Source organism: Rubrivivax gelatinosus, from assembly GCF_016583785.1.
Classification (GTDB): domain Bacteria; phylum Pseudomonadota; class Gammaproteobacteria; order Burkholderiales; family Burkholderiaceae_C; genus Rubrivivax; species Rubrivivax gelatinosus_B.
The window spans coordinates 1-52262 of the sequence record NZ_NRRU01000028.1; the positions used below are offsets into that span (position 1 = coordinate 1).

47 protein-coding genes are annotated in these 52262 nt (G+C 71.0%); 31 read left to right on the forward strand and 16 right to left on the reverse strand.

The annotated features are described in order from the left end of the window. The 10 genes from CKO43_RS09220 to CKO43_RS09265 all read right to left on the reverse strand — a co-directional run. The coding region (locus CKO43_RS09220) for a putative bifunctional diguanylate cyclase/phosphodiesterase (RefSeq protein ID WP_200378462.1) at window positions 1-1882 on the reverse strand (1882 nt) is incomplete at its 3' end. Continuing rightward, window positions 1876-2370: a pilus assembly FimT family protein gene (locus tag CKO43_RS09225; RefSeq protein ID WP_200231391.1), complete on the reverse strand. Its 495-nt coding sequence runs from the start codon at window positions 2368-2370 to the stop codon at window positions 1876-1878. The genes CKO43_RS09220 and CKO43_RS09225, both read right to left, overlap by 7 nt. Further along, the gene (locus tag CKO43_RS09230) at window positions 2367-2789 is read right to left on the reverse strand and encodes a type IV pilin protein (RefSeq protein ID WP_346014484.1); all 423 of its coding nucleotides are present in this window, start codon (window positions 2787-2789) and stop codon (window positions 2367-2369) included. Before CKO43_RS09230 ends, CKO43_RS09225 begins: the two co-directional genes overlap by 4 nt. Next, entirely contained in the window at window positions 2786-3544 is a 759-nt protein-coding gene (locus tag CKO43_RS09235) for a flagellar brake protein (RefSeq protein WP_200378463.1), read from the reverse strand. Before CKO43_RS09235 ends, CKO43_RS09230 begins: the two co-directional genes overlap by 4 nt. Before the next feature lie 58 nt (window positions 3545-3602). Then, a complete protein-coding gene (locus tag CKO43_RS09240) occupies window positions 3603-3902 on the reverse strand; it encodes a flagellar protein FliT (protein WP_009857944.1) in 300 nt (99 codons plus the stop codon). A 33-nt stretch (window positions 3903-3935) separates the two neighbouring features. Beyond that, window positions 3936-4367: a flagellar export chaperone FliS gene (fliS, locus tag CKO43_RS09245; protein ID WP_200231389.1), complete on the reverse strand. Its 432-nt coding sequence runs from the start codon at window positions 4365-4367 to the stop codon at window positions 3936-3938. Window positions 4368-4553: 186 nt separating this feature from the next. Next, window positions 4554-5999, reverse strand: coding sequence for a flagellar filament capping protein FliD (gene fliD / locus CKO43_RS09250; protein WP_200378464.1), 1446 nt, complete (start codon window positions 5997-5999; stop codon window positions 4554-4556). Between the two features lie 215 nt (window positions 6000-6214). Beyond that, window positions 6215-7084: a flagellin domain-containing protein gene (locus CKO43_RS09255; RefSeq protein WP_200231387.1), complete on the reverse strand. Its 870-nt coding sequence runs from the start codon at window positions 7082-7084 to the stop codon at window positions 6215-6217. Window positions 7085-7324: 240 nt separating this feature from the next. Further along, window positions 7325-8191 carry a flagellin domain-containing protein gene (locus CKO43_RS09260; RefSeq protein ID WP_200378465.1) on the reverse strand — a complete coding sequence of 289 codons (867 nt, stop codon included), beginning with the start codon at window positions 8189-8191 and terminating at the stop codon, window positions 7325-7327. Window positions 8192-8421: 230 nt separating this feature from the next. Further along, window positions 8422-9285: a flagellin domain-containing protein gene (locus CKO43_RS09265; RefSeq protein ID WP_200231385.1), complete on the reverse strand. Its 864-nt coding sequence runs from the start codon at window positions 9283-9285 to the stop codon at window positions 8422-8424. A 454-nt stretch (window positions 9286-9739) separates the two neighbouring features. Between CKO43_RS09265 and CKO43_RS09270 the strand changes: the two genes are divergently transcribed. From CKO43_RS09270 to CKO43_RS09285, 4 genes are all read left to right on the forward strand, one after another. Then, window positions 9740-11731 (forward strand): O-linked N-acetylglucosamine transferase, SPINDLY family protein, encoded by a 1992-nt coding sequence (locus tag CKO43_RS09270; protein WP_200378466.1) that lies wholly within the window; start codon window positions 9740-9742, stop codon window positions 11729-11731. A 29-nt stretch (window positions 11732-11760) separates the two neighbouring features. Beyond that, window positions 11761-12870, forward strand: coding sequence for a hypothetical protein (locus tag CKO43_RS09275; RefSeq protein ID WP_200378467.1), 1110 nt, complete (start codon window positions 11761-11763; stop codon window positions 12868-12870). Next, window positions 12867-13844, forward strand: a complete 978-nt coding sequence (locus tag CKO43_RS09280; RefSeq protein ID WP_200231382.1) for a class I SAM-dependent methyltransferase — start codon at window positions 12867-12869, stop codon at window positions 13842-13844. The genes CKO43_RS09275 and CKO43_RS09280 overlap by 4 nt, the downstream gene beginning before the upstream one ends. A gap of 70 nt (window positions 13845-13914) precedes the next feature. After that, on the forward strand, window positions 13915-14418 hold the full coding sequence (locus CKO43_RS09285) for a class I SAM-dependent methyltransferase (RefSeq protein WP_200231381.1): 504 nt from the start codon (window positions 13915-13917) through the stop codon (window positions 14416-14418). 133 nt (window positions 14419-14551) lie between these two features. On the opposite strand, the gene CKO43_RS09290 is transcribed toward CKO43_RS09285, so the two are convergent. Both CKO43_RS09290 and glf read right to left on the reverse strand, forming a co-directional pair. After that, the gene (locus CKO43_RS09290; RefSeq protein ID WP_200378468.1) at window positions 14552-17392 is read right to left on the reverse strand and encodes an HAD family hydrolase; all 2841 of its coding nucleotides are present in this window, start codon (window positions 17390-17392) and stop codon (window positions 14552-14554) included. 40 nt (window positions 17393-17432) lie between these two features. Beyond that, the gene (glf, locus tag CKO43_RS09295; protein ID WP_200378469.1) at window positions 17433-18560 is read right to left on the reverse strand and encodes a UDP-galactopyranose mutase; all 1128 of its coding nucleotides are present in this window, start codon (window positions 18558-18560) and stop codon (window positions 17433-17435) included. 401 nt (window positions 18561-18961) lie between these two features. Here glf and flhD point away from each other — a divergent pair, with 401 nt between their 5' ends. From flhD to CKO43_RS09360, 13 genes are all read left to right on the forward strand, one after another. Beyond that, window positions 18962-19285 carry a flagellar transcriptional regulator FlhD gene (gene flhD / locus CKO43_RS09300; protein WP_200231378.1) on the forward strand — a complete coding sequence of 108 codons (324 nt, stop codon included), beginning with the start codon at window positions 18962-18964 and terminating at the stop codon, window positions 19283-19285. A gap of 114 nt (window positions 19286-19399) precedes the next feature. Beyond that, window positions 19400-19966: a flagellar transcriptional regulator FlhC gene (gene flhC / locus CKO43_RS09305; protein WP_200378470.1), complete on the forward strand. Its 567-nt coding sequence runs from the start codon at window positions 19400-19402 to the stop codon at window positions 19964-19966. Window positions 19967-20194: 228 nt separating this feature from the next. Then, window positions 20195-20977, forward strand: coding sequence for a class I SAM-dependent methyltransferase (locus tag CKO43_RS09310; protein WP_200378471.1), 783 nt, complete (start codon window positions 20195-20197; stop codon window positions 20975-20977). Window positions 20978-21032: 55 nt separating this feature from the next. Further along, window positions 21033-21893 (forward strand): flagellar motor stator protein MotA, encoded by an 861-nt coding sequence (gene motA, locus CKO43_RS09315; protein WP_200378472.1) that lies wholly within the window; start codon window positions 21033-21035, stop codon window positions 21891-21893. A 352-nt stretch (window positions 21894-22245) separates the two neighbouring features. Beyond that, window positions 22246-23214, forward strand: a complete 969-nt coding sequence (motB, locus tag CKO43_RS09320; RefSeq protein ID WP_200231374.1) for a flagellar motor protein MotB — start codon at window positions 22246-22248, stop codon at window positions 23212-23214. Window positions 23215-23243: 29 nt separating this feature from the next. Continuing rightward, entirely contained in the window at window positions 23244-23639 is a 396-nt protein-coding gene (cheY, locus tag CKO43_RS09325) for a chemotaxis response regulator CheY (protein ID WP_200231373.1), read from the forward strand. Between the two features lie 14 nt (window positions 23640-23653). Then, complete coding sequence (locus tag CKO43_RS09330) at window positions 23654-24286, forward strand: protein phosphatase CheZ (protein ID WP_200231372.1); 633 nt, start codon at window positions 23654-23656, stop codon at window positions 24284-24286. A gap of 227 nt (window positions 24287-24513) precedes the next feature. Next, on the forward strand, window positions 24514-25671 hold the full coding sequence (locus CKO43_RS09335; RefSeq protein ID WP_200231371.1) for an EscU/YscU/HrcU family type III secretion system export apparatus switch protein: 1158 nt from the start codon (window positions 24514-24516) through the stop codon (window positions 25669-25671). 59 nt (window positions 25672-25730) lie between these two features. Then, the gene (gene flhA / locus CKO43_RS09340; protein ID WP_242478108.1) at window positions 25731-27758 is read left to right on the forward strand and encodes a flagellar biosynthesis protein FlhA; all 2028 of its coding nucleotides are present in this window, start codon (window positions 25731-25733) and stop codon (window positions 27756-27758) included. A gap of 46 nt (window positions 27759-27804) precedes the next feature. Beyond that, window positions 27805-29349 (forward strand): flagellar biosynthesis protein FlhF, encoded by a 1545-nt coding sequence (gene flhF / locus CKO43_RS09345; protein ID WP_200378473.1) that lies wholly within the window; start codon window positions 27805-27807, stop codon window positions 29347-29349. A gap of 14 nt (window positions 29350-29363) precedes the next feature. Then, window positions 29364-30146, forward strand: a complete 783-nt coding sequence (locus CKO43_RS09350; RefSeq protein WP_242478217.1) for a MinD/ParA family ATP-binding protein — start codon at window positions 29364-29366, stop codon at window positions 30144-30146. Window positions 30147-30181: 35 nt separating this feature from the next. Continuing rightward, window positions 30182-30898, forward strand: a complete 717-nt coding sequence (locus CKO43_RS09355; RefSeq protein ID WP_200232265.1) for an RNA polymerase sigma factor FliA — start codon at window positions 30182-30184, stop codon at window positions 30896-30898. Window positions 30899-31025: 127 nt separating this feature from the next. After that, entirely contained in the window at window positions 31026-32369 is a 1344-nt protein-coding gene (locus tag CKO43_RS09360; RefSeq protein WP_200232266.1) for a methyl-accepting chemotaxis protein, read from the forward strand. A gap of 36 nt (window positions 32370-32405) precedes the next feature. On the opposite strand, the gene CKO43_RS09365 is transcribed toward CKO43_RS09360, so the two are convergent. From CKO43_RS09365 to flgA, 4 genes are all read right to left on the reverse strand, one after another. Beyond that, the gene (locus tag CKO43_RS09365; protein WP_200378474.1) at window positions 32406-34559 is read right to left on the reverse strand and encodes a sensor histidine kinase; all 2154 of its coding nucleotides are present in this window, start codon (window positions 34557-34559) and stop codon (window positions 32406-32408) included. Between the two features lie 315 nt (window positions 34560-34874). Beyond that, entirely contained in the window at window positions 34875-35291 is a 417-nt protein-coding gene (locus CKO43_RS09370; protein WP_242478218.1) for a hypothetical protein, read from the reverse strand. Beyond that, on the reverse strand, window positions 35291-35584 hold the full coding sequence (gene flgM / locus CKO43_RS09375; RefSeq protein WP_200232268.1) for a flagellar biosynthesis anti-sigma factor FlgM: 294 nt from the start codon (window positions 35582-35584) through the stop codon (window positions 35291-35293). The genes CKO43_RS09370 and flgM overlap by 1 nt, the downstream gene beginning before the upstream one ends. Before the next feature lie 135 nt (window positions 35585-35719). Next, window positions 35720-36436, reverse strand: a complete 717-nt coding sequence (gene flgA / locus CKO43_RS09380) for a flagellar basal body P-ring formation chaperone FlgA (RefSeq protein ID WP_200378475.1) — start codon at window positions 36434-36436, stop codon at window positions 35720-35722. A 137-nt stretch (window positions 36437-36573) separates the two neighbouring features. Here flgA and flgB point away from each other — a divergent pair, with 137 nt between their 5' ends. From flgB to CKO43_RS09450, 14 genes are all read left to right on the forward strand, one after another. Continuing rightward, window positions 36574-37026 carry a flagellar basal body rod protein FlgB gene (gene flgB / locus CKO43_RS09385; RefSeq protein WP_200229540.1) on the forward strand — a complete coding sequence of 151 codons (453 nt, stop codon included), beginning with the start codon at window positions 36574-36576 and terminating at the stop codon, window positions 37024-37026. Between the two features lie 12 nt (window positions 37027-37038). Then, complete coding sequence (flgC, locus tag CKO43_RS09390; RefSeq protein WP_200229538.1) at window positions 37039-37458, forward strand: flagellar basal body rod protein FlgC; 420 nt, start codon at window positions 37039-37041, stop codon at window positions 37456-37458. An 18-nt stretch (window positions 37459-37476) separates the two neighbouring features. After that, the gene (locus CKO43_RS09395; RefSeq protein ID WP_200229537.1) at window positions 37477-38121 is read left to right on the forward strand and encodes a flagellar hook assembly protein FlgD; all 645 of its coding nucleotides are present in this window, start codon (window positions 37477-37479) and stop codon (window positions 38119-38121) included. Between the two features lie 13 nt (window positions 38122-38134). Then, on the forward strand, window positions 38135-39433 hold the full coding sequence (flgE, locus tag CKO43_RS09400; protein WP_200229536.1) for a flagellar hook protein FlgE: 1299 nt from the start codon (window positions 38135-38137) through the stop codon (window positions 39431-39433). A gap of 16 nt (window positions 39434-39449) precedes the next feature. Further along, window positions 39450-40172 (forward strand): flagellar basal-body rod protein FlgF, encoded by a 723-nt coding sequence (gene flgF / locus CKO43_RS09405; protein ID WP_200229535.1) that lies wholly within the window; start codon window positions 39450-39452, stop codon window positions 40170-40172. Between the two features lie 233 nt (window positions 40173-40405). Continuing rightward, a complete protein-coding gene (flgG, locus tag CKO43_RS09410; protein ID WP_200229534.1) occupies window positions 40406-41188 on the forward strand; it encodes a flagellar basal-body rod protein FlgG in 783 nt (260 codons plus the stop codon). A 74-nt stretch (window positions 41189-41262) separates the two neighbouring features. After that, the gene (locus CKO43_RS09415; protein ID WP_200378480.1) at window positions 41263-41883 is read left to right on the forward strand and encodes a flagellar basal body L-ring protein FlgH; all 621 of its coding nucleotides are present in this window, start codon (window positions 41263-41265) and stop codon (window positions 41881-41883) included. Between the two features lie 11 nt (window positions 41884-41894). Further along, window positions 41895-42989 (forward strand): flagellar basal body P-ring protein FlgI, encoded by a 1095-nt coding sequence (locus tag CKO43_RS09420; RefSeq protein WP_200229533.1) that lies wholly within the window; start codon window positions 41895-41897, stop codon window positions 42987-42989. Beyond that, window positions 42989-43852, forward strand: coding sequence for a flagellar assembly peptidoglycan hydrolase FlgJ (gene flgJ, locus CKO43_RS09425; protein ID WP_200229532.1), 864 nt, complete (start codon window positions 42989-42991; stop codon window positions 43850-43852). The genes CKO43_RS09420 and flgJ overlap by 1 nt, the downstream gene beginning before the upstream one ends. A 3-nt stretch (window positions 43853-43855) precedes the next feature. Continuing rightward, entirely contained in the window at window positions 43856-45853 is a 1998-nt protein-coding gene (gene flgK / locus CKO43_RS09430) for a flagellar hook-associated protein FlgK (protein ID WP_242481111.1), read from the forward strand. Between the two features lie 28 nt (window positions 45854-45881). Then, entirely contained in the window at window positions 45882-46808 is a 927-nt protein-coding gene (gene flgL, locus CKO43_RS09435) for a flagellar hook-associated protein FlgL (RefSeq protein WP_200378476.1), read from the forward strand. Continuing rightward, window positions 46808-48055, forward strand: a complete 1248-nt coding sequence (locus tag CKO43_RS09440; RefSeq protein ID WP_200378477.1) for an EAL and HDOD domain-containing protein — start codon at window positions 46808-46810, stop codon at window positions 48053-48055. Before flgL ends, CKO43_RS09440 begins: the two co-directional genes overlap by 1 nt. An 87-nt stretch (window positions 48056-48142) precedes the next feature. Beyond that, complete coding sequence (locus CKO43_RS09445) at window positions 48143-51766, forward strand: PAS domain S-box protein (RefSeq protein ID WP_200378478.1); 3624 nt, start codon at window positions 48143-48145, stop codon at window positions 51764-51766. A gap of 64 nt (window positions 51767-51830) precedes the next feature. Further along, window positions 51831-52262: response regulator (locus CKO43_RS09450; RefSeq protein WP_346728234.1), on the forward strand; the 432-nt coding region annotated here is incomplete at its 3' end.

Below are 52262 nucleotides of genomic sequence, written 5' to 3' on the forward strand. Positions count from 1 at the left end.
GTTGGGGGCGGCCTAGCAGGAAGCCTTGCAGTTCGTCGCAGCCGTGCGTGGCCAGGGCCTGGCGCTGGGCTTCGGTTTCGACGCCTTCGGCGGTGACGCGCATGCCCAGGGCGTGCGCCATCGAGACCACCGAGCCGACGATGACGCCGACCTTGGCGTCGCCGGCGAGGTTGTGCGTGAACTCGCGGTCGAGCTTGACCCGGTCCAGCGGGAAACGCCACAGGTGCGCCAGGCTCGAGTAGCCGGTGCCGAAGTCGTCCATCGCGATGCGCACGCCCAGCGCCCGCAGCGCGTGCAGCGCCTGCAGCACGGGCTCGGTGCGCGCCATCAGCAGCGACTCGGTGATCTCCAGCTCCAGCCGCGCCGGCGCCAGGCCGGAGCGGGCCAGCGCGTGCGCCACGGTCTCGACGATGGCGCCGTCGCGGCGGAACTGCGCCGGGCTCAGGTTCACCGCCACCGTCAGCTCGTCCGGCCAGCCGGCGGCCTCGGCGCAGGCAGCGTGCAGCACCCAGGTGCCCAGCTCCTCGATCAGCCCGGTTTGCTCGGCCAGCGCGATGAAGGTCGTCGGCGGCACGAACCCGCGCTCGGGGTGCGGCCAGCGCGCCAGCGCCTCGTAGCCGACGATGCGGCCGCTGGCCGCTTCCTGCAGCGGCTGGAAGTGCAGCGCCAGGCTGTTGCCGGCGAGCGCGTCGCGCAGCTCGACACCCAGCCGGCGGCGGCGCTGCAGCTCGTCGTCCAGGCGCGCGTCGTAGAAGCGGAAAGCCCCCCGGCCGTCGGCCTTGGCGCGCGCCAGCGCGAGGTCGGCGTGCTGCACCAGCTTGTCGGCGCCATCGCCGTCGACGCCGTGCAGCGCGATGCCGATGCTGGCGCCGACCTCGCAGCTGCGGCCGGCCAGCGCGTAGGGCTGCTTCAGGCTGTCGACGATGCGCTGCGCCAGGCCGGCCAGCGCCTCGGCGTCGGCGGTGTCGGCGAGCACCGCGAACTCGTCGCTGCCCAGGCGCGCGACGAGGTCGCCGCTGCGCACCATCGCGCGCAGCCGCGCCGCCACCTGGCGCAGCAACGCGTCGCCGGCACCGCGGCCCAGCCACTCGTTGAACTCGCGGAAGCGGTCCAGGTCCAGGCACAGCACCGCCACCCCGGCACCGGGGCGCTGCGTCGCGCGCTGCAGCGCGACGACGAAGCTGGCGCGGTTGAGCGCGCCGGTCAGCGGGTCGTGCTGCGCCAGATAGTCCATGTGCTCGCGCGCGCTGCGTTCGCCGCGCGCGTGGCTGCGCCACAGCAGCAGCCCGGCCAGGCCGACACCGAGCAGCCCGGCGAGCGCGGTGAAGCCGGCGGCCATGGCCGAGCGTGTCGTCACCGCGGCGATCTCGTCGAGGTCGACGTGGACCTCGGCGGCACCGAGCGGGCCGGACTCGCCGCCGACCGGCAGCCAGACCTCGGCCCGCACCGCGGCGCGGTCGTCGCCGCTGCGATGCAGCTGCACCGACGCGGCGCCGCCAGCGAGCAGACGGCGCACGCGTGCGGCCGCGTCCGCGGGCGCCGCGCCCGGCAGGTCCTGCGAAGCCAGCGTCGCACGGCCGTCGACGGCGTAGAGGCGAAAAGCGTAGACGCCGGTGGCGCCGCGCAGGCCGGCCAGCGGCAGCAGTGCACGCGGTGCCGGCGCCGGCCCGAACAGGCTGTCGGCGCGCGGCACGGCGCGGCCGAGCTGCTGCGTCCAGCCGCGCGCCACGCGCGTGGCGTCTTCCTCGAGGTGGCGCTCGGCGATGCCGTGCAGGCGCAGCGCGACGAGCAGGGTGGCCAGTGCCAGCACCGCCGTCCACAGCGCCACCGCCCGTCCCAGCGACAGGCGCGCGAAATGCTCGCGCTGCGGCGGGCTCAGCATGCGGGGTAGCCGGGCACGCCGCCTGCGGGGGAGCAGATGCGCGAGCGGCCGAGCGGCGACATCGACACCTCCAGGCGTTCACCGCGCGCGGATTCGAAGACGGCCGGCGCCACCTGCGCCTGGGTTTCGCCGTTGGCTTCCAGGCGCGCCGACGCGGCTTCGAGCAGCCGGATGCCGCCGTGTTCGGCGGCGGTCTCGTATTTCAGCTGGCAGCTGTGCGCGACCGCGCAGCCGCAGCCGGGCTGCGAGGCGATCGCCCAGCACCAGTCGGCGCCGGCGTGCACGTCCAGGTGCAGCGCCTGGCCCCGGCGCGCCGCCTCGAGCCGGGCGTCCGCGATGTCGGCGGCCAGCGTCTCGGCGGCGTAACGCAGCCGCGCGCGTTCGACGGCGCCGCCGAAGGAGGGCGCGGCCAGCGAGGCGAGCAGCGCCAGCAGCGCCAGCGCGATCATCGTCTCCAGCAGCGTGAGGCCGCGCGTGGCTTGTCTCATCTGTTCCAGCAGCGGCGGTTGGGGCCGGAGCGGGCGAAGCCGCTGTCGACGGCGAGCGTGAGCGGCGCGCAGTCGGCGTCGCCGGCCTGGGGGCCGCCCGCGGCGGGCGTGGCCAGGGCGCGATAGCGCACCGCGGACTCGGCCTCGACCGTCAGCGTGTAGTGGCCGGCCTCGCTGCGGGTGCCGATGCGCAGCGCCTCCAGCGTCGCGGCGTAGTGGCCGTGTTCGTCGCGGTAGCGTTCCTGCGCCGCCTGCAGCCGCGTCAGCGCCTGCACCGCGTCGACGCGCCGCGCCTTCATCAGGCTGCCCTGCCAGCTGGGCAGGGCGATGCCGGCGAGGATGCCGGTGATGGCGCAGGCCGACATCACGTCGATCAGGCTGAAGCCGCGCGCGGCGCGACCGGTGCGTCGTGTGTTCACAGCGACATCAGCCGGCGCCGCTTCTGCGTCACGTCGATCCAGTGCTGCAGCGCGCGCTGCGTGCCCGGCGCCAGCGCCGCCCACTCGCAGCCCAGGCGCACGCCCTGGACGTCGGCGGGCAGGGCGGTGACGTGGCGCAGCGCCAGCGTGGTCGTGAACCGGGTCTCGACGTCGAGTTCGATCTGGACGTCGGCGATCAGGATGCCCGCGGCCATGGCCGGCACGTCGTGCGGCAGCAGCAGCGCGCAGCCGCCGGCGCTGATGTCGATGACGCGCAGCGCCAGCGCCATGTCCGGGATCGACGGGTGGCGCAGGCGTGCCGTCGGCGCCTGGCGGCCGTGCGGACGCACGCGGTAGGCGCCGCGGCGCTGGAAGCGGTAGAGCGCCCGCGGGATCTCCGCCTGCAGCGCGCAGGCGCGCGCGCCGCGCACCAGCAGCAGGCCCTGCAGTTCGAATTGCAGCTTGATGCTGTCGAGGTAGGCGACGGCGACGGCCTCGTCGGCCTCGACCAGGCTCTGCAGCCCCGGAATGCCTTCGTCGGCGCTGAAAGCCAGGCGGCCGGCGCCGGCGTCGACCGACCACAGCGTCGTCGTCAGGCCGGTGCCGTCGGGCGCGTTCAGGTGCACCGGGATGCTGCCGTCGCAGAGCTGGCGCAGCAGCGCCTGCAGCTCGCGCGGGTGGTCGACGCGGAACTCGGACCACCGGTCGGTCGAGCCGTCGCTGTCGAGATCGGCAGGGCGGGTGTCCTGGAACATGTCGCTTGATTCTCGAAACGGCAACCGCCGCCCGGGCGGCGGCGGAAAAGGAGGGTGTTCAGTGCAGCGTCTTCTGGCGGCCGGCCAGCGTGTCGTCCAGGTCCTGCAGCCAGGGCTCCGCCAGGTGCCGGATCTCGGCGTCGTTGATCAGGATGCGCTGCATGATGCGCGACTTGGCCTTGGCCGCCTCCGCGTCCAGCGAGGCTTCGCGGGCAGCATGTTTGAGCTGGCTGATCAGCAGCACGCAGGCGCCCTCGAGCTTGACGACCTCGTCCCAGTTGCCGGCCTTGGCGGCGGACAGCATGTCCGCGCTCGCCTGCTCGATGGCCTCGTAGTACTTCAGGAGGTCGGTGTTCATCGGAAGGGTCCTTTGGATGGCAGGGTCGGCCGTTCAGCCCCGGCCGGTGGCGCCGACCTTGTCGCCGATCGCCGACCAGGCCTCGCGCAGCGGCTGTATCAGGCGCTGGCATTCGTCGAGGATGTTCTCGTCGTTGCGGAGGTTGGCCTGCGTCAGGCGCAGTTCGAGGTAGGCGTAGAGGTCGTTCAGGTCCTGCGCCAGCGCGCCGCCGGCCTTCAGGTCCAGGCTGCCGCGCAGGCCTTCGCCGACGATGCGCAGCGCACGCTGGATACCGCGGTTCTTGCGTTCGATCTGGCCCGTGCGCATGCCCCCGCGGGCCTGGGCGACGGCGTCCATGTAGCCTTCGAACAGCATGTTGACCAGCTGGTGCGGCGAGGCGCCGCTGACGCCGGTTTCGGCGCCGATGTGCCGATAGGCGTTGGCGAACTGCTGCGGGCGGGCATACGCGGTGGCGGTGCTGAACATGGTGTGGTTCGGAAAGGGGAATCAGCGACAGTGACGGATTTATCGGCTGGTCCGGCACGCACTTGAGGCGGAAAAACCGCCGGCCGGGCGGCGCTGTTGCTCACCTGGGCCGCACACCGGCTCCACAAGGCCGACGGCCCCGCCCCGCAGCGAGCGGGACGGGGCCGTCGGGGCGGCCAGCGGCTTTTAGTTGTTCGAGTTGTTCAGCGCCGTGAGCTGCTGGCTGACGTAGTTCGACAGGCCCGACAGCGAGGCCATGCTCGCGTCCAGCGCCTGGTACTGGCGGCGGATGCGGGCCTCGGTCAGCGCGAGCCGGGTCTCCATCGCCGTCTGGCTCTTGTCGTTGGTCTCGATCTGGTTCTTCAGGCCGTCGCTGCGCGACGTCAACAGCCCCTCGGAGCTGAGCACGATGTTGCCCAGGTCGCGGAAGCGGTCCATGAAGCCCGAGCTGGCGCTGTCGCTGCCGTCGGCGGCGAAGAGCTTGCGCAGCTCGTCGCGGTTGCCGGTGAGCGCGTTCTTCAGCTTGGTGTCCTTGACTTCCAGCAGGCCGTTGGCGTCCATCGAGATGCCGATGTCGGACAGCCTCGAGTACACCGACGAGGCCGTGCTGCCTTCGTTGATGACGCCGCGCAGCTGCATCAGCAGGTTGCCGGTGGTGCGGTCGCCCTGCAGCGTGCCGCCGCTCTTGGCGGTCTCGTCGTACTTGGTCTGCTCCTTGATGTAGCCGGCCAGCGTGTTGAACGCCGAGACGAAGGTGTCGACGGCCTTGAGCACGGCGTCGTCGTCGGCGGTGACGGCGACCGCGACGTCGCTGGTCGTCACCTTGTTCAGCGTCAGCGTCATGCCGTCGGCGATGTTCTTCAACGTGTTGTTCGACGAGGACACCGCGATGCCGTTGATCGTCGCCAGCGCGTTGACCGCCGTCTGGTTGCGCGTCATCGGCGACGTGGCGGTGGCGCTGTAGGCCAGGGCCGACAGCCCAGTGGCGGCGTCGCCGTCGTCGGTGGTCTCGGTGGCGGTGATGCGGAACGCGTTCTCGGCGCCGGTCTCGGTCGAGCGCAGCGCCAGCCGTGCGCCGCTGGCGTCGTTGATGATGCTGGCTGTGACGCCGGTCTTGGACGCGTTGATCTTGTCGCGGATCTTCTCCAGCGTGTCCTCGCCCTCGCCGATCGTCAGCGTCACCGGCGTGCTGCCGCTCTTGGCGTTGAAGCCGGTGGGCGTGGGCTCGCCGGTCCAGCTGCCGAGCTCGATCTTGAGCGTGCCGGTACCGAAGGTGGCCTTGGACGACGAGAAGACCTGGCTCGAGACGGTCTGCGCGCCGGCGAGCTGCTGCACGCGGACGGCGTAGTTGCCGACCGTCGCGCCGGTCTCGGTGCTCACCGTCACCGAACTGGTGTCGGCGCTGGTCGCGGCGGTCTGCTTCCACAGCAGCACCGAGGACATCGCGTTGGCCGCGTCCTTCATCGCCGAGGTATAGCTGGTGAGCTGGCCGATCGCCGACAGCTTGGTCTGCAGCGAGGTTTCGGACTTCTGCAGCAGGTTCAGCGGGCGCTTCTCGAGCGCCATCAGCTGGCTGACGATCGATTCGACGTCGAGGCCGCTGCCGACACCGGTGGATGTGATCGTTGCCATGAATACTCCTCGGGATGTCAGCGTGTCATCGGCCGACGGGGGGTGAACTTGAGGGTCCGGCCGCGGCCGGTGCCCAAGGCATCACGCCGTACGGCGCCGGGCGCGCTGCGCCCGCCGCGGTACGGCGTGTGCGGGCCGGGCTCAGCCGTCGCGCGTGAAATCGCGCTCCGGCCTGAGCCAGGCGTGCGGGGCCTTCCGGCCCCGCACGTCCAGGCTCAGCCCTGCAGCAGGCGCAGCACCTGCTGCGGCAGCTGGTTGGCCTGGGCGACCATCGCGTTGCCGGCCTGCTGCAGGATCTGGGCGCGGCTCAGGTTCGCGGTCTCGGCGGCGAAGTCGGCGTCCATGATGCGGCTGCGTGCTGCCGACTGGTTTTCCGACGAGACCATCAGGTTGGAGATGACGGCGTCGAAGCGGCTCTGCGAGGCGCCCAGCGTCGCGCGTTCGGAGTTGACCTTGTTGATCGCGTCGTCGATGCCGTCGATGACCAGGCCGATGTCGGTGACGGTGGCGGCCGAGCCGATGGTCTTGCGCGTGCCGGCGACGTCGGCGTAGGTGCCGGCGATCGAGGTGATCTCGGTGGCCTGCGTCAGGTCCGAGGTCGTCAGCACGATGGTGTCGTCGTCGGTGGTGTTGGCGCCGACCTGGAATGTCAGCGACGCGGCCTCCGAGCCGAGGATGTGCTTGCCGTTGAAGGTGGTGCCGCCCAGCACGCGCTGGATTTCCTTGGCGAGCTCGCCGAACTCCTTGTCCAGCGACTCCTTGTCGTCGTCGGAGTTCGAGGCGTTGCGCGCCTGCACCGCCAGTTCACGCATGCGCTGCAGCGCGTCGCCGACCTTGCCCAGCGCCCCTTCGGCCGTCTGCGCCATCGAGATGCCGTCGTTGGCGTTGCGGATCGCGACGTTCATGCCGCGAACCTGGGCGTTCATGCGTTCGGCGATCGCGAGACCGGCGGCGTCGTCCTTGGCGCTGTTGACGCGCAGACCGGAGGACAGTCGCTGCATCGATGTCGAGAGCGATGCCTGCGAGGTCGCGAGATTTCTCTGCGCGTTCAGCGAGGCCAAGTTCGTGTTGATGGTCTGCGGCATGTCGAGTGCTCCTCAGGTGGCGATGGCTTCCGGCCACCGCCCCGACCGTGAATCCGGGTGATCCGCCGCGAAAGGCGCGACAGGACATGGCTGGATTGTGCGAAGGGCTTGAGCCCGTCGATCGGCCGAAATGAGGCGGAATGACCGCGCAGTTCGGACCCCTGAACGCGGCGCGACCCCGGCGGGCGGGGCCCGACCGGGGTCGCGTGGAGGCCTGCGGGGCGACGCCCCGGTGGCCGCTCAGCGCAGCAGCGAGAGCACCTGCTGCGGCAGCTGGTTGGCCTGGGCGACCATGGCGTTGCCGGCCTGCTGCAGGATCTGCGCGCGGCTCAGGTTCGCGGTTTCGCTGGCGAAGTCGGCGTCCATGATGCGGCTGCGGGCGGCCGACTGGTTCTCGATCGAGGTCTGCAGGTTCGAGATCACGGCGTCGAAGCGGCTCTGCGAGGCACCCATCGTCGCGCGCTCGGTGTTGACTTTGTCGATCGCGTCGTCGATGGCGTCGATGACGGTCTTGATGTCGTCGGTGGTCGCCGTCGAGTCGATCTTGGCGCGCGTCGTGTCGACGCTGCCATAGGTGCCGGCCACCGAGGTGATGTTGGTGTCGCCGGTCATGTCGACGGTGACGATGTCGATCGTGTCGTCGGTGGTCGTGTTGGCGCCGATCTGGAAGGTCAGCGAACCCGCTTCGGAGCCGAGGATGTGCTTGCCGTTGAAGCTGGTGCCGCCGAGCACGCGCTGGATTTCCTTGGCGAGCTCGCCGAACTCCTTGTCCAGCGAGTCCTTGTCGTCGTCGGAGTTGGAGGCATTGCGCGCCTGCACCGCCAGTTCGCGCATGCGCTGCAGCGCGTCGCCCACCTTGCCCAGCGCGCCTTCGGCGGTCTGGGCCATCGAGATGCCGTCGTTGGCGTTGCGTGTCGCCACCGACATGCCGCGCACCTGGGCATTCATGCGTTCGGCGATCGCCAGGCCGGCGGCGTCGTCCTTGGCGCTGTTGACGCGCAGGCCCGAGGACAGGCGTTGCATCGAAGTCGTCAGCGATGCCTGCGACGTCGCGAGATTGCGCTGCGCATTCAGCGAGCCGAGGTTCGTGTTGATGATCGAGGGCATGTCCGCTCCTGTCGAGTGAAGAGGTCCCGGCCGGTGGACTGCTGGAGCCTGGCGGGATGGGCGTGATGTCTGATAGCAGTATCGGAAGCGCGTCGTCGCCGCTTGACCGCACCCATGCCTCGATAAGACGGGGTCTTCAGGCCCATTTCTTCACTCGCCCCGCGGCCCACCAAGACAAACGCCGCCCGAAGGCGGCGTTTGCGGAGGAGGCCGCCGGAGCGGCCGTTCGATCAGCGCAGCAGCGACAGGACCTGCTGCGGCAGCTGGTTGGCCTGGGCGACCATCGCGTTGCCGGCCTGCTGCAGGATCTGCGCGCGGCTCAGGTTCGCGGTTTCGCTGGCGAAGTCCGCATCCATGATGCGGCTGCGTGCGGCCGACTGGTTCTCCACCGAGATCTGCAGGTTCGAGATCACGGCGTCGAAGCGGCTCTGCGAGGCGCCCATCGTCGCGCGCTCGGTGTTGACCTTGTCGATCGCATCGTCGAGCGCATCGATGACGCCACCGATGTCGGTGTTCGATGCCGACGAGTCGATCTTGGCGCGCCCGGCGCCGGTGTTGTCGGTGCCGGCGACCGACGTGATGTTGGCGTCGCCGGTCATGTCGACCGTGACGATGTCGATCGAGTCGTCACTCGTCGTGTTCGCGCCCACCTGGAAGGACAGCGAGCCGGCTTCGGAGCCGAGGATGTGCTTGCCGTTGAAGGTGGTCCCGCCGAGCACGCGCTGGATTTCCTTGGCGAGTTCGCCGAATTCCTTGTCCAGCGAGTCCTTGTCGGCGTCGGAGTTCGACGAGTTGCGGGCCTGCACCGCCAGTTCGCGCATGCGCTGCAGCGAGTCGCCGACCTTGCCCAGCGCGCCTTCAGCCGTCTGCGCCAGCGAGATGCCGTCGTTGGCGTTGCGCGCCGCGACGTTCATGCCCTTGATCTGAGCGTTCATGCGCTCGGCGATCGCCAGGCCGGCGGCGTCGTCCTTGGCGCTGTTGACACGCAGCCCCGAGGACAGGCGCTGCATCGACGTGGACAGCGCGCTCTGCGAGGTCGAGACGTTGCGCTGTGCGGTCAGCGAATTGATGTTCGTGTTGATGATCGATGCCATTTGATGACTCCAGTCAGTATTCGATCCAATTTCCCGGCGAGAGCGCCGGCATATACCGGATGCTGCGGACGCCTCTCGGCGTGGCACGGCAACCTGCTGCCTGCCGGCGGCCCGCTGCTCTCGCAACTGGCACCCGGCACGCCCGCGCTAGTCAACCGTGGGGCCTTCGGAATACGCTCTGACGTGCTTCCTGGGGCATCGGCCGGCCAACCGGACCACGGAACCCGCTTTCACAAATCCCGTTGAGGGCTGTATCGGAGCGAACCCGGCGGAACTTGAGGCCTGTTCGTCATCGACTAGCACGCAGCCCGGGCGGGTGGGGGCACGCGATGCGGCGTAATGCACGCGAAACCGGGTGCTGTTGCGACCTTTGCGCCCGCTGTACGCTGCCTAAAGTCGGGGCCAGTGCCTGGCGTGGTTCGCGCCAGTGTCCGCGTCCACGCCCGGAGCTCTCATGTCCCCAGCCCTTTCCGCCCCGACCCGCCCGCAGCCGCCGAACGTGCCGCAGCGCGGCAGCCCGGGTGCGCATCAGCAGTGGACCCAGGGCGTCGCGCTCGCGCGCCAGGGTCGTCTCGCCGAGGCCGCCGCCTGCCTGGAGCGCGCGACGCGCCAGTCGCCGCACGTGCCACTGTATTGGCTGAACCTGGCGAGCGTGCGGCGCAAGCTGTTCCGCTCCAGCGAGGCCATCGACGCCGCGCGCCGCGCCTTCACGCTCAACGCCAGCGACGACACCGCCTGCCACCTGCTGGTCGAGCTGCTGCGCACCAACAACCGCGGCGCCGAGGCGCTGCAGGCGCTGGACGAGCTCGACGAACGCACGCCGCGCAACGCGCGCCACTGGCTGCTGCGCGGCTCGCTGCTGATGACGGCGCAGGAGTGGCAGGGCGCCGCGCTCGCCTTCCTGCAGGTGCTGCAGGCCAAGCCGGCCGACATCGAGGCCTACCAGCAGCTCGGCTTCGCACTCGCCAACCTGCGCCGCTTCGGCGACTCGGCCGAGTGTTTCCGGACCATCGCCATCCTCGAGCCTTCGCATTTCGGCGCCGCGGTCTACGCCGCCCACTACGCCGCCTGGGCCTGCGACTGGGCCCAGGGCGAAGCCGACATGCAGCGGCTGGCGGGCGCGCTCGCGCTGCAGACCGACCCGACGCAGACGACCTCGTTCAGCCCCTTCTGCCTGCTGTCGATGAACGACGACGCCGGGCTGCACCGTGCCGCCGCCGAGATCGAGGCCGCGCGCATCGAGCGCCTGGTCATCGCCGGCGCCGGCCGCGGCGCCTACACCGCCTGGCCGCGTGCCGCCGAGGCGGTGGCCGCCGGCCGCATCCGTGTCGGCTTCGTCTCGGCCGACTTCCGCACCCACGCCACCAGCATGCTGGCGGTGCGCACTTTCGAGCGCCTGCCGCGCGATCGTTTCGAGGTCGTGCTCTATTCGCACGGCAGCGACGACGGCTCGGCGCTGCGCCAGCGCATGGTGGCCGCGGCCGACCGCTTCGTCGACTGCAGCGAGATGAGCGCCACCGAGCAGGCGCAGGCGATCCACGACGACGGCATCGCGCTGCTCGTCGACATGAGCGGCTACACCGGCAATACCCGCCTGGGCGTGTTCGCGCTGCGCCCGGCGCCGGTGCAGACGCTGTGGCTGGCCTATCCGAGCACGCTGGGCGCACGTTTCGTCGACTACGTGATCGGCGACCCGATCCTGACCCCGCTGGAGCACGCCGAGGACTTCACCGAAAAGATCGCGCAGCTGCCGGTCTGCTACGAGCCCACCGACCCGCTGCGCGAGCACCCCGAGGCCTCGTCGCGTGCCGACGCCGGGCTGCCCGAGCACGCCTTCGTCTTCGCCTGCTTCAACCAGAGCTACAAGATCACCGAGCCGGTGTTCTCGCGCTGGTGCCGCATCCTCGAGCGTGTACCCGGCAGCGTGCTGTGGCTGCTGGTGCCGCAGGTCGAGATCCAGGCCGCGCTGCGTGCCCACGCCGCCGAACGCGGCATCGCCAGCGAACGCCTGGTCTTCGCCCCCTTCGTCACGCCCAGCGAACACCTGGCGCGGCTGCCGCAGGCCGACCTGTTCCTCGACACCTTCCCCTACGGCGCACACACGACCTGCTCGGACGCGCTGTGGATGGGGCTGCCGGTGCTGACCCAGCTCGGCCGCAGCTTCTCGGCGCGTGTCGCCGCCAGCCTGCTGTCTGCCGTCGGCCTGCCCGAGCTGGCGGTCGACTCCGGCGAGGCCTACGAGGAGCTCGCGGTGCGCCTGGCGACCGAGCCCGGCGAGCTCGCGCGCGTGCGCGCGCATCTCAGTGAGAAGCGGCTCGAGCTGCCGCTGTTCGACAACGAGCGCTTCACCGGCGAACTCGGCGCGCTCTTCGCGCGCATGGTCGGGCGCTGGCGCGACGGCCTGCCGCCGGCCGCGCTGCCCTGCGAAGACCGGACGCCGGCCTGAGCCGCCCCCAGACCCACCCCCGCGCGAACATGTTCAGCCGAATCCTGATCACAGCCGATGTCCTGCGTCCGTTCCCGCGCGAGCGGGAATGGGAGAGCGCCACCTGGAAGAACGCCCGCTGGCTGCGCCACATGCTGGCCCCGGCCTTGCGCCACTGCGGCCACGAGCCGGAGCTGTTGTCCTGGGACGAGCGCCTGCAGCCCGGGCGCGAGACCTGGTTCGACACGCCGATGCTGTACCGGCGCCTGGGGCGCGAGCTGACGCTCGAGTCCTGGGCGACGCTGGCGCGCTCGACGACGGCGCCGCAGGCGCTGATCGACGCGCTCGAGGCCCCGTGCCGCGACGCGCTCGTCGTCGGCTACGAGATGCCCGAGGTGATGATCGACGCGCTGACGCGGCTGAACCGCCCCTTCGTCGACATCATCCTGCACCCCTGGCGCTTCCTGCCCGACCTGGTGTTCGCGCTGCGCACCAACGTGCCGGCGTTCGAGCACGTGATCCGCGCGCAGCGGCTGACCGACCGCGCCGCCGCCACCCAGGCCGAGCGCATCCAGGCCAAGGCCGCCTGGATGAAGCCGGTGGCGCCGATGCCGCCCGGCACGGTGCTGGTGGTCGGGCAGGTGTCCTCGGACCGCGCGATGGTCGGCACCGACGGCGGCTTCGTCACGCTGGCGCAGCATCTGCCGCGGCTGCACGAGCTGTGCTGCGAGCACCCGCTGGTGCTGTATCGCGCCCATCCCTATGCCGGCGACCAGGACCCTTCGGCGCAGGCCGTCGCCCGGCTGCCGGCGATCCGCCCGACGACCGAAAACTTCTACCAGCTGCTGAGCCAGCCCGAACTCGAGGGTGTGGTCGCGCTGAACTCCAGCTGCCTCGTCGAGGCACGCGCCTTCGGCCGCTGGAGCGAGAACCTCGTGCCCTTCCTCTACGACTTCGACGCCAATCAGCCGGCGCGCGACGGCGCCCCCGGCTCCCCGGTCCCGCTGTCCGGCTGCTGGATCGAACCCTGCTTCTGGCAGGCACTGCTGAAGGGTGAGAGCGCCGGGACCGGCGTCTTCGCCGACCCGGGGCCCAACGTGCTGCGGCGCTCGATGAACGCCGACTGGGGTTACGGTTTCATCGAACAGGTGTGCGCATGAGTTCCGAACGTACTTCCGACGCCGGCGCCGATGTCGCCGCCGCTTTCGAGGCCCTGTCCGGCGGCGACATCGTGCCGGCCAGCGAACTGATCGAGCGCGGGCTGCACCAGCACCCGCAAGACAGCCGCTTCCGGGTACTGAAGGCGGCGCTTGCCGACTCCGACGGCCGCCGGCACGACGCCTTCGCCGAGCTGTGGCGCGCGCTTGCCGCCGAGCCGGATTCGGTGCTGGCGCGCGACGAGCTGCTGCGGCTGGCGGTCACGCCGCGCACCGACCCGCTCAGCGTGCGCAAGAACTTCGCGCTCGCCAGCGGCGAGCGCCAGACCGCGACCAAGCTGGAGCAGATCCGCGCCGACCATCGCGTGCGCTACGCACTGGCCGCACGCTGGCTGCGCGAGCGCTTCGCGACGCCGCGCCGACTCACCGGGCTGGACGTGTTCTGCGGCAACGGCTACGGCAGCCGCATGGTCAGCGACCTCGCGGGCGTGCGCATGCTGGGCCTGGACGGCTCGGCCGAGGCGGTCGCGACGGCGCAGCGCGCCTACGGCAGCCATCGCACCGTGTTCGGCCATGCGCTGTTTCCTTTCCAGATCGATGCGCCGCTGTTCGACTTCGCGATCAGCTTCGAGTCCGTCGAGCACGTCGACGACTCCCGGGGGCTGATCGAGCAGATGGCGTGTGCCACCGACGGCCCGCTGATCGTCTCGGTGCCGAACGAGCCCGGGCTGCCGTTCGCGCGCTTCGGCCACCGCTTCGAACACCACGTGCGCCATTTCGAGCGTGCCGAGATCGTCGAGCTGCTCGCCAGCGTCGGCCGCACCCGCATCGTCGCCGAGTACGGCCAGCAGGTCTACCGCATCGAGCGCGGCGACATGGTCGGCCTGGTGCCCGAGGCGGAGATGGGTCTGCGGCCGTTCGATGCGGCCGGCAGCCAGTTCCTGATCCTGATCGCCGAGGCCGAAGCGACCGGCTGAACGGTCGCGGCGCCGGCGATCGTCCCGGGCCGGCCATGCGCCGGCCCGTCTGCAGATGAAGGAGTCGCAAGTGAAACTCAACGTCGGCTGCGGCAACGTGCACCGCATCGAAGGTTATGTGCACATCGATGCGCGGCACACGCCGATCACCGATCGTGTCTGCGATGCATGGGCAATCGACCTGCCGCCGGGCTCGGTCAGCGAGATCTACAGCCGCCACATGCTCGAGCACCTCACGGTGGACAAGGCGCGCCTGGCGCTGGCCTGCTGGTCCCGGCTGCTCGCGAGCGGCGGCCTGCTGCACGTCGTCGTGCCTGACATCGCCTTCCACGCCCGCCAGCTGCTGGGGCTTTCCAGCAGCAACCTGCCCGACCAGGACCTGCACGCGATGGCCGGCTTCTACGGCTGGTGCGACCCCGAGCGCGGCGGCTCGGAGTACGACGCGCACCGCTGGGGCTGGACGCGCGAGAGCCTGACCGTCGCGCTGTACGAGACCGGTTTCTCCAAGGTGCGCCGGCTCGTGACCGGCACCGACACCGAGCCCTGGCATCTGAACCTGCAGGCCTGGCGCTGAAGCCGGCCTCGCGGCCCCGTGGGCCGCCGCGCTGGCGACGCCGGCACGACGTTCGCCGGGCGTGCGCCTGCACCCCGGCTCCCGTTTCCTTCGACGAGGGCAGCGGCCGCAGCGGCCGCTGCCCTCGCGGCCTTCAGGCGCGCCGCGCGATCGGCCGGAACACCAGCCGCAGCGCGGCCTTGCCGCTGATCGGGTTGGCGCCGGCCGGCAGCATCAGCAGCGAGTCGGTCCCTTCGAACTCCAGCAGGCCGTGGCCGTGGTCCTTGATGCCGGCGTGCAGCAGCTGCGCCATCACGTCGGCCTCTTCGGTCATCGCCGCCAGCGGCACGATCTCGGCGCTGTGCAGCTGGATCCAGCCGTAGTCGCGGCCGAAGGCCAGGCCGACGTTGCCTTCGCCGTTGGCCAGCGGCACGAGCGCGCTGAAGTAGCCGTCGTGCGTGGCGGTGGCCACGATCTCGGCGTGCATCGTGCGGTCGCCGCGCGGGATCACCGCCAGCAGCGGCTCGCTGCGCGTGGACCAGTCGGTCTGGACCATCGGCATGCCAAAGCGCGCGTGCGCGAGCATCGCCGTCGACAGCTCCAGGCCGGCCGCACGCAGCTCGGCGGGCAGCGCCATGCGGCCGCCGCCGTGTGCGCTGCGCATGTAGAACAGGCCGTGCCTGCGCAGGCCTTCGAGGCCGGCGTCGATGTCGAAGAGCTTGCGCGCGACGCCGCTGCCGAGGTTGATCTCGAGCGTGAAGTTCGCCAGGTGGGCGAGTTCCATCGCGTTCGGGAAGAACAGCAGCCGGCCCAGGCTGCCGAGCGCTTCGTCGCGCAGCACGGTCGCCGGCGGCAAGCGCCGCGCGGCGCGGAAGTAGGCCTGGGCCTCGCGCGCGAAGCGCAGGCTCTCGGCCTGGATCGGCTCGACCATCGCCGACTGGCCGTCCTGCGCCGAGTCGGTCTCGAACACCGGGCTGCCGTCGTCGGCATAGCCGACGGTGCTGGCGCCGTCGGTCGAGGTCAGCGTCTCCAGCAGGCCGATGTAGGTCTGTACGATCTTCAGCGCACGCTCGTCGAGCCAGCTGCGGTCCAGCAGGCCCTTGAAGCCCTCGTCGACCGCGCCGACGGCGAGCAGGTAGCGTCCCAGCACCTCGACCTTCCAGTCCTGGCTGAAGGTCGGGCCCAGCACGCGCTGGATCGTTCCGGCGTAGCCCAGGTCGACCAGCACCAGCGTGTCGCCCGGCTGCATGCCGGTCTCGCGTTCGAGATAGCGGCGCAGCCGCTCGCGGTGCGCGGCCGAGGCGGTGACGATCTCCGCCAGCACGTGCGCCTGGCGCACGCCGCGCAGAAAGGTCTGCAGCGGCGTCGCGCTCGCCTCGGCCTGCTCGACGAGCAGGGCGGTGCGCTGCGGCGACAGCAGCAACTGGCGCGCGATCATCGGCAGCGACAGGTTGCGCGAGAAGTTGGCCAGGTACTGGTCGACGTCCTCCTGGGTGCGGAACGATGCCGCGTAGGCGCTGAAGCGGCTGATGTGCGCCGAGTACGCGGTGCAAGCGCCGCCGATCGCACGGTAGGTCTGCAGCGGCAGGTACGCGTCGCGCATCAGGAACACGAGCTTGACCTGCGACCGCGTGGCCGCGAGTGCCGCCGCCTCTTCGTCGATCCAGGCGGCGAAGGCGTGCATCAACGGGCCCAGGCTGTCGTGGCCGATCGAGGCCTGCGGCGTGCCGGACTGGTGGCCGTGGCTGGCGTGCACCGGCCGGTAGGGCATGTGCAGCGGGCGCTGCTGGCGCACGCTCGGGTCGAACAGCGCGACGACGTTGGCCGCCATGCGCCGGCGCTGCTGGCCTTGCTCGTTCTCGTGCAGCAGGTGCGTCGCCGACATCGCCACCGCGCGCGGCGCGGTGAAGTCGGCAGCCTTGTTGTCGCCGACGTGCAGGATGGCAGGCGAGTTGCCGAGCTGGTTGAGCTGGGCGAGCTTGAACAGCCCTTGCTCCTTGCACATGCCGTGTTCGCACGAGACCACGATCTCGCCGATCGCGGCGCTGGCGTCGGCCGGCAGCGCGTGCTCGAGCAGGCGGCGCAGGCGCGGCGCGTCGAAATAGGTGTCGCTGACGATCGTCACCGGCAGCCCGCGCGTGCGGGCTTCGCGCAGCAGGCGCACCGCGCCGGGCAGCGCGTGGCAGGCGTTCATCTCGGCGGCGAGTTCGTCCTCGGCCAGCCAGGCCAGCATCTCACGGCTCAGGCCGGGGCGTGCAGCGAGGTAGATCTGATCCAGCGTGACCTCGGTGCGGCCGGTGCGCACGAGCTGGAGCTGGCGCGCGAAGAACTCGCCCTTCTGGCGCATCGTCGCGTCGATACCCGCGGCCTTGAACGCCGGCCGGCGCTGCATGTCGTAGAACACGTCGGTCGGGTGGTCGGTGTGGCGCCACAGGATGGTGTCGAAGCAGTCCAGCGTCAGCGCACGCACGCCCTCGGTCTCGTCGAGCAGCTGGCCCAGCGCGTCGGGGCGCGTCAGCAGCGGCACGTAGACCTTGGGCGTCGCGTCCGCCTGCTCGAGCGGGTCGGCGGCGGCCGGCGCGGGGCGAGCGGCGCTGGCGGCTTCGATCTGCAGCAGCTTGCTGCGGCACAGGTCGACCAGTTCGGGCTGGCTGGCGAAACGTTCGGCGCGCGCGCCTTCGGTCAGCTCGAGGAACAGCTCGCGCGCTTCGTCGGCCTCGCCAACGGCGTCCAGCGACAGCGCCAGCGCGAAGGCGCTGTCGTCGTGCTCGGGTTTGGCGGCCAGCGCCTCGCGCGCCGCCTGGATGCACTGGCGGTGGCGTCCGGCTTGCAGGTGCAGCGTCGCCAGGTCGCCGAGCAGGTCGGCGTGTCCGGGCTGCAGCTTCAGCGCCTCGTTGAGCATGCGCAGCGCCTGCTTGTGGTCGGTGGCGTTGAGCTCGAAGGCCGCCTGGCGGACCTCGCGGACAGCGCGTTCGGTGGGCGTCATGGTGTTCATCGTGCGGTGCCTCTTGGGTTGGCAGGCGTGGCGGGGTGGGTCAGGGCGCCGGCTGAGCGCGGCGCTGCGCCGTCAGGCGCCGCGCCAGTGCGAGCGCCGCGGCGACGACCTGGTCCATGTTGTAGTAGCGGTACTGCGCCAGCCGGCCGAGGAAGAAGACCTCGGTCTCGGCCTCGGCCAGCGCCTCGTAGCGCTTGTAGAGCGCTTCGTTGGCGGGGTTCGGGATCGGGTAGTAGGGCTCGGCGCCGGGGGCGTCCATGTCCTGCGGGATCTCGCGCACGACCGAGCTGCCGGCGTGCTGCTGGCCGCTCAGGTGCTTGAACTCGGTGATGCGCGTCCAGGCGTGGTCGTTCGGGTAGTTGACGGTGCCCACCGGCTGCAGCTGCGTGGTGCCGGCCAGGTGTTCGTGCTCGAAGCGCAGGCTGCGGTAGGGCAGGGCGCCGAAACGCCGGCCGTAGAACTCGTCGATCGGGCCGGTGAAGACGGTGCGGCGGCGGTCCAGGCCGGCGACCGCGGCGTATTCGACGCCGGTGCGGACCTCGATGTTCGGGTGCGCGAGCAGGCGCTCGAACAAACGCGTGTAGCCCTCGGCCGGCATCGCTTGGTAGCGGTCGCTGAAGTAGCGGTCGTCGTCGTTGGTGCGCGTCGGGATGCGGGCGGCCACGCCGCCGGCGAGCTCGGACAGGTCCAGCCCCCACTGCTTGCGCGTGTAGCCGCGGAAGAAGCGCTCGCACAGGTCGCGGCCGACCGAGTTCAGCACCACGTCCTCGCTCGTGCGGATGGGCTCGCGCGGCTCGCGCACGCGCTCCAGGAACGCGGCGACGCCGGCTTCGTCGAGGTCCAGCCCGTAGAGCGAGTTGATCGTCGTGCGGTTGATGGGCAGCGGATAGGCGCGGCCGGTGCTGGCGTCGGGCACCGCGAGCACCCGGTGCTCGTACGGGCGCCAGGTGGTGAAGCGCGAGAGCCAGCCGAACACGCTTTCGCTGTTGGTGTGAAAGATGTGCGGGCCGTATTCGTGGACCAGCACGCCTGCGGCGTCGAGGCGGTCGTAGGCGTTGCCCGCCACGTGCGGGCGCTTGTCGACGACGAGCACGCGTTCGCCGGCTTCGGCGAGTTCGCGGGCAGTGACCGCGCCGGCGAAACCGGCGCCGACGATGAGGGTGTCCATCCGGGCTCCTGGCCGGTGTGGCGGCACGTCGTGACGAGACGCGCCGCGGCAGCCCACCGGCATGACGTCAGTCTAGGCAGCGGTGTCGGATGACAGCGCCCCGAAATGGACCGCGAAACCCCGGCTGTTCGGCGCTGCCGCGCCAAGCCCCGACGGGGTCGGTGTCATCCGTGCAAGTGCTTGTCGCGCCAGAGGAAATCCGCTGTGGACGGAGGCCTGCGGCGGCCCGCTGGAGACGCCGCCATCGGACGACACGCTCATGCCTTGTAGGAATTTGCCTGACACGGGGGATGGAAAAACCGGGACTGAAGCCACGGAAGTGAACCGATGTTGCCGTTCATCTCCGGTCCCTACAGTCCGTATCACACCAGTCGCCCCCCGACACACACAGGAGTACCGAGATGACCGCCGACCAGATCCTCGCCGAAATCCGTGAAGCCAACCTCTCGTACCTGATGCTGGCCCAGAGCCTCATCCGTACCGACCGCGAACAGGCGCTGTACCGCCTGGGCGTCAGCGAAGAGACCGCGACCCTGATCGGGACGCTGACCGCAGCGCAGATGATGAAGATCGCCGGCGGCAACACGCTGCTGTGCCGCTTCCGCATGGACGACGACATCGTCTGGAGCCTGCTCACCAGCCACGGCAAGAGCTCGGCCAACGACGGCGTCTCGCGCCTGCATGCCTCCATCCTGATGGCCGGTCGCCATCAAGAGGCCGCCTGACATCGGGCCCCCAAGCTCCCTAACGGTCGCTGCCCCCCAAGGGGGCGCGTTGCGACGGACCGGCAGAGCCGGATCCGTGCAACACCTTGGTCAAGACATCGGAGACGCACCATCATGGCCCGCAACAAAAGCATCCTCACCGAAGCCCGCCAGATCGAGCGTGCGGTCACGCTGATCAACCTGGGCGCCCGGCTGCAGGTGCTGGAAAGCGAGACCGACCTCAGCTACGAGCGCCTGCTGCGCCTGTACAAGGAGGTTTCGGGTCGCAGCCCGAGCAAGGGCCAGCTGCCGTTCTCCACCGACTGGTTCATGACCTGGCAGCCGAACATCCATTCGAGCCTGTTCCTGAACATCCACGAGTACCTGAACAAGGTCGCGGTGCTCGACGAGATCGACATCGTCATCAAGGCCTACCAGCTTTACCTCGAGCAGATGCAGGCGCAGGGCCTGGAGCCGCTGCTGTCGGTGACGCGCGCCTGGCGCCTGGTGAAGTTCGTCGACAACGGCATGCTGACGATGACCGCCTGCAGCAAGTGCGGCGGGCACTACGTCACGCATCCGCACGAGATGGCCCGCCACTACGTCTGCGGCCTGTGCAACCCGCCGGCGCGCGCCGGCAAGGGCAAGGCCGGCGGCCTGCAGCTCGCGTCCTGCCACGACGAAGGCGAGCTCGCGCACTGATTTCCTGCCTCAGGGGCAATCCGTCACGCCGGGCGCACTCCAGGCGCGGCGCTGGCGGTCGATAGCGGTTTCATCCGGCTTCATTGCGTTGTCTCCTCCTGGCACAGACTCCTGTGCATTCAGGCGGCGGGTTCCTCCGGGATCCGCCGCCTTTTCTTTTGCTTCTGCGCCGACAACAGCCCGTTTCTCCGGCGCTTGACCGTTTGCATGTCGCCGCACACTGGGCGGATGTCGATTCCGACCCTCGTCCGCCTGCCCTGGCCGCTGCCGGCGCTGGCCGCCTGGCTGCTCGCCTGGGCCGTGTTCGCGGCGCTGGCCGCTGCCGGCCAGGGCGGGCTGCCGGCTTTCGCCGCCGCCAGTGCCGCCGGCTGTGTGATCGCCGCCGGCGCGCAAGGGCGCTGGCGCCGGCTGCTGGCCGGCGCCGGTTTTCCGCTCTCGGCGCTGGCGCTCGGTGCGCTGCCGCAGCTGCCGGGCTGGGCCTGGCTGGTGGCGCTGCTGCCGCTGGCGCTGGCCTATCCGCTGAAGGCCTGGCGCGACGCGCCGTTCTTCCCGACCCCGGCGCAGGCGCTCGACGGCCTGGGCGCGGTCGTCGTGCTGGCGCCCCGCGCCCGCGTGCTCGACGCCGGCTGCGGCCTGGGCCACGGCCTGCAGGCGCTGCACCGGCTGTGGCCGCAGGCCGTCTTCGAAGGTGTCGAGTGGAGCCGGCCGCTGGCCTGGCTGGCGGCGCGCCGCTGCCCGTTCGCGCAGGTGCGCCGCGGCGACCTGTGGGCCGGTTCCTGGGCCGGGCTCGACCTGCTCTACGTCTTCCAGCGCCCCGAAAGCATGGTGCGCGTGCTCGCCAAGGCCGAGGCCGAGATGGCCCCGGGCAGCTGGCTCGTCAGCCTGGAGTTCCCGCTGCCGGGGCGCGAACCGCTGGCCGATGCCGGCGGCGGCGGCGGCCGGCCGGTCTGGGTCTATCGGGTCGGCGAAAGCGGCAATACATCCTCAATCGGGCCCGGAGCGCGCCGATAACACGCCTAGTCTCCCTGCGCGCCGCGCCGGGAGCATGCCTACATATCGCAACACCATGTTCGTCATCATCGGTTGGGTCATCGTGCTGGTATGCGTCTTTGGCGTATTCATCGTGCACGGCGGCAACATCGGCGTGATCCTGACGGCGCTGCCCTTCGAACTCATCACGATCGGCGGCGCGGCCGGCGGCGCCTTCCTCGCGAACAACCAGACCAAGGTGCTGAAGGCCACGCTCAAGGGCGTCGGCCGCTGCTTCAAGGGCAGCAAGTACACCAAGGCGCGCTACATGGAGCTGATGGCGCTGCTCTACGACATCCTGCAGAAGGCCCGCAAGGAGGGCCTGATGTCGATCGAGAAGGACGTCGAGGACCCGCACAACTCGCCGCTGTTCCAGAAGTACCCGACGGTGGGCAACGACCACCACGTCGCCGAGTTCGTCACCGACTACCTGCGCATGATGGTCTCGGGCAACCTCAACGCGCACGAGATCGAGTCGCTGATGGACAGCGAGATCGAGACCCACCACCACGAGGAATACGCGGCCGTGGCCGCGATCCAGCGCCTGGCCGGCGCGCTGCCGGCCTTCGGCATCGTCGCCGCGGTGCTGGGCGTCGTGAACACGATGGGCTCGGTCGGCCAGCCGCCGGCGGTTCTCGGCGGCATGATCGGCTCGGCGCTGGTCGGCACCTTCCTCGGCATCCTCGTCTCCTACGCGTTCGCCGAGCCGCTGGCCGGCCTGCTGGAGCAGAAGGTCGACGAAGGCAGCAAGGAGCTGCAGTGCATCAAGACCACGCTGCTGGCCAGCATGCAGGGCTACGCCCCGCAGGTCGCGATCGAGTTCGGCCGCAAGGTCCTGTACTCCACCGAGCGCCCGACCTTCGTCGAACTCGAGAGCCATGTGAAAGGCAAGAAGTAGTGGCCCCCCCCCGTAGCGCCTTCGGCGCTGCCTTGCAGGCCGCGCCGGGCCAGTGGCCCGGCTCCTCGGCAGGCACGATTCGTCCACTGGACGAATCGTGTCCGGCCTCGGCCCCCCAGGGGGGCGCCGCCAGCGGCCCGGCAAAGCCGGTTCCGCGGCGTCCGCTTGAAGGCGCCGCCCGCTGGCGCGGTGCGGCGTCTGCGCTTCAGCTGCCGGGGTGGTCCTCGATCGTTTCAACCTGCTTGGCAGGTCGCAGCCGCGACCAAGCCACCGCCGCGGATCCGGCTCTGCCGGTCCGCCGGCGGGCGGCCCCCTCGGGGGGTAGCGAGCGCAGCGAGCTTGGGGGCACGTAATGGCGGGGGACGCGAAGAAGCTCCAGCCAATCATCATCAAGCGCGTCAAGAAGGGCGGCCATGCCGTCCACGGCGGCGCCTGGAAGATCGCCTACGCCGACTTCGTCACGGCGATGATGGCCTTCTTCCTGCTGATGTGGCTGCTGGGCAGCACCACCGACGGCGACCGCAAGGGCATCGCCGACTACTTCAGCTCGCCGCTGAAGGTGGCGCTGAACTCGGCCGGCACCGGTGCCGGCGACGCCTCGCACGTGCTCAAGGGCGGCGGCCAGGACCTGACGCGCACCAACGGCCAGGTCAAACGCGGCGACATCGAGGCGCCGCGCGCCACCGTCAACCTGCAGGCCCTCAAGCAGGAACAGCTGCGCGCCGAGATCGTGCGCCTGAAGGACCTGAAGCGCCGCATCGAGGAAAAGATCAACGGCAACAAGCGCCTGCAGGCGATGCGCTCGCAGCTGCGGCTGGACATGACACGCGACGGGCTGCGCATCCAGATCGTCGACGAGCAGAACCGGCCGATGTTCGCCAGCGGCAGCGCCGTCGTGCAGCCCTATATGCGCGAACTGCTGCAGGAGATCGGCTCGGTGCTGGGCGAGGTGCCCAACCGGCTGACGCTGGAGGGCCACACCGACGCCATGCCCTATGCCGGCGGCGAGCGCGGCTACAGCAACTGGGAGCTCTCGGCCGACCGCGCCAACGCCTCGCGCCGCGTGCTCGCCGAGGGCGGCCTGCCCGAAGACCGCATGCTGCGCGTGCAGGGGCTGGCCTCGAGCTCGCCCTTCGACCGCCAGGACCCGCTGGCGCCGACCAACCGGCGCATCAGCATCATCGTCATGAACCGCGAGGCGGAAGACCGCTTCTTCCGCACCGAACCGGACGCCGTCGAGGCCGTCGGAGACGACGCCGCGATCAACGCCGATTCGCCGAATGCCGCAGGCGGCTTAAGTCCGCCGCCCGGCAACCGATAAACAACGAAGCCGTGTTTCCAGGGTCTGCCATGAATCCTTCCGACCTGAAATTTCTCATCGTCGACGACTTCTCGACCATGCGTCGCATCGTGCGTGGCCTGCTCAAGGAGATGGGCTGCAACAACGCGGACGAGGCCGAGGACGGCGTCGTCGCGCTGAACATGCTGCGCGCGTCCAAGTACGACTTCGTCGTCTCCGACATCAACATGCCGAACATGAACGGCTTCGACCTGCTGAAAGCGGTCAAGGCCGACGGTTCGCTCAAGCACCTCCCGGTGCTGATGGTGACCGCCGAGGCGCGCAAGGAAGACATCGTGCTCGCCGCCCAGAGCGGTGCCGCGGGCTACATCGTCAAGCCCTTCACCAAGGCCACGCTGGAAGAAAAAGTCCAGAAGATCCTGCAGAAGCTGGCCGCCACCGCCTGAACGAGGGAAACAATATGAAGATGGAAGATCTGACCTCGTTCACCCCGGCCGAACCGCTGGCCGTCTCGCCCGAGGTGTTCCAGCAGCTGGGCTCGATCACGCGGCTGCTGCACGACACGATGCAGCAGCTGGGCGTGATGCCCAAGCTGCAAGTGGCGACCGACGGCCTGCCCGACGCGCGCAGCCGGCTGAACTACATCGCCAACAAGACCGCCGACGCCGCCAACAAGGTGCTGAACTCGGTCGACCAGGCCAAGGCCGAACACGCCAAGATTTCCGAGGCGACGCGCCAGATCGCGGCGCAGATCGTCGCGGACCCGGTGCGCGCGGTCGCCTCGGGCGCGGTGTTCAACTTCGCCCAGGACGTCGAACGCGCGACCTCGCAGATCGACGCCCACCTCACCGACATCATGATGGCGCAGGACTTCCACGACCTCACCGGCCAGGTGGTGGCCAAGGTCGTGACGCTGGCCAACGATCTCGAGGACAGCCTCGTCAAGCTGCTGGTCTCGGTGGTGCCGCCCGAGCAGCGCGAGAAGGTCGACCCCAACGTGCTGCACGGCCCGGTGGTCAACCCCGAAGGCCGGGCCGACGTCGTCGCCAACCAGGGCGAGGTCGACGACCTGCTGGCCAGCCTGGGGTTCTGAGGGCCCCCGGCCACCCGGCTGCCGACGCGCAGCCGGTGGCCCAGCGGCGCTCGCCCTGAGCGCCTGCGGCGCCCCGTTGGCGGCGGCCGCGTGACCGCCCGCGCCTGCCGCGCCGCATCCTGCGGCGCAGGCTCCAGAAGACGGGGCGTTTAAACCCCGCTTATCGGGCTCAAGTTCGGCGCCCGCGCCGGCACCATGGCAAGGCTCATATCAGAGCCGATTCCGCCATGGCCGACGACTCACAAGACCGCCGCTTACCCGCTTCAGCACGCAAGATCAGCAAGGCCCGCCGTGACGGCCAGGTCGCGCGTTCGCGCGACCTGGGTCACTTCGCGGCGATGGGCACCGGGCTGGCGCTGCTGATCGGATTCGCGCCGCAGATGACCGACTGGATGCGGCGCCTGCTCGAAAGCGGGCTGCGTTTCGACGCCAAGGCGCTGGCGCAGCCGGGCTCGATGCTCGAGCGCCTGTCGGGTTCGGGCCTGGACATGCTCGTCGTCGTGCTGCCGCTCGGCGCGGCCGTCGGCGTCGTCGGTGCCGCGTCGGCCGTGCTGGCCGGCGGCTGGAACTGGACGATGAAGCCGATCACGCCCAACTTCAGCAAGTTCAACCCGCTCACCGGCATCGGCAACCTGTTCCAGCCGCAGCAGATGGGCAACACGCTCAAGGTCTGCCTGCTGGCGCTGGTGCTGGCGGCGATCGGCGCGATGTACTTCAAGTCGCACCTGCCGGAGTTCGCCTCGCTGATCTCGATGCCGCTGCCGGTGGCGCTGGACGAGACCGGCTCGCTGCTCAAGGGCGGCATGGTGCTGATGCTGGTGGCGATGGCGCTGTTCGCCGTCGTCGACGTGCCGCTGCAGCGCTTCATGCTGATGCGCCGCCTGCGCATGAGCGTCGACGAAGCCAAGCAGGAACACAAGCAGACCGAGGGCAACCCGGAGATCAAGGGCAAGATCCGCCAGAAGATGCGCGAGCTGTCGCGGCGCAAGATGATCGCCGCGGTGCCGTCGGCCGACCTGGTCGTGATGAACCCGACCCACTTCGCGGTGGCGCTGAAGTACGACGAGGCCTCGATGGCCGCGCCGCGTGTCGTCGCCAAGGGCAGCGACCTGATGGCTTTCCGCATCCGCGACGCTGCCAAGGCGGCCAACGTGCCGGTGCTGCAGGCGCCGCCGCTGGCGCGTGCGCTGTACCGCCACGCCGAGGTCGATGCCGAGATCCCGGCGGCGCTGTTCGGCGCCGTCGCCCAGGTGCTCGCCTGGGTCTACCAGCTGCGCGCCGCGATGGCCGCAGGCCGCCCGCTCAACACCCCGGCACCGGCGATCGTCGTGCCGGCCGGCTTCGATCCCGCCGAGGGCCTTGCCCGCCAGGAGCCTGAACAGTGAACGCGCTCACCCTACGCCTGAACACGCTGCTGGGCCCGAACGCGGCCGCGCTGAAGGTGATGATGCTGCCGCTCTTCGTCGTGATGATGCTCTCGATGATGGTGCTGCCGCTCCCGCCGTTCGTGCTGGACCTGCTGTTCACCTTCAACATCGCGATCGCGCTCGTCGTGATGATGGTCTCGGCGCAGATGGTCAAGCCGCTGGACTTCGCCGCGCTGCCCTCGGTGCTGCTGGTGACGACGCTGCTGCGGCTGTCGCTGAACGTGGCCTCCACCCGCGTCGTGCTGCTCGAGGGCCACAACGGCCCCGGCGCCGCGGGCAAGGTGATCGAGTCCTTCGGCCACTTCCTGATCGGCGGCAACTTCGCCGTCGGCCTGATCGTCTTCGCGATCCTGGTCGTCATCAACTTCATCGTCGTCACCAAGGGCGCCGAGCGTATCGCCGAGGTCGGCGCGCGCTTCACGCTGGATGCGATGCCGGGCAAGCAGATGGCGATCGACGCCGAGCTCAACGCCGGCCTGATCGACGAGAACGAGGCCCGGCGCCGGCGCTCCGAGGTCGGCGAGGAGGCCGACTTCTTCGGCTCGATGGACGGTGCCAGCAAGTACGTTCGCGGCGACGCGATGGCGGGCCTCCTGATCCTGTTCATCAACATCGTCGGCGGCCTGATCATCGGCATGGCGATGCACGGCCTGTCGGCGGGCCAGGCGGCCGAGAGCTACATCCTGCTGGCCGTCGGCGACGCGCTCGTCGCCCAGATCCCGGCGCTGCTGGTGTCGGTGGCCTCGGCGATGGTGATCTCGCGCGTCGGCAAGGACCAGGACATCGGCACCCAGATCCGCGGCCAGGTCTTCGACTCGCCGCAGTCGCTCGGGCTGGCCGCCGGCATCGTGCTGATGCTCGGGCTGGTGCCGGGCATGCCGCACCTGGTCTTCCTGCTGATCGGCGGCGGCCTGGGCCTGCTCGCCTGGCAGCTGCAGCGCAAGAAGAAGAAGGCCGCGGCGCTGCCCGAACGCAAGGAGTCCGCCGACCCGGCGCAGGCCAACGCCGAGGCCAGCTGGGACGACCTGGCACCGGTGGACACGCTCGGGCTGGAGGTCGGCTACCGCCTGATCCAGCTCGTCGACAAGGCACGCCAGGGCGACCTGCTGGCGCGCATCAAGGGCGTGCGCAAGAAGTTCGCGCAGGACGTCGGCTTCCTGCCGCCGCCGGTGCACATCCGCGACAACCTGGAGTTGAAACCCAGCGTCTACCGCGTGACGCTGCGCGGCGCCGTCGTCGGCGAAGGCGAGGCCTATCCGGGCATGCTGCTGGCGATCAACCCGGGCGGCGCGCAGCAGCAGCTGCCCGGCACCAAGACCACCGACCCGGCTTTCGGCCTGCCCGCGACCTGGATCGAGGAGCGCCACCGCGAGATGGCCCAAATGGCCGGGTTTACGGTCGTTGATTGCGCGACCGTGGTGGCCACCCATCTTTCACACTTGATGCAACTGAACGCATCCCGGCTGTTGGGACGCGTCGAGACGCAACAGCTGGTCGAGCACGTGACCAAGCTGGCCCCGAAGTTGATCGAGGACGTGGTTCCCAAGATGGTCGGTATCGCCACACTGCAGAAGGTTCTCCAGCTGATGCTGGAGGAAGGCGTGCACATCCGCGACATGCGTTCGATCATCGAATGCCTGGCCGAGCACGCCGCCACCGTCACCGACCCGGGCGAGCTGGTGCGCCGCATCCGCACCCACCTGGCGCCGGCGATCGTGCAGCAGATCTACGGCCCGACCAAGGAGCTCGACGTGATCGCGCTCGACCCCGAACTCGAACGCCTGGTGACGCAGGCCCTGACCTCGCCGCACGGCGCCGCGCTCGACCCGGGTGTGGCCGAGGCGATCACGAAGCGTGCCGCCGACACCGCGCGCCGCCAGGAGGACCTGGGCCTGCCGGCCTGCCTGCTGGTGCCCGACGCGATCCGCGCGCCGATGGCGCGCCTGCTCAGGCGTGCCGCGCCGCGCCTGAAGGTGCTGGCGCACAGCGAGATTCCCGAGACTCACTCGATCCGGATCGGTTCGATCATCGGAGCCAACGCATGACCACCGTCACGACCCCCACCCGCCAGCGCACTGAACGGGAGGCCGCATGAACGTCAAGCGTTTCACCGCCCGCACCTCGCGCGAGGCGCTGGCGCTCGTGCGCCAGGCTTTCGGCGACGATGCCGTCGTCATGTCCACGCGTCCCTGCGCCGAAGGCGTCGAGGTGCTGGCGATGGCGCCGGAGTCGGTGCAGCAGCTCGAACGTGTCGCCTCCGTGCCCGCCGCCCAGGCGCAGCGCCAGCGTTCCGCCGCGCGCAGCCCGGCGCCGCGCGCCGAGCCGCGGCTGGAGCCGGCTCTCGAGGAGGCTGCGATCGACGATGACGTCGAGCAGCTGCAGATGAGCACGCTGTCGTTCCAGGACTACGTGCGCGAGCGCATGTTGAAGCGCCGCCAGACCGAGCTCGCCCGCGAAGCCGCCGCCGAGCCGCGCCAGCCCGGCGCCGTCAGCGCGCGCCGCGCCGAGGCCCAGCGTGAAGAACCCCCGGTGCGGCCCGCCGAGCCGGCACGGGCCCGTGCCGCCGCGGCCACCGCCGCCGCGCCGCGTGCCGCCGCCGAACCGCGGCGCGAACCGCCGGTGCTGCGCGAGGAGATCCGCCACGCCGAGCCGCTGCTGCCGCAGGCGCCGGTGCTGGCCGACGGCGCGCCGCGCCGCGACCAGGTCGAGATGATGGAAGAGCTGCGCTCGATGCGCGGCCTGATCGAGCAGCGTTTCGGCGCGCTCGCGTTCATGGAGAAGCTGCAGCGCCAGCCGCGCCAGGCGCAGCTGACGCAGAAGCTGCTCGGCTGCGGCTTCTCGCCGTCGCTGGTGCGCAAGCTGGTCGAAGGCCTGCCCGGCGGCTGCGACGAACTCGCCTGGGCTGCCGGCGTGCTCGAGCGCAACCTCGCCACCGGCGAGCGCGAGAGCCCGCTGGAGGACATCGGCGGCGTCTTCGCGATGGTCGGCCCGACCGGCGTCGGCAAGACGACCAGCACCGCCAAGCTGGCGGCGGCTTTCGCCACCCGCCACGGCGCCGCCAACCTGGGCCTGATCACGCTCGACGCCTACCGCGTCGGCGCCCACGAGCAGCTGCGCACCTACGGCCGCATCCTGGGCGTGCCGGTGCACACCGCGCACGACCGCGCCTCGCTGGAAGACCTGCTGGACCTGCTGTCGGCCAAGAAGATGGTGCTGATCGACACCGCCGGCATGGCGCAGCGCGACGCCCGCACGCGCGAGCTGCTGGACATGCTGTCGCACCGCTCGATCAACAAGCTGCTGGTCGTCAACGCCGCCGCCCAGGGCGAGACGATCGAGGAAGTGCTGCTGGCCTACGGCGCTGCCGCCTGCCGCGGCATCGTGCTGTCGAAAATGGACGAGGCCGTGAAGTTGGCCCCGGCGCTGGACGCGCTGATCCGCTACAAGCTCAAGGTGCTGGCGGTGGCCAACGGCCAGCGTGTGCCCGAGGACTGGCACCGGCTGTCGGCCAACGCGCTGGTGCAGCGTGCGCTGCGCGGCGGTGGCAGCCCGGCCTGGCGCATGGACAGCGCCGACATGAACCTGGTGTTCGCAGGCGTGCCCAACCCGGCCGCCGGCAACCCGCTGCACGCCTGACCGAGCCGACCCGCATGAGCATGCGCGACTTCTACGCCTCCGTTCCCGCGCCGCTGGACCAGGCCCACGGCCTGCGCCGCCTGTTCGCGGCCTCGCGCCAGCATGTCGTGCCGCTGGCCGCCAACCCGCACGTGGCGTTCTCCGGCGTCGTCATCGACGAACTCACCGCCGCCTTCGTCGCCCGCGGCCGGCGCGTGCTGGTCGTCGACGCCGCCGACGGCGCCCCGGCGCCGCGCGAGATCTCGCTGCTGGACCTGGGCGCCGGCATCGAGGACCTGTCGCCGCAGATCGGCTACCTCGCCGCGCGTGGCCTGCCGCTGCGCCACGTCGACACCCGCGGCTCGGCCGCGGCCTTCGTCGACGCGCTCGCCCAGGCCGCACCCAAGGCCGACGTCGTGCTGCTGCACGCCAACGCCGGCGACCTGGCGCGCATGTTCATGCAGCGCCCCGCGCGCCCCATCCTGATCGGTGCCGACCATCCGGAAAGCATCAAACACGCCTACGCCGCCTGCAAGCTGCTCGCGCAGCGCTGCAGCCTGATGACCTTCGACCTCGTGCTCGCCGCGCCGGGAGCCTCGCGCCGGGTGCGTGCGATCGCCTCCAGCCTGGGCAGCTGCGCCGACGCCTTCCTCGGCGCGCTGCTGCACGACTGGGCGGTGGTCGACCCCGCGTCGGACGCACGCTCGCGTCCCGACGGTGCGCTCGAGCGCCTCGTCGCTGCCCAACTCGCGCTCGACGAGGTGCCGCCGGGCACCGCGTTCGCAGCCCCGGTGCGTGCGGTCTGCACCCCGAATTGAAACGCCAGGAACACGCCCCTCGAAAGGCTGCCCTCATGTACACCGCCAAGGGACAACTCGACGCCAACGCGCTGCTCAAGCAGTACAGCTCGCTGGTCCGTCGCCTCGCGCACCAGATGATCGCCAAGCTCCCGGCGAACGTCGAGCTCGACGACCTGATCCAGGTGGGCATGATCGGCCTGTCCGACGCGCTGTCGCGTTTCGACGCCGCCCAGGGCGTGCAGTTCGAGACTTTCGCCACCCAGCGCATCCGCGGCGCGATGCTCGACGAGCTGCGCGGCAACGACTGGATGAGCCGCGGCGACCGCCGCCACCAGCGCACGATCGAGACCGCGGTGCACAAGCTCGAGCAGAAGCTGCACCGCGCGCCCAACGAGAGCGAGATCGCCCTGGAGATGGGCCTGTCGCTCGGCGACTACCAGGACCTGCTGACCAAGGTGCGCGGCACCCAGCTGATCTACCTGGAGGACATGAGCGGGGCCGACGGCGACGACGACTACCTCGACCGTCACCAGGTTCGCGACGAGGAGGCCAGCCCGCTGGGCCGGCTGCAGGACCAGCGCATGCGCCAGGCGCTCGTCGACGCGATCAAGAACCTGCCCGAACGCGAGCAGTACGTGATGAGCATGTACTACGAGCACGACATGAACCTGAAGGAGATCGCGGCCGTTCTCAAGGTCACCGAGAGCCGCGTCTGCCAGCTGCACAGCCAGTCGATCGCCCGCCTGCGCACCCGCCTGCGCGAATGGTGACGCCGGCCGCGTGAACGAATCCGCACGCCACGACACGCTCGCGCGTGCCTGGCGTCATGGCCCCCGTGGGGTGTTGTCGCATCTGCTAGAAGCGCAAGTGCGGTCCCGCCTTGCCCCAGGAGAGACGATGTTGAAGATGTTCCGGCGCGAGCTGCCGCCTGCCGCCGAACCGCTCGCGGCCGCACCGGCCGTCGATGCGGTCGGCGCGCTGCGCCTCGTCAGCGAACGCGCCGCCGGCCTGGGGCGCGAGTCGGCCGAGGTCTGCGGCGTCATCGCCGACACGCACCGGGTCGCCAGCGCGCAGGCCGCGACGCTGCAGGCGCTGTCGCGCCAGCTGCAGGACGTCGTCGCCGCGCAGGCGGCGATCGCCGGCGAGACCGAGAACGGGCTGCGTGCCGTCGCCGAGGTCGGCGACGCGGTGCAGGCCGTCGGCAACGAGGTCGGCGGCATCGTCGACACGCTGCGCCAGGTCTCGGGCGCGGCCGACCAGATCACGCAGATCGCGCTGCAGACCCGGCTGGTGGCGTTCAACGCCTCGGTCGAGGCCAAGCGTGCCGGCGAGGCCGGGCGCGGATTCGGCGTCGTCGCCGACGCCGTCAAGGAACTCGCGACCAAGGTCGAGACCTCGTCCAAGGAGATCCTGGCCACCGTCGGCCGGCTCGACGAACGCATCGCCGCGCTGGCGCGCGAGATCCGCCGCAGCGAAGGCGGCGCTGAAGTCGGCGCCGTGCACCGGGCGCTGGACGCGGTGGTCGACGGTGTCGGCCGCATCCACGACGCCAGCCGCCGCAGCCGCGAGGTCTGCGCCGTGCTCGAGACCCAGATGTCCGGCATCGAAGGCGAGGTGCGCCAGACCACGCGTGCGCTCGACGCCGCGCTCGGCCGCACCGAGAACTTCCTGCGCATCTCCGAGCAGCTGATCGAGGCTTTCGCCGTCAGCGGGCTGGAGACCGAGGACTCGCCCTATATCCGCGCCGCGCAGCAGGCCGCGGCACAGGTCGCGGCGCTGCTCGAAGACGCGCTCGCCGCCGGGCGCACGACGCTGGCCGACCTGTTCGACGAACGCTACCAGCCGCTCGCCGGCACCGAGCCGGCGCAGCACACGGCGCGTTTCTCGCCGCTGGCCGAGAAGCTGTTCCCGCAGGTGCAGGAAGCGGCGCTGTCGCTGTCGGACAAGGTGGTGTTCTGCATCGCCGTCGACCGCAACGGCTACGTCGCCTGCCACAACCGGCGCTACAACCAGCCGCAGCGTGCCGGCGACCTGCTGTGGAACACCGCCAACAGCCGCTGGCGCCGCATCTTCAACGACCGCACCGGCCTGGCTTCGGCGCGCAACCAGCGCCCGTTCCTGCTGCAGACCTACCGCCGCGACATGGGCGGCGGCCGCTTCGTCGTGCTGAAGGAGGCGGCCGCGCCCATCGTCGTCGGCGGCCGCCACTGGGGCGGGCTGCGCCTGGCGTTCAACTTCTGAGGCCGCGCGCGGCGCCGTGCAGCGCCGCAGCTGCGCTCAGGGCGCCGGTGCGAGCGTGAACTCGAAGCGGGCGCCACGCCCGGGCCGGCCGTGCCCGGCCACCGTGCCGCCGTGGCGCTCGACGATGCGCTGCACGATGCTCAGGCCGACGCCGGTGCCGGCGTAGTCCTCGCCGGCGTGCAGCCGGCTGAAGGGCACGAACAGGCGCCCGGCGAGCGCCGGGTCGAAACCGGCGCCGTTGTCCTCGACGACGACCCGCAGCCGGCCGTCGTCGTCGGTGCCGGCGCTCAAGCGCACCGCCGGCTGTTCGACGTGGCGCGTGAACTTGGCGGCATTGCCCATCAGGTTGGCGAGCACGATGCGCAGCGCCTGCGGGCAGCCGTGCACCTGCAGCCCGGGCTGGATGCGCCAGTTCACCGGCGCGCTGCGCGCGATCGACGGCAGCTGCGCCGAGGCTTCCTCGGCGAGCCGGCTCAGGTCCACGCGCTCCATCGGCATCGCCTGCACCGTCGAGCGCGCCAGCAGCATCAGCGCGTCCAGCGTCTCGCGCATCGTGCGTGCCGCCTGCGACTGCAGCGCGAGCAGCCGGCGTTCGTCATCGTCCAGGCGGGCGGCGGCGCGGTCGACGACGAGCCGGGCGATGCTCTCGACGTGGCCGATCGGCGTGCGCAGCTCGTGCGCGAGCTGGCGCGAGAAGGCGTCGAGGTCGACGTTGATCTGCTCGAGTTCGCGCGTGCGTTCGGCCACCGCCTGCTGCAGCGCCTCGTTGTCGCGCCGCAGCAGGCCTTCGGCCTGCTTGCGCATCGTGATGTCGCGGCCGACGCCGCGGTAGCCGAGGAAGCGGCCCTGACCGTCGAAGCGTGCGATGCCGCTGATCGACACCCAGTGGCGCGTGCCGTCGGCGGCGTCGGTCGGGAACTCGAACGAGCGGAACGGGCGCCGCGCCTCGAGGTCCTCGCGGTGCGGCTGCCAGAGTTCGGCCGGCGTCGTCGCGTGCAGCTCCCAGCGTGTGCGGCCGTCGCCGGGTTCGAGGTAGTCGACGGCGCTGCGGTAGACCGCGCGTCCGACCGGCTGCAGCCGGTGTTCGGCGTCGCTCTCCCAGTACCAGTCGGAGGCGAGGTCGACCATCAGCGCCCAGCGCTGGTCGTTCTCGCGCTGGCGCTCGTAGGCGAGCTTGCGTTCGGTGATGTCGCGGCCCACGCCTTCGTAGCCGGTGCAGCGGCCCGCGGCGTCGTGGCGCGGCCGGCCGCTGAGCGCGATCCACAGCGTGTGGTCGCCGCGGCGCGAATGGGCGCGCAGCTCGAAGTCGCGGAAGGCCTGCTGCCGCGCCATGCGCTCGTGCAGCCAGTCCCAGCCGAGCGCCGGGGTCTCGAACGGCCCCATCTCGTCGCGGCGCCGGCCGATCAGCTCGTCGGCCGGCCAGCCCAGCACCGTCGTCACCGGCGTCGCGCCCGAGACCCAGCTGAGGCGCATCTGCTCGTCGGTCTCCCAGTACCAGTCGGCCGACAGTTCGGCGAGCGCGCGCCAGCGGCGCTCGGAGACGCTGTCGTCGACGGCCGGGGCATCGGCTTTGCGCTCCAGCGTGTCGGAGTAGTCGGCGAGCGCGCGGCGCAAACGCTGGCGCTGGCGCCACAGGCCGTGCAGCGGCAGCAGCAGCGCCACCGCCAGTGCCAGCGCCAGCCCGGTCACCCAGCGTTCGAGCCGGTGCTGGCGCTGCACCAGTTCGCGGCGCACCGCGGCGCCCACCCGGTCGGCGGCGTCGGCGATGGCGAACATCTCCGCGCCCGTCGGCCGCGGGCCGAGCGCCGCCAGGCGCGACTCGAGCAGCGTGATCTCGGGCAGTTCGACGCCGGCGTTCGCGGCGGCCACGCGCAGCGTCGCCAGGCGTGCGCCGACCACGGCGCCGCTTCGTGCCAGCGCCGCCGGTTCGCCGGCCTGGGTGGCGACCCAGCCCAGGTGCGAGGTGGTGGCGCACAGGCCGTCGGCGGCCACCGCGAGCGGGTTCTCGGGCAGCTCCCGCAGCAGCGTGATCACCAGCGCGCCGGCGAGCACCGGCCCGGCCAGCAGCAGCATCCAGCGGTTGTCGACGCTGGCGCGCAGACGTTCGGTGAGGGCACGCGCCGCGGTGGCGGCGCCCTCGGGGGCAGGGCCTGGCGGCGTGGCCGGCCAGGCGGTCTCGGACTTTCCCAACGCAGACTAGTCAGACGCGGCGCTGCCGGCGGCAGCGCCCAGGTGATTCGGGTGGGCAGCTCGGCCGTGGCCGGCTGCCTCTGGTTCGATTGACATGCATTGTCGCGCCATTTTTTGCATACACGTGGAAGGACGGAAGCCCCGGTCCCGAGGCGAGTGCACTGCCCCGGTGCGTGGTGCGATGCGCAGCGTTGGGGCGGCTGTCACAAGCAAGGGTCGTGCACGAGTTCGGGGCGCACCCAAACGAAACGGCCGGACCGCTTTCGCGGCCCGGCCGTGGGCATCGGGAACGGAAGGCGGCGTGGCCGCCGCGGCTCAGGCCAGCAGCGAGCCGCTCTGGCTGTTGCGCCCGCTGGCGCCACCGGCGCCGTAGCCGCCGTTGCCCAGGTTGGGCAGCAGCACGTCGATCGCGCGGTCGAGCGCGGCGGTGGCGCGTGCCAGGGCTTCGCGCTGCGCGGCGACCTGGCCTCCGGCCAGCGCCAGGCGCTGGCGCAGCGGCATCGGCACGCCGCCGTCGCGCGCGGCGCGGGCGAAGTGCTCGACGGCGGCCGCGAGCGCACGGTGCAACTCGCCGGCGGCGTCTTCGATCGCCACGGCGTCACTCGTCGCCAGGGCCGCGCCGAGCGCACCCAGGCGCTGCTCGAGCGCGTCCAGCGGAGCTTCGAGTTCGGTCGCGCGCTGCAGGGCGCGCATCTCGGCGGCAGTGGTCAGCATGAACGGGACGGCGTGCATCAGCGGTTGTAGGTCCTGCCGAGCAGTTCCTCGGCATTGGCGATCAGCTTGTCGGCGATGGCCTCGGCGTTGACCTGATAGTCGCCGTCGTGGATGGCCTGCGCGATGCGGCTGACCTTGTTCGCGTCGAAGGTGGCGTCGCCTGGCCCGCTGGCCGACAGCGCCGCGGCCGAGAGCTCGACCTTGGCGCTGGCCTCGGTCGTGCTCTGCGACGTGCTCGTTTGCGACGTCGCCTTGCGCTCGCCGGACACCGAGGTGGTGGCCGACGTGGAATCGAGGTGACCGATTTTCATCTTGAACTCCAGCGGAAGGTACCCGGGTGGGCTGTCCCTCCTTGACATGATGGCTGTATCGGAGTGCCAGGGGCCAACTTTAGGGCCGCCGGCGATGATTTTGTTCCGGTCCCCTGAATACGGGGGGCAAGTGGTTCAAAGCGTGACATCGACCCGCCCCTGGGCCGTCGGCCAGCCGGTGACGATGCGGCCACCCTCGGTGCGCACGCGCACCGGTCGTCCCTCGAGACCGCGCATCAGCGCTTCGCCCCGGGTCGAGACCGCGTAGCCGTTGCCGCGCGCGACGACCTCGACGGTTTCGCCCGAGGCGAACCACTCGCGCGGTTTCAGGTCGCCGATGCGTGGCGCCTCGCCGGCGGCGAGCGCGCGCGCCAGCGTGCGGCCGACCAGCGCCTCGGCGGCCGCCAGCGGCGGCGTCGCCTCTGCGGCCCAGTCCACCGGCGCCAGCGTCAGCTGCCCGGCCTCGAGCACCGCGCCTGCGGGCAGGGCGCTGCCGACGACCACGCCCGGGCCCCAGGCCTTGATCGTGACCGGCAGGTAGACGTTCCAGGCGACCGCGCCCTCGCGGCAGCGCAGGCCGATGCGCGCCCGGCCCCAGGGGCGGATGCCGGGCGGCAGATAGGGTTCGATGCGCGCGCAAGGCGCGAGCTTCAGGCGCGGGTCGAGCGTGCCGGGCACGACTTCGATGCGCATGCCGCTGGCGGCCAGAGCGGCTGCTGCGCCCTGCGCCAGCGCCTGCACCGCCTGCAGCGTCGCCGGCGCCAGGGTTTCGGCGGCTGCGGGGCAGGCCCAGCCGCCGGCCGCCGCCAGCACGATCGCCGCGGCCGTGCGTCGGACAGGCGCGCGGTGCATTTCCACCCGATGCACTGTACGGACCGGCGCCGGCCGCACGGCGGCGAATAGCACCCGGATGTGCCCGCTTATCGGACCGTAGGCCGGCGCGCGGCTCTTCAGAATCGGCCACGACCATCCGAAGGAGCGCACGCCCCATGATCAACCGCCTGACCGGACAGCTGGACTTCCAGGCCCAGGCCTTGACCCTGCGCTCCGAACGCCAGCGCGTGATCGCCAGCAACATCGCCAACGCCGACACGCCGGGTTATGTCGCCCGCGACTTCGACTTCTCCCGGGCGCTGCGCGACGCCACCGCCAACCTGCCGCGGCCGCCGGCCACCGGCGCCGCCCCGGCCGGCGCCGGCAACGAACTCGGCACCCCGATCGCCGGCCAGCTGCTGGCCGAGGGGTTCGGGCGCGAGCAGCCGGCCACCGACCTGCGCTACTCGACGCCGGCCCAGACCAACCTCGACAGCAACACCGTCGACATGGACCGCGAGCGCGCCGCCTTCGCCGACAACGCGCTGAAGTACGAGTCGACGCTGCGCTTCATCAACGGCAGCGTGCGCACGCTCAGCGACGCGATGAAGAGCCATACGCAAGGCTAAAGGACCGCCGCCATGAGCATGTTCCGCATCTTCGACGTCTCCGGCAGCGCGGTCAGCGCGCAGAGCCAGCGCCTGAACGTCGTCGCTTCCAACCTGGCCAACGCCGACACCGTGGCCGGGCCCGACGGCCAGGCCTACAAGGCGCGCCAGGTCGTGTTCCAGACCGCGCTGATGGGCGCCGGCGGCGACCCCGCCAGCGCTGCCGGCGTGCGCGTGTCGTCGATCCAGGAAGACGCCAGCCCCGGCCGCCGCGTGCACGACCCCAAGCACCCGGCCGCCGATGCCGAGGGCTACGTCACCTACAGCAACGTCAACGCGGTGCAGGAGATGGTCGACATGATCTCGGCCTCGCGCTCCTACCAGAACAACATCGAGGTGATGAACACCGCGAAGAACCTGCTGCAGAAGACCTTGCAGATGGGTCAGTCCTGAGCCTGAACGGAAAGCACGATGAGCACCACCGTCGACCCCTACGCCGCGATCAACACGCCGGCCGCGAGCCAGAACTCGAACAGCGCTTCGGCGGGTGCCGACCGCTTCCTGAAGCTGCTGGTCGCGCAGATGCAGAACCAGGATCCGCTGAACCCGATGGACAACGCCCAGGTCACGAGCCAGATGGCGCAGATCAACACCGTGACCGGGATCGAGAAGCTCAACGAGACCGTGACCGGGCTGAACTCGCAGTTCCTGCAGATGCAGGCGATGCAGGGCGCCGCACTCATCGGCCGCGACGTCACCATCGCCGGCAAGGGCCTGGACGTGCGCGACGGCGTCGGCGTCGGCGGCTTCGACCTCTCGGGCACGGCCGACAAGATCAAGGTCGAGATCGTCGACGCCTCGGGCCGCGTCGCCGACACGCTGGACCTGGGTGCGGCCGAGGCCGGCACCCACAGCTTCACCTGGGACGCGAGCAAGGTCGCCGACCCCAGCGGCTACACCTTCCGCGTCACCGCCAAGCTGGGTACGGCCACCGTCGCCAACACCACGCTGATGCGCGACACCGTCGCCGCCGTCAACACCAGCGGCAACCAGCTCCAGCTGGAGCTGCTGCACAGCGGCAGCGTCGACTACACCGCCATCAAGGCCTACAACTGAACAGGACGACACGATGAGCTTCCAGCAAGGCCTTTCCGGGCTCAACGCGACGAGCAAGAGCCTCGACATCATCGGCAACAACATCGCCAACGCGAACACCTACGGCTCCAAGGTCTCGCGCGCCGAGTTCTCCGACATGTACGCCACCGCGCTCAACGGCGCCGGCGTCAACAACATCGGCATCGGCGTCAACGTCGCCGCGGTCTCGCAGCAGTTCACGCAGGGCAACATCACGACCACCGGCAACGCGATGGACCTGGCGATCAACGGCGCCGGCTTCTTCCAGGTGACCGACGGCGTGAACCCGACGATGTACAGCCGCAACGGCCAGTTCAAGGTCGACCGCGAGGGCTACATCGTCAACAACGACAAGTTGAAGCTGATGGGCTATCCGGCCGACGGCAACGGCACCATCCAGCCGGGCCTGGCGCAGGCGCTGAAGCTGCCGACGGCCGGCATCGCGCCGAGCAAGACCTCGAAGATGGAGCTCGAGTTCAACCTCAAGTCCGACTCGGCCGTCACGGCGCCGGCGGCGACGGTGACGCCGCAGATCGACTTCACCGACAAGGACACCTACAACAACGCGACCTCGGTCACGGTCTACGACGCGCTGGGCCAGGACGTCGCGCTGTCGTACTACTTCCAGAAGGCGTCGAACAACACCTGGAACGTCTTCGTCACCGCCAACGGCCAGGCGGTGAACACCGATGCCAGCGGCAATCCGGTGAAGTGGAAGACCCTGGAGTTCGACACCAACACCGGCAAGCTGACCTCGCCGTCGCCGGCCAACGCGCTGGACCTGACGATCAGCAACACGCTGATCATCACCGACCCGACCACCGGCGCCGAGACTTCGCGCATCGTCGTGCCGCTGGCGACCGCCGTCGACATATCCGGTGCGACCCAGTACGACCAGACCTTCGGCGTCACCAACCTGACCCAGAACGGCTACGCCGCCGGCCAGCTGACCTCGATCGCGGTCGAAGCCGACGGCATCGTGCTGGCGCGCTACAGCAACGGCCAGAGCAAGCCCGCGGGCCAGGTCGAGCTGGCGAACTTCCGCAACCCGCAGGGCCTGCAGCCGCTGGGCGGCAACGTCTGGGCCAGCACCTACGCCTCGGGCGACCCGGTCGTCGGCGTGCCCAGCGAAGGCAACATGGGCGTGCTGCAGGCCGGCGCGCTGGAGGAGTCGAACATCGACCTCACCGGCGAACTGGTCAACATGATCACCGCGCAGCGCATCTACCAGGCCAACGCCCAGACCATCAAGACCCAGGACCAGGTGATGCAGACCCTGGTCAACATGCGCTGAAGCCGGAGGCTGACCCGTGGACCGTCTGATCTACCTGTCGATGGGCGGTGCCAAGGCGACGCTCGAGCGCCAGGACGTGCTCGCGAACAACCTCGCGAACGCGTCGACCACGGGTTTCCGCGCCGAGCTGCAGGCGTTTCGCGCCGTGCCGGTGCGCGGCGACGGCGCCAGCACCCGGGTCTACGCGCTCGAGTCCACGGTCGGCTACGACGACCAGTCGGGCCCGCTGCAGTTCACCGGCCGCAGCCTGGACGTGGCGATGAAGGGCAAGGCCTGGCTCGCGGTCCAGGCGCTGGATGGCACCGAGGCCTACACCCGCGCCGGCGCGATGGAGACCAATGCCGAAGGCGTGCTCGTGCTGCCCAACGGGCTGCAGGTGCTCGGCGACGGCGGCCCGATCACGGTGCCGCCCAACGCCACGGTGGACATCGGGGCCGACGGCACCGTCTCGGCCGCGTCCAACGGCGGCAAGCCGCAGCCCATCGGCCGGTTGAAGCTCGTGACCTCGGAAGCCCCGCTGACACGCGGCACCGACGGCCTGTTCCGCGGCGCCAACGGCGATCTCGATGCCGACCCGGCGGCGCAGGTCCAGAGCGGCGCGATCGAAGGCAGCAACGTCAGCCCGGTCGAGACCATGGTGCAGATGATCTCGGCGGCGCGCCAGTTCGAGCAGCAGATGAAGATGCTGCAGACCGCCGAGCAGAAGGAACAGTCGGCGACCAAGCTGCTCGGTCCCTGAGCACGGGGCCGCCGCGGCGGCCCGCCCGTCCTGCCGCCGGCGCGCCCGCCGCGCCGCCCATCCCCTTGTCGCCTGCCGTCCGTCCCGTGCCCCGGGACTGGCCGCGCCGTCGTGCGCGCGCTGCGGTGCGGGGCAGAGAAGGGGGCGCAAGGCCGCTGTTTTCAACGCTTCGAGCGGCCTTGTCCGCCCTCAAGATTGCGCCGTACCCGTCCGCCCCCCCACCAGGAACCGACATGCTTCGTTCGCTTTGGATCGCCAAGACCGGCATGGAAGGCCAGCAGACCAAGCTGGACGTCATTTCCAACAACCTCGCCAACGTCGGCACCAACGGCTTCAAGCGCGGTGGGGTCCAGTTCGAGGACCTGATGTACCAGAACCTGCGCCAGGCGGGTGCCGCCAGCAGCGAGCAGAGCACGCTGCCGATCGGGCTGCAGGTCGGCCTGGGCGTGCGTGCCGCCGGCACGACGCGCAACTTCACCCAGGGCAACCTGCAGCAGACCGGCAACAGCTACGACATCGCGATCAAGGGCAACGGCTTCTTCCAGATCCAGATGCCCGACGGCACCACCGGCTACAGCCGCGACGGCGCCTTCCAGGTCGACAGCGCCGGCCAGCTCGTCACCAACCAGGGCTACGCGGTGCAGCCCGGCATCACGATCCCGGCCGACGCCAAGACCGTCACCGTCGCCGACGACGGCACGGTGCAGGTCACGACCGCCGGCAGCGCGACGCCGGCGACCGTCGGCCAGCTGCAACTGGCCAACTTCGTCAATCCGGCCGGTCTCGAGTCGCTGGGCCAAAACCTGTACGCCGAGACCGCCGCGTCGGGCACGCCCAACACCGGCACGCCGGGCACCAACGAACTCGGCGCGCTGCAGCAGGGTTTCGTCGAGACCAGCAACGTCAACGTCGTCGAGGAGCTCGTCAACATGATCGCGACGCAGCGCGCCTACGAGCTGAACTCGAAGGCGATCCAGACCTCCGACCAGATGCTGCAGAAGCTGGGGCAGCTGTGAGCACCACCCTGCGCAGCGCGCTTGCGCGCCTGGTGCCGGCCCTGGGGGCGCTGGTGCTGGCCGGCTGCGACACCATGTACCCCACGGTGCAGTTCGAGCAGCCGACCGCGGCCGAGGCGCCGGCCGTCGCTGCCGTCGCCGAGCAGCCCAGCAACGGCGCGATCTACCAGCAGACCCAGTTCCGGCCGCTGTTCGAGGACCACCGCGCGCGCCAGCCCGGCGACACGCTGCAGGTGCGCATCGTCGAGAAGATCAGCGCGACCGCGAAGTCGACGAGCTCGCTGAACAAGTCCAGCGACCTGAGCGGCAGCATCACCGCGCTGCCCGGCCTGAACGCGGCCGCCGCGCTGCGCCGCGCCGAGATCACCGGCAGCTCCGAAGGCAAGTTCGGCGGCAAGGGCAGCACCGAGAACAGCAACGACTTCCAGGGCACGATCACCGTCACCGTGCGCGGCGTGCTGCCCAACGGCCACCTGCTGGTCGGCGGCGAGAAGCAGATCGGCGTCAACGCCAACGTCGACGTGCTGCGCTTCTCGGGCCAGGTCGACCCGCGCGCGATCGAACCCGGCAACGTCGTGCAGAGCACGCGCATCGCCAACGTGCGCCTGGAGCAGCGCGGCCGCGGTGCCCAGGCCGACACCAACGCCGTCGGCTGGCTGAGCCGGGTGTTCTTCAGCGTGCTCTGGCCGCTGTGATGGAGATCGGCATGCGTCGCCTGCTCGTCCTGCTCGCCGCCGCCGCGCTCGCGCTGCCGGCCGGCGCCGTGCGCCTGAAGGAAGTTGCCGCGGTGCAGGGCGTGCGCGCCAACGCGCTCGTCGGCTACGGTCTCGTCGTCGGCCTCGACGGCACCGGCGACCAGACCACGCAGACCCCGTTCACGACCCAGAGCATGAGCGCGATGCTGCAGCAGATGGGCGTCACGCTGCCTGCCGGCGCCTCGATGCAGCTGAAGAACGTGGCCGCGGTGATGGTCACGGCGCAGCTGCCCGCCTTCGCCCAGCCGGGGCAGGCGATCGACATCAACGTCTCGTCGATCGGCAACGCCAAGAGCCTGCGCGGCGGCACGCTGATCGCCACCCCGCTCAAGGGTGCCGACGGCAACGTCTACGCGCTGGCGCAGGGCAACCTGATCGTCGGCGGCGCCGGCGCCTCGGCCAACGGCTCCAAGGTCCAGATCAACCACCTGAGCGCCGGCCGCATCCCGATGGGGGCGACGGTCGAACGCACGGTGCCGACGCCGCTGCTCGAAGGCGACGGCGTGCAGCTCGGGCTGCAGGCAGACGACTTCGCCACCGCGCGCGCCGTCGCCGACGTGATCAACCGCGCCAAGGGCGCCGGCACCGCCGTCGCGCTCGACGGCCGCAGCGTGCGCGTGCGCGCCCCGGCCGCGCCCGGCGAGCGCATCGCCTTCCTCGCCGACATCGAGAACCTGACGGTGGAGATGGCCAAGCCGGCGGCACGCGTCGTGCTCAACGCCCGCACCGGCTCGGTGGTGATGAACGACGCCGTGACGCTGGGCTCCTGCGCCGTCGCCCACGGCAACCTGTCGGTGACGATCAGCACCACGCCGCAGGTGAGCCAGCCCAACGCCTTCGGCCAGGGCAGCACCGTCGAGTCGGCCAAGTCCGACATCGCGATCACGCAGCAGGGCGGGGCGCTGGTGCAGCTGCCCGCCGGCACCAAGCTGGCCGACGTCGTCAAGGCGCTGAACTCGCTGGGCGCGACGCCGATGGACCTGCTTGCCATCCTGCAGGCGATGAAAAGCGCCGGCGCGCTCAACGCCGAGATCGAGGTGATCTGATGTCCGCCCAGCCGTCGTCGTCGCTGTCGCTGGATTCGCGCTCGCTGGGCAACCTGCAGGCGCAGGCGGCCAAGGACCCCAAGGCCGCGGTGCGCGAGACCGCCAAGCAGTTCGAAAAGCTGTTCATGAACGAGCTGCTCAAGAGCATGCGCCAGTCGACGATGGCCTCGGGCCTGTCGGACGACGCCGGCTGCAAGATGGGCACCGAGATGCTCGACGACCAGTACGCGGGCAAGCTCTCCGGCCTGCCCGGCGGGCTCTCGGACATCATCGCGCGCCAGCTCGAGCGCCAGATGGGCATGGCGCCGGGCCCGATCCCGGCCACCGGCTCGGCGAACAACACGCCCGCGCCGCTGGCGGCCCGCGTCCAGGCCACGCGCATCCCGCAGACCGGCGCCGCCGGCTTCGTGCAGCAGCACGGCGCCGCCGCCGAGAAGGCCGAGCAGAAGACCGGCATCCCGTCCGAATTCATGATCGCCCAGGCGGCGCACGAGACCGGATGGGGCCGCAAGGAGATCCTGCACGCCGACGGCTCGCCCTCGTTCAACCTCTTCGGCATCAAGGCCGGCGCCAGCTGGAAGGGCCCGGTCGCCGAGGTCAGGACCACCGAGTACGTCGACGGCAAGGCGCAGAAGGTGGTGCAGAAGTTCCGCGCCTACGCCAGCTACGAGGAGTCGTTTGCCGACTACGCGAAGCTGATCTCGGAGAGCCCGCGCTACCGCGACACCGTCGCCGGGGCCAAGGACGCCGGCAGTTTCGCGCAGGGGCTGCAGAAGGCCGGCTACGCGACCGACCCGGCCTATGCGGAAAAGCTCACCCGCGTCATCAACACGACGCTGCGCCTGCAGCGCAGCCTGGGGTAAGGGATGGGTGCTTCACCGCTGATGTCGCTGGGCATGCGCGCCATGACGGCGAGTTATGCCTCGATGCAGGTCACCGGCCACAACATCGCCAACGCGAGCGTGGCCGGCTATTCGCGCCAGCAGGCCGACCTGGCGACCGCCACCGGCCAATACACCGGCGCCGGCTTCTACGGCAAGGGCGTCGACGTCACCACCGTCACCCGCGCCCACGACCAGTTCCTGACGCGCGCGGCGACCACCGCCAAGTCGCTGTCCGAACTCGACGCCACGCGCGCGCAGCGGCTGAAGCAGCTCGAGAACGTGTTCCCGACCGGCGAGACCGGCCTGGGCTACAGCGTCAGCAACTTCCTCAACGCGATGGTCGACCTGGCCTCGCGCCCGAGCGACACCTCCACGCGCGAAGTCGTGCTGGCGCGTGCCCAGGACGTGGCGACGCGTTTCAACGCCGCCAACGAGCAGATCAACACGCTGCAGGCCGGCGTCACCGCGGACCTGAAGACCACCGTCACCGAGGTCAACGGCATCACCAAGAGCCTGGCGCAGATCAACAACCAGATCGCCGCCGCGCGTGGCCTGGGCCACGCGCCCAACGACCTGCTCGACGAACGCGACCGGCTGGTGAGCGAGCTGTCGTCGAAGATCCAGATCAGCACCGTCAGCGCCGACGACGGCACCGTCGGCGTCTTCGTCGCCGGCGGCCAGAACCTGGTGCTGGGCACGACCTCGGTGGAGATGCGCGTGACCACCGACCCGCTGGACGGCTCGCGCGCGGCGCTGGCGCTGGTGGACGGCAACAAGCTGCGCATGCTCGACGAGGACTCGCTCGGCGGTGGTTCGATGACGGCGCTGCTGCGCTTCCAGAACGAAGACCTGCTGGACGCGCGCAACATGGTCGGCCAGCTTGCCTCGGCGGTGGCCTCGGCCGTCAACGACCAGCAGGAACTCGGCCTGGACCTGAACGGCGACGGCGGCAAGCCGCTGTTCGAGATCGGCGCGCCGCGTGCGCGCCCGGCAACGAACAACGCCAAGGACGCGAGCGGCAACTACCTCGCCACGATCAGCATCTCGACGCCCGACGGCACGGTGCTGAACGCCGCCGACTACATGGTGCGGCCCGACCCGAGCGTGGCGGGCGGCTACCTCATCACGCGGCTGTCGGACCCGCAGGCGAGCTTCAACCGCACCGCCGACGCCAGCGGCAGCTTCGAGGTCGACGGCATGGCCGTGACGATCACCGGCACGCCGGCGTCCAGCGACCGCTTCATGCTGCAGCCGGTGGCGGGTGCGGCCGGCGGCATGAGCGCGATCATCAAGGACCCGCGGCTGCTCGCCGCCGCCTCGCCGCTGGTCGCGACGCTGGGCGCGGGCAATACCGGCACCGCCTCGGTCGCGTCGCTGACGATGGTCGAGCCGCCGGTGGCGGGCTCGACCGCCGCGGTCAACTTCTCGCTCGACGGCAGCGGCAAGCTCCAGTACAGCTGGACCGTCACCGACTCCGGCGGCACCGCGACGACGACCGGCCCGCTGGCCTGGGACGAGGAGGGCGTGGTCCCGCCCGAGCCTTATTCGATCAACGGCGCGCGGCTGCAGATCGCCGGCGTGCCCAAGGCCGGCGACAGCGTCGACATCGCCGCGATCAACCCGAGCTACGTCGGCAGCAACAACGGCAACGCGCTCGCGCTCAGCGCGCTGCGCGACAAGGCCATCGTCGGCCGCAGCGAGAGCGGCGGCGTCTACAGCGGCGGCGCCATCACCTCCGACGCCTACGCCTCGGCGATGGCCGACATCGCGGTGCGCGTGCAGACCGCCAAGTCGGCGTCGACGATCTCGACCGCGGTCTCGAACCAGGCCGAGCTCGCGCGCAGCGAGGTCGCCGGCGTCAACCTCGACGAAGAGGCCGCGCGCCTGATCCAGTACCAGCAGAGCTACCAGGCGGCCGCCAAGGTCCTCCAGGTGGCGCAGAGCATCTTCGAGACGCTGCTCCAGACCGCCGCCGGCTGACGGCTGCAAACCACTAGGCTGAACCGCCATGCGCATCACCGTTGCCAACGCCTTCGACACCTCGATCAAGAACCTGCAGAAGCGCAACGAGGACGTCTACGACGCCCAGGACCGCCTCACCGCCGGCAAGCGCGTCGTCAAGGCGAGCGACGACCCGGTGGCCGCCGCACGCGCCGAACGCGCGCTCGCGTCGATGGTGCGCAGCGAGGCCAACCAGCGAGCCCTCGAAGCCAGCCGCCACGTGATGCAGCAGGCCGAGTCGGCGCTGGGCGACGCGGGCGAACTGCTGCAGCAGGCGCGTGAACTCGTCGTGCAGGCCGGCAACGGCAGCTACGACGACACCAACCGCGCGACGCTGGCCGAGGCGCTGCGCGGCATCCGCAAGCAGCTGCTGGGCGTCGCCAACCGCGGCGACGGCTCCGGCGGCTACGTCTTCGCCGGCCAGGGCACCGACTCGCCGCCCTTCGTCGACACCGCCGCTGGCGTCATCTACCGCGGCGCCGGCGGCGAGAGCAGCGCGCCTTCGGACGAGCCCTTGCCGCTGTCGGTCGACGGCGAACGCGCCTGGCTCGGCGCCCGGGACCCGAGCGGCAGCGGCACGGTCTCGACTTTCCAGGCGCTGGACGACATCGTCGCCAAGCTCGAGGACGGCACGCTCAGCGACACCCAGGTCGCCGCCGCCGTGAAGGCGGGGCTGGCCGACGTCGACGCGGTGATGAACAACGTCTCCACCGTGCGTGCCGCCGCCGGCGAGATGCTCAACCGCACCGACCTCGTCGAGAGCCGCATCGCCGACAGCAAGCTGGCGGCCAAGACCGAACGCTCGAACGCCGAGGACCTTGACATGGTGCAGGCGATATCGGATTTCTCGAACAAACAAAGCGGCTACGATGCGGCTCTGAAGACGTATTCGATGGTGCAGCGCCTGTCGCTGTTCCAGTACCTCAGCGCCTGATGCACGATCACCCGATCCTGGGCCAGGTGGCCCTGGGCTACAGCCCCGTCATCGATCGCCAGCACGCGGTCGTCGCCACCCGTCTCACCGTCTTCCCCGAACACCCGGACGCCAGCGGCGACGTCGAGCAGCTGCTGGCCGCGGTCGAGTCGGTATGGACCGCCGCCAGCGAAGGCGCGGCGGCCGAACTCTCGCTCGGGCTGCGCCCGCTGCAGCCCGGCTCCGCCCGGCCCGCGGCGACGCTGCAGCCGGTGTCGCTGAACCTCGCCGGCGAACGCCTGCTCGCCGACGTGCTGGCGGCGCCGCCGCGGCCGCAGGTGATGGTCGAGGTGCCGGCCTTCCTGGCGGCCGAGCCGCGCCTGGCGGTTCTGCTCCAGGCCTACGCCGAAGCCGGCGGCACGCTGCTGATCAAGGGCCGGCCGCTGGCCGAGCTGCCGCAGTCGGTGCTCGCCGCCTTCGCCTTCGCCATCGTCGACCACGACGCCGAACCCGCCGGCCACGCGCTCGACGGCCTGGCCGTGCTGCGCGCCGGTGCGCGCACCATGGGCGCGGTCGACGCCGCGCTGCAGCGCGGTGCGGTCGCCACGCTCGGCTGGCCGAGCGAGGAGCCGGTCGCACGCGGCAGCCGCCAGGGCGTGCCGCCGGACGTGCAGGTCGTGCTGCAGCTGATCCAGGGCGTGGACCGCGAGGAGCCGGTCGCGCGGCTGGAGTCGGTGCTCAAGCGCGACCCGACCCTGGGTTTCCGCCTGCTGCGCTACCTCAATTCCCCGGCCTTCGGCCTGTCGGTCGAGATCAGCTCCTTCGGCCACGCGCTGATGATGCTGGGCTACCAGCGCCTCAAGCGCTGGCTCGCGCTGCTGCTGGCCTCGTCCTCGCGCAGCGTCGCCGCCAAGCCGCTGATGTACGAGGCGGTGCGCCGCGGGCTGCTGATGGAAGAACTCGCGCGCGGCAGCGGTGACCCCGAGATGCGCGGCGAGATGTTCATCTGCGGCGTGTTCTCGCTGCTCGACCAACTGCTGCAGCAGCCGATGGCCGACCTGCTGAAGGCCGTGCCGGTGCCCGAGCGCGTGCGCCAGGCGCTGATCGACGAGGCCGGCCCGTTCCAGCCCTACATCGACCTGGTGCGTGCGATCGAGCAGGAATCGGTGTTCGACATCCGCGAAGGCGCCGAGCAGCTGCTGCTGGCGCAGGGTGAGGTCAATCGCGCCGTGCTCGCCGCGCTCGCGGCGGCACGCGCGCTCGACTGACGGCATGGCCCGCGCCGCGCGCCGCCCCCGGGGCCGGTCCGGCCGCGGGCGTGCCGCGCCTGCTCCCACCCTCTGACCGCCCGCGCCTTGGTTCCTCCGCCGTCCCCGTCCACCTCTCCCGCGCCGCTGGCGGCGCTGCTCGACGAGGTCGCCGAAGCGCTGCTGTGGTTCGACGCGCGCGGCGTGCTGCGGCTGTGCAACCAGTCCGCGTTCCGGCTGCTGGGCTGCGAGCCCGGCCAGGGCACGCTGCAGCTGGCGCCGGTGCTGGGTGTCGACGCCGTGCGCTGGCTCGACCGCGCCTTCGCCCAGACCCAGCGCCAGGAGACGCTGCTGCCCGCCGCCGACGGCGCCGTGATGCGCCTGTCCACGCGCCCCGCGGCCGGCGGCCGGGTGCTGCGCGTGCTGCCGCAGCCGCAGCAGCCGCCGCCGCGCCCGCCGCTGCCGATCGACGGCGCACGCAGCACCGACGAAGCGCGCCGCACGGTCGCGCTGCTGTGGGGCTCGCCGTTCGCGGCGACGCTGCAGGACCAGGACTTCCGCATCCTCGACGCCAACGACGCCTTCCTGGCGCAGAGCGGCTACGCGCGCCAGGACCTGGTCGGCCGCGACCCGGCCGAGCTGCAGCTGCCCGAAGACGCCGACGCCCACATCGCGGTGCGCGGCCAGCTGCTGGCGGCTTTCGCCGCCGGGCTGCCGCTGCCGCCGGTGCCGCGCAGCCTGGTCGACGCCCACGGCGGCCGCCACTGGTTCATGCTGGTGCCGCAGAACCTCGCGCCCGCCGGCGAGCCGCCGCTGTGGCTCGTCGTCTGGCAGGACGTCACCTCGGAACACCACGCCCAGCAGCACGCGCGCCGCGCCCAGGACGAGCTGATGCGCTGGTTCGAGCTGGCGCGCGCCGGCATGCTGGTCTACGACGACAGCGGTCTGGTGCTGACCTCCAACCCGGCGCTCGAGGCGCTGCTCGAGCAGGTGCCGGTGATGCTGGCCGACGCCGACGAGGCGTTGCAGGGCCTGCTCGGCTGGGAAAACGGCGCCCCCGGCGCCGCGCTCGTGCCCGGCGCGCCGCCGCTGGAGCGCCAGGCGCTGGTGCCGCTGCCCGGCGGCGGCCGCCGCCGCCTGGGCGCACGCATCGCCGGCTGGGACACCGAACTCGGCCAGCGCCGCGTGATGGCGGTCGTCGAGGACCGCAGCGCCGAGGAGCAGCGCGACCTGGCGCAGCTCGAGATCGGCATGCTGATGGACACCGCCAGCGTCGGCGTCGCCACCTACGACCCGGCACGCGGCTGGCTCGTTTCCGACCGTGCGCCGGCCTCGCCGGCGGCGGGCGGCAAACGCGGCAGCAGCGGCCTGCAGGGCATAGGCCGTGAGCTGGTCGAGCCCGACTCGATGCCCGAGTACGAGCGCCTGCAGCGCGCGCTGCGCCAGGGCGAGCGCACCGAGGTGCGCTACGCCGTGCGCCACCCCGAGCTGGGCCATCGCTGGCTGCTGACGCGGGTCGAGCCGGGCGCGCTGTCGGGCGGGCGCACGACCTCGGTCGTGACGCTGGACGTCACCGAGCAGGAGTTCGCCCAGCGCCGCAACGAGCAGCTGCTGCGCGAGCTGACCACCATCCTGGACGGCTCCAACGCCGGCATCGCCTACCTGCGCGGCACGCTGCTGGTGCGCTGCAACCGCCGCTTCGAACGCATGCTGGGCGTGGCCGCGGGGGCCGCCGCCGGGGCTTCGCTGCAGCAGCTCTTCGGCGCGCCCGACGGCAGCGGCGGCATCGCCGGCCAGATCGCCGAGGCGATGGCCGAAGGCCGCAGCTACGAGACCGAGCTCGTCGCCGGCGAACGCCAGGGGCAGCCGGTCTGGTACTCGCTGTCGGTGCACGGCGCCGAATCGTCCGAGGGCCAGTCCGAGGCCGAAGCCGAGGCGGTGGCGGTGCTGACCGACATCTCCTCGCTCAAGCGCCAGCAGGGCGAGCTCGAGCGCCTGCTGCGCGAGCGCGACCTGATGTTCGACCTGTCCGACGTCGGCATCGCGACGATGCGCGGCCCGCGCATCGAACGCGCCAACCAGGCGATGTCGCGCCTCACCGGCTTCAAGCCCGAGGAGCTGGTGCAGCTGCACAGCTCGCGCCTGTGCCCGCAGGGGCAGTGGGAACAGGCCGAACGCGAGGTGCGCGACGCCCTGGCCGCCGACGGCCGTTTCAACGGCGAGCGCCAGCTGCGCCGCCGCGACGGCGATCTGATCTGGGTCCAGTCCTCGGTGCGCCCGGTCGACCCCGCGGACGCCGGCGCCGGGCTGATCTGCTCCTTCGTCGACATCGACGCCGCGATCCGCGCGCGCCGCTCGCTGCAGGTGCAGGCCGAGCGCACGCGCGCGATCCTGAACTCGGTTCTGGTCGGCATCGTCACCGTCGGCGAGACCGGCATCACCTGGATGAACCGCTCGGCGCAGCGCATGTTCGCCGGTGAACTGGCCGACTTCATCGGCCGGCCGATCGCGGCCGTGGCCACGCCCGAGGCCGAGCATCCGCTGCGCCGCGGCGACTGGACCGAACGCCTGGCCGCCGGCGAGGCCGAGCCTTTCGAATGCCGGCTGCAGGCACGCGACGGGCGCGAGTTCTGGGTCGTCGGCAACGTCGTCGCCACCGCCGCCGAGTCCAGCGGCCCGCAGCTGACCTTCGCGCTGCTGGACATCGAGCGCCGGCGCCAGGCCGAGATCGCGATCGAGCAGGCGCAGGAGTCGCTACGCCGCATCATCGAGACCGCGCCGCTGGCGATCGCGCTCTTCGACGCGCGTTCGCTGCGTGTGCTGCAGTCCAACCACGTCGCCGCGACGCTGTTCGGGCGCCCGGTGCAGGAGTCGGTCGGGCGCAAGCCGAGCGAACTCTGCGCGCCGGCCACCGGGCGCCAGCTCGAAGCCTGGCTCGGCGCCGCCGCCGAAGGCGTCGAGCTGCAGCGCCACGAACTGCGCGAAGCCGGTGCCGGCGAGCGCCGCCAGGTCTGGGACACGCGCATCGCGCCGGTGGCCGGGGCGCTGGGCGCGCCGCTGCTGCTGCTCGTCGCCAGCGACGTGACCGAGGAGCGCGAGGCCGAGCAGGCGCGGCTGACGGCCGAGATCGCGCAGCGCGAGTCGCTGGTGCGCGAGGTGCACCACCGCATCAAGAACAACCTGCAGGGCGTCGCCGGGCTGCTGCGCAACAACGCCAAGCAGCACCCCGGCCTGGGCCTGCTGCTCTACGAGGCCGAGGCCCAGGTGCAGGCGATCGCCCAGGTCTTCGGCCTGCAGGTGCGCAGCGGCCCGCTGGGCGCGGCGCCGGTGGTCGGCGCGATCGCGCAGTCGGTGCGGCGCTCCTTCGGCCGGCCGGTGCTGTTCTCGGCCGCCGCCGGCGCCGAGCGCTACCTGCTGCCCGAGGCCGAGGCGATCCCGATCGCGCTGTGCGTCAACGAGCTGCTGGCCAACGCCGTCAAGCACGCGCCCGAGGGCGATCTGCACTGCCTGATCGCGCCCGGCGAGGTTGCCGGCGAGCTCGCCGTCGAGGTGCGCAACCCCGGCCGGCTGCCCGAGGAGTTCGACATCGCCCAGGTGCCGCGCGGCATGGGCGGGCTGGCGCTGGTGCGTTCGCTGCTGCCGCGCGGGGCTTCGCTCACCCTCGAACAGGCGGGTGGCGAGGTCCGGGCGCGCATCGTGCTGCGTCCACCGCGCGTGCTGCTGGCGCCGTAGGCGACAATCGGGGCGGTCGCGCGGAGGGCGACGGTCGATGGCTTCGAAGGGCAGGATTCTGGTGGTGGACGACGACCGCCTCGTGCTGGCCACCGTTTCGGACGGGCTGGTGCAGGCGGGCTATGAAGTCGTGGACGCCGACAACGGCGACGAGGCCATCCTCAAGGCGCGCCAGATGCGCCCCGAGATCGCGCTGCTGGACATCCGCATGGAGGGCAAGAGCGGCTTCGACGTCGCCGAGTACCTGCGCGACGTCGCCCGCATCCCGTTCATGTTTCTGTCGGCCTTTGCCGACGAGGCCACGATCGCCAAGGTCAACGAGCTCGGCGCCGTCGCCTACCTCGTCAAGCCGCTGAACGTCGACGAGATCCTGCCGACGGTCGAGGACGCTTTCGCGCGCCTGCGCGCCGGCCAGCTGGCGCCGCCGCCGGCGGTGGTGCCGGTGGCCGCAGCCCCGGTGCCGCCGCTGCCCGCGGCCGAGCTCGCCGACCCGCTG

Coding starts and splice junctions, on each gene's coding strand:
- CKO43_RS09225 (WP_200231391.1), bottom strand. CDS start 2,370: ATGAGACAAGCCACGCGCGGCCTCACGCTGCTGGAGACGATGATCGCG.
- CKO43_RS09235 (WP_200378463.1), bottom strand. CDS start 3,544: ATGTTCCAGGACACCCGCCCTGCCGATCTCGACAGCGACGGCTCGACC.
- CKO43_RS09240 (WP_009857944.1), bottom strand. CDS start 3,902: ATGAACACCGACCTCCTGAAGTACTACGAGGCCATCGAGCAGGCGAGC.
- fliS (WP_200231389.1), bottom strand. CDS start 4,367: ATGTTCAGCACCGCCACCGCGTATGCCCGCCCGCAGCAGTTCGCCAAC.
- fliD (WP_200378464.1), bottom strand. CDS start 5,999: ATGGCAACGATCACATCCACCGGTGTCGGCAGCGGCCTCGACGTCGAA.
- CKO43_RS09255 (WP_200231387.1), bottom strand. CDS start 7,084: ATGCCGCAGACCATCAACACGAACTTGGCCTCGCTGAACGCGCAGAGA.
- CKO43_RS09260 (WP_200378465.1), bottom strand. CDS start 8,191: ATGCCCTCGATCATCAACACGAACCTCGGCTCGCTGAATGCGCAGCGC.
- CKO43_RS09265 (WP_200231385.1), bottom strand. CDS start 9,285: ATGGCATCGATCATCAACACGAACATCAATTCGCTGACCGCACAGCGC.
- CKO43_RS09270 (WP_200378466.1), top strand. CDS start 9,740: ATGTCCCCAGCCCTTTCCGCCCCGACCCGCCCGCAGCCGCCGAACGTG.
- CKO43_RS09275 (WP_200378467.1), top strand. CDS start 11,761: ATGTTCAGCCGAATCCTGATCACAGCCGATGTCCTGCGTCCGTTCCCG.
- CKO43_RS09280 (WP_200231382.1), top strand. CDS start 12,867: ATGAGTTCCGAACGTACTTCCGACGCCGGCGCCGATGTCGCCGCCGCT.
- CKO43_RS09290 (WP_200378468.1), bottom strand. CDS start 17,392: ATGAACACCATGACGCCCACCGAACGCGCTGTCCGCGAGGTCCGCCAG.
- glf (WP_200378469.1), bottom strand. CDS start 18,560: ATGGACACCCTCATCGTCGGCGCCGGTTTCGCCGGCGCGGTCACTGCC.
- flhD (WP_200231378.1), top strand. CDS start 18,962: ATGACCGCCGACCAGATCCTCGCCGAAATCCGTGAAGCCAACCTCTCG.
- flhC (WP_200378470.1), top strand. CDS start 19,400: ATGGCCCGCAACAAAAGCATCCTCACCGAAGCCCGCCAGATCGAGCGT.
- CKO43_RS09310 (WP_200378471.1), top strand. CDS start 20,195: ATGTCGATTCCGACCCTCGTCCGCCTGCCCTGGCCGCTGCCGGCGCTG.
- motA (WP_200378472.1), top strand. CDS start 21,033: ATGTTCGTCATCATCGGTTGGGTCATCGTGCTGGTATGCGTCTTTGGC.
- motB (WP_200231374.1), top strand. CDS start 22,246: ATGGCGGGGGACGCGAAGAAGCTCCAGCCAATCATCATCAAGCGCGTC.
- cheY (WP_200231373.1), top strand. CDS start 23,244: ATGAATCCTTCCGACCTGAAATTTCTCATCGTCGACGACTTCTCGACC.
- CKO43_RS09330 (WP_200231372.1), top strand. CDS start 23,654: ATGAAGATGGAAGATCTGACCTCGTTCACCCCGGCCGAACCGCTGGCC.
- CKO43_RS09335 (WP_200231371.1), top strand. CDS start 24,514: ATGGCCGACGACTCACAAGACCGCCGCTTACCCGCTTCAGCACGCAAG.
- flhA (WP_242478108.1), top strand. CDS start 25,731: ATGATGCTGCCGCTCTTCGTCGTGATGATGCTCTCGATGATGGTGCTG.
- flhF (WP_200378473.1), top strand. CDS start 27,805: ATGAACGTCAAGCGTTTCACCGCCCGCACCTCGCGCGAGGCGCTGGCG.
- CKO43_RS09350 (WP_242478217.1), top strand. CDS start 29,364: ATGAGCATGCGCGACTTCTACGCCTCCGTTCCCGCGCCGCTGGACCAG.
- CKO43_RS09355 (WP_200232265.1), top strand. CDS start 30,182: ATGTACACCGCCAAGGGACAACTCGACGCCAACGCGCTGCTCAAGCAG.
- CKO43_RS09360 (WP_200232266.1), top strand. CDS start 31,026: ATGTTGAAGATGTTCCGGCGCGAGCTGCCGCCTGCCGCCGAACCGCTC.
- CKO43_RS09370 (WP_242478218.1), bottom strand. CDS start 35,291: ATGCACGCCGTCCCGTTCATGCTGACCACTGCCGCCGAGATGCGCGCC.
- flgM (WP_200232268.1), bottom strand. CDS start 35,584: ATGAAAATCGGTCACCTCGATTCCACGTCGGCCACCACCTCGGTGTCC.
- flgA (WP_200378475.1), bottom strand. CDS start 36,436: ATGCACCGCGCGCCTGTCCGACGCACGGCCGCGGCGATCGTGCTGGCG.
- flgB (WP_200229540.1), top strand. CDS start 36,574: ATGATCAACCGCCTGACCGGACAGCTGGACTTCCAGGCCCAGGCCTTG.
- flgC (WP_200229538.1), top strand. CDS start 37,039: ATGAGCATGTTCCGCATCTTCGACGTCTCCGGCAGCGCGGTCAGCGCG.
- CKO43_RS09395 (WP_200229537.1), top strand. CDS start 37,477: ATGAGCACCACCGTCGACCCCTACGCCGCGATCAACACGCCGGCCGCG.
- flgE (WP_200229536.1), top strand. CDS start 38,135: ATGAGCTTCCAGCAAGGCCTTTCCGGGCTCAACGCGACGAGCAAGAGC.
- flgG (WP_200229534.1), top strand. CDS start 40,406: ATGCTTCGTTCGCTTTGGATCGCCAAGACCGGCATGGAAGGCCAGCAG.
- CKO43_RS09415 (WP_200378480.1), top strand. CDS start 41,263: ATGTACCCCACGGTGCAGTTCGAGCAGCCGACCGCGGCCGAGGCGCCG.
- CKO43_RS09420 (WP_200229533.1), top strand. CDS start 41,895: ATGCGTCGCCTGCTCGTCCTGCTCGCCGCCGCCGCGCTCGCGCTGCCG.
- flgJ (WP_200229532.1), top strand. CDS start 42,989: ATGTCCGCCCAGCCGTCGTCGTCGCTGTCGCTGGATTCGCGCTCGCTG.
- flgK (WP_242481111.1), top strand. CDS start 43,856: ATGGGTGCTTCACCGCTGATGTCGCTGGGCATGCGCGCCATGACGGCG.
- flgL (WP_200378476.1), top strand. CDS start 45,882: ATGCGCATCACCGTTGCCAACGCCTTCGACACCTCGATCAAGAACCTG.
- CKO43_RS09440 (WP_200378477.1), top strand. CDS start 46,808: ATGCACGATCACCCGATCCTGGGCCAGGTGGCCCTGGGCTACAGCCCC.